At 57.5% G+C, this 57,671-nt stretch carries 53 protein-coding genes and 2 tRNA genes (1 of these 55 running past the window's edge); 25 read left to right on the forward strand and 30 right to left on the reverse strand.

The genetic code is table 11. From position 1 onward, the window contains the following. Nucleotides 1-98 precede the first annotated feature (98 nt). From msrQ to mrcB, 9 genes are all read right to left on the reverse strand, one after another. Nucleotides 99-719 (reverse strand): protein-methionine-sulfoxide reductase heme-binding subunit MsrQ, encoded by a 621-nt coding sequence (gene msrQ, locus BFP90_RS17460; RefSeq protein WP_065897568.1) that lies wholly within the window; start codon nt 717-719, stop codon nt 99-101. Next, the gene (gene msrP, locus BFP90_RS17465; protein ID WP_065897569.1) at nt 719-1,732 is read right to left on the reverse strand and encodes a protein-methionine-sulfoxide reductase catalytic subunit MsrP; all 1,014 of its coding nucleotides are present in this window, start codon (nt 1,730-1,732) and stop codon (nt 719-721) included. Before msrP ends, msrQ begins: the two co-directional genes overlap by 1 nt. Nucleotides 1,733-1,795: 63 nt before the next feature. Then, the gene (gene pssA, locus BFP90_RS17470) at nt 1,796-2,653 is read right to left on the reverse strand and encodes a CDP-diacylglycerol--serine O-phosphatidyltransferase (RefSeq protein WP_065883999.1); all 858 of its coding nucleotides are present in this window, start codon (nt 2,651-2,653) and stop codon (nt 1,796-1,798) included. A 146-nt stretch (nt 2,654-2,799) separates the two neighbouring features. Continuing rightward, on the reverse strand, nt 2,800-3,816 hold the full coding sequence (gene ilvC / locus BFP90_RS17475) for a ketol-acid reductoisomerase (protein ID WP_003176099.1): 1,017 nt from the start codon (nt 3,814-3,816) through the stop codon (nt 2,800-2,802). Between the two features lie 46 nt (nt 3,817-3,862). Continuing rightward, nucleotides 3,863-4,354, reverse strand: coding sequence for an acetolactate synthase small subunit (ilvN, locus tag BFP90_RS17480; RefSeq protein WP_003176102.1), 492 nt, complete (start codon nt 4,352-4,354; stop codon nt 3,863-3,865). Between the two features lie 2 nt (nt 4,355-4,356). Then, complete coding sequence (locus tag BFP90_RS17485) at nt 4,357-6,081, reverse strand: acetolactate synthase 3 large subunit (protein WP_065884006.1); 1,725 nt, start codon at nt 6,079-6,081, stop codon at nt 4,357-4,359. Between the two features lie 431 nt (nt 6,082-6,512). Then, complete coding sequence (locus tag BFP90_RS17490) at nt 6,513-6,842, reverse strand: YqcC family protein (RefSeq protein ID WP_065897570.1); 330 nt, start codon at nt 6,840-6,842, stop codon at nt 6,513-6,515. Further along, on the reverse strand, nt 6,842-7,576 hold the full coding sequence (locus BFP90_RS17495) for a tetratricopeptide repeat protein (RefSeq protein ID WP_065883995.1): 735 nt from the start codon (nt 7,574-7,576) through the stop codon (nt 6,842-6,844). Before BFP90_RS17495 ends, BFP90_RS17490 begins: the two co-directional genes overlap by 1 nt. 16 nt (nt 7,577-7,592) lie before the next feature. Continuing rightward, nucleotides 7,593-9,917 (reverse strand): penicillin-binding protein 1B, encoded by a 2,325-nt coding sequence (gene mrcB / locus BFP90_RS17500; protein WP_065897571.1) that lies wholly within the window; start codon nt 9,915-9,917, stop codon nt 7,593-7,595. A 118-nt stretch (nt 9,918-10,035) separates the two neighbouring features. On the opposite strand from mrcB, the gene BFP90_RS17505 reads away from it, so the two are divergent. The 3 genes from BFP90_RS17505 to BFP90_RS17515 all read left to right on the forward strand — a co-directional run bounded on the left by BFP90_RS17505 (nt 10,036) and on the right by BFP90_RS17515 (nt 12,498). After that, on the forward strand, nt 10,036-11,592 hold the full coding sequence (locus BFP90_RS17505) for a bifunctional aminoglycoside phosphotransferase/ATP-binding protein (protein WP_065897572.1): 1,557 nt from the start codon (nt 10,036-10,038) through the stop codon (nt 11,590-11,592). Nucleotides 11,593-11,683: 91 nt separating this feature from the next. After that, the gene (locus BFP90_RS17510; protein WP_065883988.1) at nt 11,684-12,028 is read left to right on the forward strand and encodes a pentapeptide repeat-containing protein; all 345 of its coding nucleotides are present in this window, start codon (nt 11,684-11,686) and stop codon (nt 12,026-12,028) included. A gap of 197 nt (nt 12,029-12,225) precedes the next feature. After that, nucleotides 12,226-12,498: a TfoX/Sxy family protein gene (locus BFP90_RS17515; RefSeq protein ID WP_065883985.1), complete on the forward strand. Its 273-nt coding sequence runs from the start codon at nt 12,226-12,228 to the stop codon at nt 12,496-12,498. 215 nt (nt 12,499-12,713) lie between these two features. On the opposite strand, the gene BFP90_RS17520 is transcribed toward BFP90_RS17515, so the two are convergent. From BFP90_RS17520 to BFP90_RS17530, 3 genes are read right to left on the reverse strand one after another with little or no spacing between them, the layout of a single operon-like run. Further along, a complete protein-coding gene (locus BFP90_RS17520; RefSeq protein ID WP_065897573.1) occupies nt 12,714-13,481 on the reverse strand; it encodes a heme ABC transporter ATP-binding protein in 768 nt (255 codons plus the stop codon). Then, entirely contained in the window at nt 13,481-14,464 is a 984-nt protein-coding gene (locus BFP90_RS17525) for a FecCD family ABC transporter permease (protein ID WP_176718052.1), read from the reverse strand. The genes BFP90_RS17520 and BFP90_RS17525 overlap by 1 nt, the downstream gene beginning before the upstream one ends. 50 nt (nt 14,465-14,514) lie before the next feature. Further along, complete coding sequence (locus BFP90_RS17530; protein ID WP_065892282.1) at nt 14,515-15,393, reverse strand: heme/hemin ABC transporter substrate-binding protein; 879 nt, start codon at nt 15,391-15,393, stop codon at nt 14,515-14,517. A 195-nt stretch (nt 15,394-15,588) separates the two neighbouring features. On the opposite strand from BFP90_RS17530, the gene BFP90_RS17535 reads away from it, so the two are divergent. Next, entirely contained in the window at nt 15,589-15,906 is a 318-nt protein-coding gene (locus BFP90_RS17535) for a Rieske (2Fe-2S) protein (protein ID WP_065897575.1), read from the forward strand. A 45-nt stretch (nt 15,907-15,951) separates the two neighbouring features. Here the strand turns inward: BFP90_RS17535 and BFP90_RS17540 are convergent, their stop codons facing one another. Further along, entirely contained in the window at nt 15,952-16,230 is a 279-nt protein-coding gene (locus BFP90_RS17540; protein ID WP_141688979.1) for a c-type cytochrome, read from the reverse strand. 495 nt (nt 16,231-16,725) lie between these two features. On the opposite strand from BFP90_RS17540, the gene BFP90_RS17545 reads away from it, so the two are divergent. From BFP90_RS17545 to BFP90_RS17575, 9 genes are all read left to right on the forward strand, one after another. Beyond that, on the forward strand, nt 16,726-17,163 hold the full coding sequence (locus BFP90_RS17545) for a hypothetical protein (RefSeq protein WP_065897577.1): 438 nt from the start codon (nt 16,726-16,728) through the stop codon (nt 17,161-17,163). A 136-nt stretch (nt 17,164-17,299) separates the two neighbouring features. Continuing rightward, nucleotides 17,300-18,598: an FAD-dependent oxidoreductase gene (locus BFP90_RS17550; RefSeq protein WP_065897578.1), complete on the forward strand. Its 1,299-nt coding sequence runs from the start codon at nt 17,300-17,302 to the stop codon at nt 18,596-18,598. 56 nt (nt 18,599-18,654) lie between these two features. Beyond that, nucleotides 18,655-19,437, forward strand: a complete 783-nt coding sequence (locus tag BFP90_RS17555; protein ID WP_141688980.1) for a hypothetical protein — start codon at nt 18,655-18,657, stop codon at nt 19,435-19,437. Beyond that, a complete protein-coding gene (locus BFP90_RS28400; protein WP_141688981.1) occupies nt 19,434-19,982 on the forward strand; it encodes a hypothetical protein in 549 nt (182 codons plus the stop codon). Before BFP90_RS17555 ends, BFP90_RS28400 begins: the two co-directional genes overlap by 4 nt. A 64-nt stretch (nt 19,983-20,046) precedes the next feature. Continuing rightward, entirely contained in the window at nt 20,047-21,201 is a 1,155-nt protein-coding gene (locus tag BFP90_RS17560) for a hypothetical protein (RefSeq protein ID WP_065897580.1), read from the forward strand. Nucleotides 21,202-21,249: 48 nt separating this feature from the next. After that, nucleotides 21,250-21,900, forward strand: coding sequence for a hypothetical protein (locus tag BFP90_RS28405; RefSeq protein WP_141688982.1), 651 nt, complete (start codon nt 21,250-21,252; stop codon nt 21,898-21,900). After that, complete coding sequence (locus BFP90_RS17565; RefSeq protein WP_176718050.1) at nt 21,893-22,714, forward strand: NAD(P)-binding domain-containing protein; 822 nt, start codon at nt 21,893-21,895, stop codon at nt 22,712-22,714. The genes BFP90_RS28405 and BFP90_RS17565 overlap by 8 nt, the downstream gene beginning before the upstream one ends. After that, complete coding sequence (locus BFP90_RS17570; RefSeq protein ID WP_083203269.1) at nt 22,711-23,823, forward strand: aminotransferase class I/II-fold pyridoxal phosphate-dependent enzyme; 1,113 nt, start codon at nt 22,711-22,713, stop codon at nt 23,821-23,823. The genes BFP90_RS17565 and BFP90_RS17570 overlap by 4 nt, the downstream gene beginning before the upstream one ends. Beyond that, nucleotides 23,820-24,815, forward strand: a complete 996-nt coding sequence (locus BFP90_RS17575) for an NAD-dependent epimerase/dehydratase family protein (RefSeq protein ID WP_065897583.1) — start codon at nt 23,820-23,822, stop codon at nt 24,813-24,815. Before BFP90_RS17570 ends, BFP90_RS17575 begins: the two co-directional genes overlap by 4 nt. A 77-nt stretch (nt 24,816-24,892) precedes the next feature. On the opposite strand, the gene sfsA is transcribed toward BFP90_RS17575, so the two are convergent. Together sfsA and BFP90_RS17585 are read right to left on the reverse strand one after the other, a co-directional pair. Then, a complete protein-coding gene (gene sfsA, locus BFP90_RS17580) occupies nt 24,893-25,606 on the reverse strand; it encodes a DNA/RNA nuclease SfsA (RefSeq protein ID WP_065897584.1) in 714 nt (237 codons plus the stop codon). Next, complete coding sequence (locus BFP90_RS17585; RefSeq protein ID WP_065892280.1) at nt 25,606-26,778, reverse strand: pyridoxal phosphate-dependent aminotransferase; 1,173 nt, start codon at nt 26,776-26,778, stop codon at nt 25,606-25,608. Before BFP90_RS17585 ends, sfsA begins: the two co-directional genes overlap by 1 nt. A gap of 319 nt (nt 26,779-27,097) precedes the next feature. Here BFP90_RS17585 and dksA point away from each other — a divergent pair, with 319 nt between their 5' ends. The 12 genes from dksA (at nt 27,098) to BFP90_RS17640 (ending at nt 43,734) form a co-directional block, all read left to right on the forward strand. Next, on the forward strand, nt 27,098-27,529 hold the full coding sequence (gene dksA / locus BFP90_RS17590) for an RNA polymerase-binding protein DksA (RefSeq protein WP_065883968.1): 432 nt from the start codon (nt 27,098-27,100) through the stop codon (nt 27,527-27,529). Between the two features lie 84 nt (nt 27,530-27,613). Next, nucleotides 27,614-28,501 (forward strand): tRNA glutamyl-Q(34) synthetase GluQRS, encoded by an 888-nt coding sequence (gluQRS, locus tag BFP90_RS17595; RefSeq protein ID WP_065892278.1) that lies wholly within the window; start codon nt 27,614-27,616, stop codon nt 28,499-28,501. Between the two features lie 62 nt (nt 28,502-28,563). After that, nucleotides 28,564-28,740, forward strand: coding sequence for a hypothetical protein (locus BFP90_RS28410; RefSeq protein WP_003176118.1), 177 nt, complete (start codon nt 28,564-28,566; stop codon nt 28,738-28,740). Then, a complete protein-coding gene (locus BFP90_RS17600) occupies nt 28,724-31,678 on the forward strand; it encodes a sensor histidine kinase (protein WP_176718051.1) in 2,955 nt (984 codons plus the stop codon). The genes BFP90_RS28410 and BFP90_RS17600 overlap by 17 nt, the downstream gene beginning before the upstream one ends. 22 nt (nt 31,679-31,700) lie before the next feature. Beyond that, nucleotides 31,701-33,131, forward strand: a complete 1,431-nt coding sequence (locus BFP90_RS17605; RefSeq protein WP_065897586.1) for a sigma-54-dependent transcriptional regulator — start codon at nt 31,701-31,703, stop codon at nt 33,129-33,131. 707 nt (nt 33,132-33,838) lie between these two features. Further along, entirely contained in the window at nt 33,839-35,242 is a 1,404-nt protein-coding gene (locus BFP90_RS17610; protein ID WP_065897587.1) for a polynucleotide adenylyltransferase PcnB, read from the forward strand. A gap of 2 nt (nt 35,243-35,244) precedes the next feature. Next, nucleotides 35,245-35,727: a 2-amino-4-hydroxy-6-hydroxymethyldihydropteridine diphosphokinase gene (gene folK / locus BFP90_RS17615; protein WP_065892272.1), complete on the forward strand. Its 483-nt coding sequence runs from the start codon at nt 35,245-35,247 to the stop codon at nt 35,725-35,727. 322 nt (nt 35,728-36,049) lie between these two features. Then, the gene (gene panB / locus BFP90_RS17620; RefSeq protein ID WP_065883957.1) at nt 36,050-36,850 is read left to right on the forward strand and encodes a 3-methyl-2-oxobutanoate hydroxymethyltransferase; all 801 of its coding nucleotides are present in this window, start codon (nt 36,050-36,052) and stop codon (nt 36,848-36,850) included. Then, nucleotides 36,847-37,698, forward strand: coding sequence for a pantoate--beta-alanine ligase (gene panC / locus BFP90_RS17625; protein WP_065897588.1), 852 nt, complete (start codon nt 36,847-36,849; stop codon nt 37,696-37,698). The genes panB and panC overlap by 4 nt, the downstream gene beginning before the upstream one ends. A 224-nt stretch (nt 37,699-37,922) precedes the next feature. Next, entirely contained in the window at nt 37,923-39,587 is a 1,665-nt protein-coding gene (gene pgi, locus BFP90_RS17630; RefSeq protein ID WP_065883953.1) for a glucose-6-phosphate isomerase, read from the forward strand. Nucleotides 39,588-39,695: 108 nt separating this feature from the next. Next, nucleotides 39,696-40,712, forward strand: a complete 1,017-nt coding sequence (locus tag BFP90_RS17635) for a class I SAM-dependent rRNA methyltransferase (RefSeq protein ID WP_065897589.1) — start codon at nt 39,696-39,698, stop codon at nt 40,710-40,712. A gap of 88 nt (nt 40,713-40,800) precedes the next feature. Next, nucleotides 40,801-43,734: a DUF748 domain-containing protein gene (locus tag BFP90_RS17640; protein WP_065897590.1), complete on the forward strand. Its 2,934-nt coding sequence runs from the start codon at nt 40,801-40,803 to the stop codon at nt 43,732-43,734. A 417-nt stretch (nt 43,735-44,151) separates the two neighbouring features. On the opposite strand, the gene BFP90_RS17645 is transcribed toward BFP90_RS17640, so the two are convergent. From BFP90_RS17645 to ftsH, 15 genes are all read right to left on the reverse strand, one after another. Beyond that, complete coding sequence (locus BFP90_RS17645; protein ID WP_065883947.1) at nt 44,152-44,772, reverse strand: BON domain-containing protein; 621 nt, start codon at nt 44,770-44,772, stop codon at nt 44,152-44,154. A 296-nt stretch (nt 44,773-45,068) separates the two neighbouring features. Next, entirely contained in the window at nt 45,069-47,174 is a 2,106-nt protein-coding gene (pnp, locus tag BFP90_RS17650; protein WP_065897591.1) for a polyribonucleotide nucleotidyltransferase, read from the reverse strand. Between the two features lie 194 nt (nt 47,175-47,368). After that, nucleotides 47,369-47,638 carry a 30S ribosomal protein S15 gene (gene rpsO / locus BFP90_RS17655; RefSeq protein ID WP_003176135.1) on the reverse strand — a complete coding sequence of 90 codons (270 nt, stop codon included), beginning with the start codon at nt 47,636-47,638 and terminating at the stop codon, nt 47,369-47,371. Nucleotides 47,639-47,753: 115 nt separating this feature from the next. Continuing rightward, nucleotides 47,754-48,671 (reverse strand): tRNA pseudouridine(55) synthase TruB, encoded by a 918-nt coding sequence (gene truB / locus BFP90_RS17660; protein ID WP_003176136.1) that lies wholly within the window; start codon nt 48,669-48,671, stop codon nt 47,754-47,756. 3 nt (nt 48,672-48,674) lie between these two features. Continuing rightward, nucleotides 48,675-49,070 (reverse strand): 30S ribosome-binding factor RbfA, encoded by a 396-nt coding sequence (gene rbfA / locus BFP90_RS17665; RefSeq protein WP_065883945.1) that lies wholly within the window; start codon nt 49,068-49,070, stop codon nt 48,675-48,677. A gap of 159 nt (nt 49,071-49,229) precedes the next feature. Then, nucleotides 49,230-51,743 carry a translation initiation factor IF-2 gene (infB, locus tag BFP90_RS17670; protein ID WP_065883943.1) on the reverse strand — a complete coding sequence of 838 codons (2,514 nt, stop codon included), beginning with the start codon at nt 51,741-51,743 and terminating at the stop codon, nt 49,230-49,232. A gap of 27 nt (nt 51,744-51,770) precedes the next feature. Beyond that, nucleotides 51,771-53,252, reverse strand: a complete 1,482-nt coding sequence (gene nusA / locus BFP90_RS17675; protein ID WP_057725019.1) for a transcription termination factor NusA — start codon at nt 53,250-53,252, stop codon at nt 51,771-51,773. Between the two features lie 47 nt (nt 53,253-53,299). Continuing rightward, nucleotides 53,300-53,758, reverse strand: a complete 459-nt coding sequence (gene rimP, locus BFP90_RS17680; protein WP_003235029.1) for a ribosome maturation factor RimP — start codon at nt 53,756-53,758, stop codon at nt 53,300-53,302. A gap of 140 nt (nt 53,759-53,898) precedes the next feature. Further along, nucleotides 53,899-53,975 (reverse strand) — tRNA-Met (locus tag BFP90_RS17685). 96 nt (nt 53,976-54,071) lie between these two features. Then, nucleotides 54,072-54,157, reverse strand: a tRNA-Leu gene (locus BFP90_RS17690). A 21-nt stretch (nt 54,158-54,178) separates the two neighbouring features. Further along, complete coding sequence (secG, locus tag BFP90_RS27550) at nt 54,179-54,562, reverse strand: preprotein translocase subunit SecG (protein ID WP_010206600.1); 384 nt, start codon at nt 54,560-54,562, stop codon at nt 54,179-54,181. A gap of 4 nt (nt 54,563-54,566) precedes the next feature. Further along, the gene (tpiA, locus tag BFP90_RS17695) at nt 54,567-55,322 is read right to left on the reverse strand and encodes a triose-phosphate isomerase (protein ID WP_057725018.1); all 756 of its coding nucleotides are present in this window, start codon (nt 55,320-55,322) and stop codon (nt 54,567-54,569) included. Between the two features lie 66 nt (nt 55,323-55,388). Beyond that, nucleotides 55,389-56,726 carry a phosphoglucosamine mutase gene (gene glmM / locus BFP90_RS17700; RefSeq protein WP_065883941.1) on the reverse strand — a complete coding sequence of 446 codons (1,338 nt, stop codon included), beginning with the start codon at nt 56,724-56,726 and terminating at the stop codon, nt 55,389-55,391. A 16-nt stretch (nt 56,727-56,742) separates the two neighbouring features. Continuing rightward, nucleotides 56,743-57,594: a dihydropteroate synthase gene (folP, locus tag BFP90_RS17705; protein WP_065892265.1), complete on the reverse strand. Its 852-nt coding sequence runs from the start codon at nt 57,592-57,594 to the stop codon at nt 56,743-56,745. A gap of 8 nt (nt 57,595-57,602) precedes the next feature. After that, on the reverse strand, nt 57,603-57,671 hold the 3' portion of the coding sequence (gene ftsH, locus BFP90_RS17710) for an ATP-dependent zinc metalloprotease FtsH (RefSeq protein WP_057725015.1). Its footprint extends 1,842 nt past the window's final position; 69 of the gene's 1,911 nt are visible here — the last part of the coding sequence; its start codon lies beyond the right edge, outside the window; its stop codon occupies nt 57,603-57,605.

Consider the following 57,671-nt stretch of genomic DNA (forward strand, 5'->3'; position numbering starts at 1 on the left):
AACTTACTTAACTCTTTGTTTACCAAGGAGTTTTCCGTTTCGACTGCGCCGGAAGTGGGGCGAATTATAGGCGTACAGAATCTGCCGTCAAGGGCTAATTACAGTTTTGTTGCAGAAGACGGTTTTTTAGCAATAAGGCGAGGGATTCGGCGCATCACCGGCGGCACCCGCAATAGAAGAAGCAGCGCACCAATGGAAGCGTAGACAGCCCACTCCTTCAAATCAGCCCGAACTATCCAGAGCATATGCAGCAAACCAAGTCCGAGAATCACATAGACCAAACGGTGCAGTTTCTTCCAGCGGCTCCCCAACCGTCGCTGACTGTAACGATTGGAGGTCGCAGCCAAAACCAGCAAGCCCACAAACCCCAACGTGCCGACAATGATGTACGGGCGCTTACGCAATTCCACGCCCAACTGAGACCAGTCAAGCCCGAGGACAAACACGCAATAGGCTGCCAAATGCAGCGTCACATAGGCAAAGCACCACAACCCCAGTTGCCGGCGTACCGCAATCCACCCCGCCCAACCGCTCAGTTTCTGAAGCGGAGTCATGCCAAGCGTGATCAGCAACAGAATCAAGGTGCCCAGGCCGAGGCGATCCACCAGCACTTTCCCAGGGTCGGGCCCGAGGGCAAAACTCCAGGCCTCATATAGCCAGAAGAACGGCCATACCGCGACCGCTATAAAAACGCCAATGCGCCAGAGCGGATAGCGCATCAATAGTTCTTCCGCAGGTCGAGGCCCGTATATAAAGAGGCGACCTCATCGGAGTAGCCATTGAACATCTGGGTCTCGCGCACGTTCGGGCTGAAAAGACCGCTCGGCAAACGACGTTCCCGCGCCTGGGTCCAGCGCGGATGGTCAACCGTCGGGTTCACGTTCGCATAGAAGCCATACTCATCGGCGGCAATACTCTGCCAGGTCGTTTTCGGCTGTTCGCTGACAAGGCTGATGCGCACAATCGACTTCACACTCTTGAAGCCGTATTTCCATGGCACGACCAACCGCAACGGTGCACCGTTCTGGTTAGGCAACTCTCGCCCATACATACCAACGGCAAGGATCGCCAATGGATTCATTGCCTCGTCCAGGCGCAGCCCTTCTATATAAGGCCAGTCGATCAAGCCGAAACTGGAGCGCTGACCCGGCATGCTCTTCGGATCCTGCAGCGTTTCAAAGCGGATGAACTTCGCTTTGGAGGTGGGCTCAACCTGCTTGAGCAAGGCGGAAATGGGGAAGCCGATCCAGGGAATAACCATCGACCACGCCTCAACGCACCGCAGACGATAGATGCGCTCTTCCAACTGGTAAGGCTTCATGAAGTCTTCAAGTGCGTAGCGCCCAGGCTTGGCCACCTCACCATCAATCACAACGCTCCACGGTTCGGTCTTGAGTGAACCGGCATTTGCCGCCGGGTCGCCCTTGTCCGTGCCAAATTCATAGAAGTTGTTGTAGTGGGTTGCGTCCTTGAACGGCGTGATGGCCTCGTCCTTGACGGTCACTGCCTGCCACTTGGTGCCGGGGAGCTTTTGCGCAAACCAGTCAGGCGCCCTGCCCGGCTCGACGTCGGCATAGCGTGCGGCCTCCTCTGCACTGGCCCAACGAGGCAAGCTGCTGGCGGCAATACCGGCGAGCGCGCCACCGAGCAAGCTGCGGCGAGAGAGATAGAAGGATTCAGGGGTGACATCCGATTCGTGGCAATCGGACGCTTTGGGCAATTTGATTAACATGGCAACTCCGCAGCATTGGAGGACAGGTGCACCAATAGACTGCGGAGTATGGGGGAAATTACATTAAGGCAATGTTTTGTCCCGACGAAGATGCAGCAGGTACTGGACCGGCCCAGAAGCGGCGTAGACCAGGAAGGCCAACAATAGAATGCGCGGCGGATCGCTGAACACCACCGCAAACACCAGCACCACAACAAGAATCGCTACGAAAGGTACACGCCCCTTGAGGTCCAGCTCCTTGAAGCTGTTGTACTTGATGTTGCTGACCATCAACATGCCGGCCGCAGCAACCATCAGCGCTACCAGGAACGACATCTTCGAACCCTGAATGCCGTAATCACTGAACGCCCAGACGATACCCGCCACCACGCCCGCGGCAGCAGGACTGGCCAGGCCAATGAAGTAACGCTTGTCGGCAGTACCTACCTGAGTGTTGAAGCGCGCAAGACGCAACGCCGCACCTGCAACATAGATGAAGGCAACCATCCAGCCGACCTTGCCCATATCACCCAGCGCCCAGGCAAACGCCAGCAACGCAGGGGCAACACCGAAGGCGACCATGTCCGACAAAGAGTCGTACTCGGCACCGAAGGCGCTTTGGGTATTGGTCATGCGCGCCACACGACCATCCAGGCCATCAAGCACCATGGCGACGAAAATGGCGATGGCAGCAAAACCGAAGTACTTGCTGGCACTCACGGCATCACCTGCCGCCAACGCGCTCTGGGCGCTCATCGAGTTGATGATGGAATAAAAGCCGGCAAACAGGTTCGCCGTCGTAAACAGGTTGGGCAGCAGATAGATGCCACGATGCCGGACCTTGCGGCCTTCCGCGTCATGCCCTTCTTCGACATGTTCATCGATCGGCAGCATGCTTTCGGCGTCGGAAGCCTGGTTTGGCTCTTCGGGACGTTCGCTCATGGACTTTACCTTGCAACGGTGTGAAAAAAATTCGACAGATACTTGCGGCGAGTGTTCGCCCGCAAACGATGCAGCTTTATACCAGAACCCGCTTACCCAAACGAAAAAACGCGGCCTAAGCCGCGTTTTCCCTTGATACGTACGACTTAGTTCTTGGCTTTGTCGACGATCTTGTTGGCACCGATCCACGGCATCATGGAGCGCAGTTGCTCGCCGATGACTTCGATACCGTGGGCGGCGTTGTTACGACGCTTGGCGGTCATCGAAGGGTAGCCGGTGGCGCCTTCGCTGATGAACATTTTGGCGTATTCGCCGTCCTGAATACGTTTCAGGGCGTTGCGCATGGCCTGACGGGACTCGGCGTTGATCACTTCCGGGCCGGTCACGTACTCGCCGTATTCGGCGTTGTTGGAGATCGAGTAGTTCATGTTGGCGATACCGCCTTCGTACATGAGGTCAACGATCAGCTTAAGTTCGTGCAGGCATTCGAAGTAGGCCATTTCCGGCGCGTAGCCCGCTTCAACCAGGGTTTCGAAACCGGCTTTCACCAGCTCAACGGTACCACCGCACAGTACGGCTTGTTCGCCGAACAGGTCGGTTTCAGTCTCGTCCTTGAAGGTGGTTTCGATGATGCCGGTACGACCGCCGCCAACACCGGCCGCGTAGGACAGCGCAACGTTCTTCGCGTTGCCCGAAGCATCCTGGTAGATCGCGATCAGGTCAGGAATACCGCCGCCCTTGACGAACTCGGAACGTACGGTGTGGCCTGGAGCCTTTGGCGCGATCATGATCACGTCGAGGTCAGCGCGCGGCACAACCTGGTTGTAGTGGATCGCGAAGCCGTGGGAGAAGGCCAGGGTGGCGCCCTTCTTGATGTTCGGCTCGATTTCATTCTTGTACAGCGCGGACTGGAATTCGTCCGGGGTCAGGATCATGACCAGGTCGGCGGCCGCAACAGCGGAAGCCACGTCAGTCACTTTCAGGCCGTGGGCTTCAGCCTTGGCAACGGTAGCCGAGCCTTTGCGCAGGCCAACGGTCACGTCAACGCCGGAATCTTTCAGGTTGCACGCTTGAGCATGGCCCTGGGAGCCGTAACCGATGATGGCGACTTTCTTGCCCTGGATGATCGACAGGTCACAATCTTTATCGTAATAAACTTTCATGAGGTTCCTCTATATATCCAGGCCGTAAGGCCATTCGCTAATTGGGTTAGATGCTGAGTACTTTGTCGCCACGGGCAATCCCGGTGACACCACTGCGTACGGTTTCCAGAATCGAGGCCGTCCCGATCGACTGGATGAAGCTGTCCAGCTTGTCGCTTGTACCGGTCAGTTGAACGGTATAAACGCTGGCGCTCACATCGACGATCTGCCCGCGATAAATATCGGTAGTGCGCTTGATCTCGGCACGCTGGGCGCCCGTGGCCTTGACCTTGACCAACATCAGCTCGCGCTCGATGTGGGCACTTTCCGACAGGTCGACCAGCTTGACCACTTCGATCAGCTTGTTGAGGTTCTTGGTGATCTGCTCGATCACCTCATCGTGGCCCACGGTGGTCAACGTCAGGCGCGACAGGGTCGGGTCTTCGGTTGGGGCCACGGTCAGGCTTTCGATGTTGTAGTTGCGTTGCGAAAACAGGCCGACAACACGGGACAGAGCGCCGGGTTCGTTCTCCAGAAGCAGGGAGATAATGTGCCGCATGATTAAGTACGCTCCGTCTTGTTCAGCCACATGTCGCGCATAGAGCCGTCTTTGATCTGCATCGGGTAGACGTGCTCGCTGGTATCCACCTGAATATCGATGAACACCAGGCGATCCTTCATGGCGAACGCCTCTTCCATCTTCGGCTTCAGATCTTTCAAATCGGTGATGCGCATGCCGACGTGGCCATAGGCTTCAACCAATTTGACGAAATCGGGCAACGATTCCATGTAGGAATGGGAGTGACGGCTGCCGTAGCTCATGTCCTGCCACTGACGAACCATGCCCAGCACGCCGTTGTTCAGGCAGACTATCTTCACGGGAAGACCGTACTGCAGGCACGTCGACAGTTCCTGGATGTTCATCTGGATACTGCCTTCACCGGTGACACAGGCAACGTCAGCCTCCGGAAAGCTCAGTTTCACACCCATGGCCGCAGGGAAACCGAAGCCCATCGTGCCCAGGCCACCGGAGTTGATCCAACGGTTAGGCTTGTCGAATGTGTAGTACTGCGCGGCGAACATCTGGTGCTGGCCCACGTCGGAGGTCACAAAGGCATCGCCCTTGGTCACTTCGCACAGGGTCTCGATCACGGTTTGAGGCTTGATGATGCTGCCGTCGCCCTTGTCGTAAGGGAACAGGCCGCGGTCGCCGCGCCATTCGTCGATCTGCTTCCACCAGCTGGCAACGGACTCCTTGTTCGGCGTTTCGCCGATGTCCTTGAGCGCAGCGACCATTTCAGTCAAGACGCTTTCAACAGGACCCACGATCGGCACGTCCGCCTTGATGGTCTTGGAAATGGACGCCGGGTCGATGTCGATATGGATGATCTTGGCATTCGGGCAAAACTTGCTCGCGCCGTTGATCACGCGGTCATCGAAACGTGCGCCCACGGCCAGGATCACATCGGCGTGGTGCATGGTCAGGTTGGCGGTGTAGCTGCCGTGCATGCCGAGCATGCCGACGAACTGACGGTCCGAACCCGGGAATGCGCCGAGGCCCATCAAGGTATTGGTCACCGGCAGGTTAAGCAGCTTGGCCAATTCGGTCAGCGGTGCGGAACCGCCCCCCAGAATCACGCCACCACCGGAGTACAGCACCGGGCGCTTGGCCGCCAGGAGCATTTCGGCAGCCTTGCGGATTTGCCCCGAGTGCCCGCGCACAGCCGGGCTGTAGGAGCGCAGCTTGGCTTTCTTCGGGAAGATGTATTCGAATTTCTCGGCCGGGTTGGTCATGTCCTTGGGAATATCCACCACGACAGGACCCGGGCGACCGGATTGTGCGAGGTAGAACGCCTTTTTCATGACTTCCGGAATTTCCGACGCGTGCTTGATCATGAAACTGTGTTTCACGATCGGCCGGGAGATACCGATCATGTCGGTTTCCTGGAACGCGTCGGTGCCGACCATGGTGCTGGCGACCTGGCCGGAAATGATCACCATCGGAATGGAGTCCATATAGGCAGTCGCGATGCCGGTTATGGCATTGGTTGCACCCGGGCCGGACGTGACCAGTACCACGCCGGCTTTACCGGTGGCACGGGCGTAGCCGTCAGCCATATGGGTCGCGGCCTGTTCGTGGCGAACCAGGATGTGGGTAACAGCCGGTTCCTTGAACAGTGCGTCGTAGACATGCAGCAGAGCACCACCCGGGTACCCGTAGATATAGTCGACGCCTTCGTCACGCAAAAAGCGGACGAGCATCTCACCGCCAGATAAAAGCTCCACGTTGTTCACCTCTAAAACGCCAGAATACCGTCCGTTGAAAACCGACGGGTCTTAATAGGTTTACTTCTCAACAGAGCATGAGCGACGGTGGTCGCCGACTACGTCAGCACTGACTGAGCAAGTATTGGGATCGTCCCAAGTGTTGCGGGCTTTTCCCACCCAGCGCGAGGTAACGCGTTGCGGGTGTTACAGGTCGGCGCGGATGTGCGCCTCATGATCTGCTGAGCGGGCCTGCTTCTGGCAGTCCCGATACAGCGGACTTTGGATTCTTCTGTTTCAGGCCCTTCAAGTCAAGCAATAATTGCGCTTTTTTCCAACTAAGCGCATGAGAACGTAGGAGAAAGGGCTTTGAGGAGGGATAAAACTCGCCTGAATGTCGTCAAGCGGTAGAAATATGCGCAAGACTGCCGGAAAAACCGGCAGTCAGGCAATTAACGAGCGTCAGCGATCAATTGGTCGAACTTTTTCAGCGCATTGCGCAAGCCAAGGCTCTCCCGAGGACGGTCGGCGTAGACCATCTCGGCCATCTCCAGAATCCCGGAAGCATTGGGCAAAGGCAGGTCCTGTTCGAGGATCTGCTTCATACGGACCAGGAAAATCCATTGCAGCCACTGGTGGAAATCCAATGTATCGACCGAAAACGGCTCGGCGCTGCCGAGCGCTTCGGCGCTGGGGGACACCTCGTCCCACCAGCCCTGCACGCGCAGCTCTCGCTCGATCAGCAACAACTGTTCGGCAATCGCCGGAAAACGTTCATCCATCAGAGATTGACCTTGGCTTTCGCCCGAGCCTGGGCAGCGCCGGCGGCGTCACCCTGGGCGGCACGCGCGTCGCCGATCAACGCCCACAGGCTGGCTTGCAGGTCCGGACGACCGTTGGCCATGCTCAAACCACGGCGAGCGAACTGCTCGGCTTGCGGTGCATCACCCTGGGCCATGCGCACCTGGGCCAGGCGGTAGAGCACTTGCGGTTCGCGAGGCGCAACGCGCTGGGCACGCTCCAGGCTCGACGAAGCGCCATTGAGGTCGCCACCGGCCTGCTGTTGCTGGGCGGTGGTGAGCAGCGCCAATACCGGGCCATCCAGTTGCTCGTCAGCGGACAGGCCGCCCGCACTGGATGACGAAGGAATGCCGCTCGGCGTCGACGGCATGTTGTACGTGCCCTGGTTGACCGGCGCGGTCTGGATCGGCGTGGCGTCGACCGGACCCGAAGTGCTTGGCCCCGGGGTCCAGGGTTCGGCGCTGATCGGGGCTGCGGTAGCAGCACCACTGCCAGGCACCATTACCACCACGCCCGAGTCCTGCGGCATTGCCTGCGGCTTGGCCTGTGCCGGACGGTTGGTCACGGTTTGACGAAACCCGCCCTTGGCCGAAATCCGCTCGCTATTGGAGACGCCCGTACTCGCGTCCACCACCGGAATAGAGCCGCGTTGCACGCTGGAGCAACCGCCGAGCAAAGCCAGAACTGTAATCGCTGGAATCCACAACTTGTTCACTTGAAACCCTCTTTGCTTAATTCATCCAGCCCTTGACCCAATCCATCACCGACTCCGCATCAGCCGGGGCACTGCCCCCGCAGGCGGCACCGGGTGGTGGCTCGCTGCCGCGAATATACGGCATCTGCACCGCCCCCGGGCAGTTGGCGTCGGAACCCTGACCTGTGTGCGGATCAATCCAGGCCTGCACGATATTGTCAGGCTGCGGCATGTTGAGCGGCAACGGGTCAGCTTTACGCATGAAGCTGGTCCAGACCTGCAGCGCACCGGTCGCACCGGTGAACGGCGTCTTGCCATTGTCGTCACGGCCCAGCCACACCACGGCCAGTACGTCCTGGCCGAAACCTGCGAACCAACTGTCGCGCGAGTCGTTACTGGTGCCGGTCTTGCCCGCCAGCGTCAGGTTCGACGGCAGCACGCTATAGACCGAGCGCCCGGTACCTTCACGCATCACGCGTTGCATGGCGTTCTGGATCAAGTAGATGGAGCCCGCGTCGAAACGCTGCTGGATCTGGAACGGGTAGCGCTTGAGCGGCTCGCCCTCGGCGGTCAGCACACTGCGAATACCGCGCATCGGGGTATTGAATCCACCGTTGGCCAGGGTCTGGTACATGGTGGCCACTTCCATCGGACTCATGGCTGCCGCCCCCAGCAGCATTGACGGGAACGCCGGGAACTCCCGTTCTATGCCCAATCGCGCCAGCGTCTTCAGCACATTCGGCACACCGACTTCGAGCCCCAGGCGCGACGTCGAGATATTGTAGGAATGCGCCAGCCCCTGGTACAGAAACACGGTGCCGTGCGAGCGGCGGTCGAAGTTCTTCGGCGTCCACACTTGACCATCGGCGCCTTTGATCGACAGCGGATCGTCCGACAGCCAACTGGTGAGCGTGTACTTGCTCGGCTTTTCCAGGGCGGTCAGGTAAACCGCCGGCTTGACCAGCGAACCGATCGGCCGCACGGCATCCAGGGCACGGTTGAAACCGGCGAAACTGGCCTGGCGGCTGCCGATCATGGCCTGGACTTCACCGGTTTCCGGGTTGGTCACGACCATGGCGGCCTCGACTTCATCAGAGCCCTTGCGGCCGGTCAGGCGTTTGAAGGTGTCATTGACCGACGCCTCGGCCTTCATCTGCAGAATAGGGTCAAAGCTGGTGAAGATGCGTAGGCCTTCTTCGGTCAAGTCTTCATCGCGGTAGTCTTCGCGCAACTGACGTTTGACCAGGTCGATAAAGCCGGGGAACGAGCTGTCCGCCAGCTTGCCGCGGGTGGTGACGCCCAGCGGCATTTTCTTCGCGGCGGCGACCTGTTCGGCAGTGGCAACGCCCTGCTGTTCCAGAACATCGAGCACCAGGTTACGGCGCTCAAGCGCACGCTCCGGGTTGCGCCGCGGGTTGTAATAGGACGGCCCCTTCACCATCCCCACCAGCAAGGCAACCTGATGCAACTTCAATTCGGACAGCGGCTGCCCGAAGAAAAACTGGCTGGCCAGGCCGAAGCCATGCACCGCGCGCTGACCATCCTGGCCGACGAAGACCTCGTTGAGGTACGCCTCGAGGATTTCCTGCTTGCTGTAATGCAACTCCAGGAGCATGGCCATCATGGCTTCGGTGAGTTTGCGCGTCAGGCTGCGCTCGTTGGTCAGGTAGAAGTTCTTCACCAACTGCTGGGTGAGCGTACTGCCGCCCTGGGTCATCCTGCCGCCGGAGGTATTGACCCAAACCGCGCGGGCAATCGACTTCGGCGAAACGCCCCAGTGACTATAGAAGTCGCGGTCTTCGACAGCGACCAGGGTTTCCAGCAGATACGGAGGCGCCTGATCGAGCTTGATCAGGATGCGGTCTTCAAGGTTCTTCGGGTAGATGCCGCCAATCATCAGCGGTTCAAGACGCACCACCGGCAGCTTGGCGCCGTTGAGCGACGACAGCTCGGCCACGTAATCGCCGGAAAAGCGCACGCGTACCGGCTGGGCTTTTTCCAGGCCTTCGTAGAACCGGAAGCCACGGGTGTTCAGGTCGACGGTATTGCCGCTGACCGCCGCCGCGCCCGGGCCGTTGCTCACGGGCTCGCGTCGATAGCCCAGCGCATCGAGTTCGGTGAGAAAGTCGTCCTTGCTCAGTTTCTGGCCGGCGAACAATTCCAGCGGGCGTGCATACACCTTGGCCGGGATGGTCCAGCGCTTGCCGGAGAACTTCTCCTGGACCACGGCGTCGAGATACACCGCAACGCCGGCGAGCGCCACAAGGCCAACCAGGCCGAGCTTGAGCGCCCAGCCCAGCCACGGGCGCAGGCTGCGCGAAGGAGGTTTTTTACGGGAACGGGGAGATCGGGTTCGAGTCATGGCGGCGGATTATACGCACTTTATTGATGATCAACATGAGCCGGACAGCGGTTTGCACGACCGCCCGTAGCGGCCATAATGCCTGCCATGATTTCTCCCAGACTTTGAAGGATCGCCCGTGAGCCAGTCCCTGATCGCAGCCCTGCAAAACCCGGCGTTGTACCCGCATCCGGTGGAAGCATTTCACGTTATTGAAACCCATATTTCCTGGGTAATCCTGACCGGTCCTTACGCTTATAAACTGAAGAAACCGATGAACTTCGGGTTCCTGGACTTCACCGATCTGGAAAAACGCGGCCACTTCTGCAACGAAGAACTGCGCCTCAACCAGCGCCTGACCGAAGATTTGTATCTTGAAGTGTTGCCAATTACCGGCACTGCCGACGCACCGCAACTGGCTGGCGACGGCCCGGTCATCGAATACGCGCTGAAAATGCGCCAGTTCCCGCAGAGCCAGATGCTGAGCACCTTGCAAGCCAACGGCGAACTGACCAGCGCGCACATTGACGAAATGGCCAGGCAGATTGCGCACTTCCACATCAACGCCCCCAAAGTCCCACAGGAACACCCCGCCGGCACCCCGGATGAAGTGATGGCACCGGTACGCCAGAACTTCGAACAGATCCGCCCATTCCTCAGTGACAAGGCCGACCTGACTCAACTGGAAGCCCTGCAAGCCTGGGCCGAAAGCAGCTTCGAACGCCTCAAGCCGCTGCTGCAACAGCGCAAGCTCAATGGATTCACCCGCGAATGCCATGGTGACATTCACCTGGGCAACGCCACGCTGATCGACGGCCATGTGGTGATCTTCGACTGCATCGAGTTCAACGAGCCGTTCCGCTTTACCGACGTGTACGCCGACACCGCGTTCCTGGCGATGGACCTGGAAGACCGTGGCCTCAAATGCCTGGCGCGACGATTCATCAGCCAGTACCTGGAGCTGACCGGGGATTATCAGGGCCTGGAGCTGCTCAATTTCTACAAGGCGTATCGTGCTCTGGTCCGGGCCAAAGTTGCGCTGTTCAGCATGCCGAGCGAAGCCGACCCGGTACAACGCGCCACTACCCTGCGCCAGTACCGCAACTACGCCAATCTGGCTGAAAGCTACAGCACGATTCCCTCGCGCTTCCTGGCAATCACCCATGGTGTTTCGGCCGTGGGCAAAAGCCATGTCGCCCTGCGCCTGGTCGAGGCATTAGGCGCTGTTCGCCTGCGCTCGGACGTGGAGCGCAAGCGCCTGTTTGGCGAGCAGCCTGTGGAAAATACACCGCAGGCCGGCATCTATAACCATGACGCCAGTGCTGCGACGTATACGCAGCTGAACGAAATTGCCGACACCGTACTTCGCGCCGGTTTCCCGGTGGTGCTGGATGCCACCTTCCTCAAACGCGAACAACGCGACGCGGCGGCCCGGGTTGCCGAAGCCACCGGGGCTCCGTTCCTGATTCTGGATTGCAATGCGCCCCAGGCCGTCATCGCCAGTTGGCTGGCACAACGTCAGGCAGATAAAAACGATCCGTCCGACGCAACGTTGGTGGTTATCGAACAGCAGCAAGCCAATCGTGACCCGCTGACAGCGCAGGAGCTGCTGTTGAGCAAGCGCGTCGAGACCAACGAAAGCGGGACCCTCGATGCGTTGGTTGCGCATATTCGTCAGCGCTTGCCCGGCCTGTAAGAAATATTTCTTGGTCGTGTCGCCACGTTGGCGCACGACTCTGCGATAGTGGCACTATAATGGCGCCATAATACCAACAGGAGTCGCCGTCATGAGTCATCCCAAGCTTCTTGATACCCCGCTCTACGCGCTCCTGCACAAGGACGACATCCGCGGCTTCAATCAGGAACGCCCCGGTGACGGGGTTATCGACATGCGTGGCGGCGACTTCCGAGGGTTGGACCTGCGCGAACTGAACACCGCAGGTATCGACTTCACCGACGCCTACTTCCGCTCCGCCGACCTGCGCGGGCTGGATTTACGTGAATGTTCACTGGAAGGCGCCAGCCTGGCCCACGCGCAGATTTCCGGCACTTACTTCTCCTCCGACCTGACGGCTGACGAGATCCTGATGTCGGTCAATTTCGGCACACGCCTGCGTTACCGCACCAAATAACCTCAAGACTTCGGCTCCCGGCCGCGCGACAGGCGTGCCGGGCGCTTTACCCTGCCTGAGATATGGCGGCGTTCTTATAAGCTTTTGAGCCGTTCCCAAGCAAAAAATCACACTTTTCCTACTGAGCGCTACACTCATTTTCAGGCTTGCCTGGTCACGATACCCACCGCACCCTTCGGCCGTCGCAAGGAGGCTTGATGAACGATGAGCTGCAGCACCTGAAAAATCTTGGCAAGACGTCGGCGCAATGGCTGCATGCGGTGGGCATCCACAGCGCATCCGACTTACGCCGCCTGGGGGCGGTCGACGCCTACCGCGCCGTGCGCACTCGCGGGTTCCGAGCATCGAAAGTCCTGCTGTATGCCATTGAAGGCGCATTGATGGATGTGCATTGGAACGACATTCCCGCAGAACGCAAAGAAGCGTTGAACCGTCAGTTCGATGCGCTCTCGACGCGCAAGAAGATTTAGGTCTGCGCAGGGGCAGTTGGAGAAAAATACGGGAATGGATAAAACAACTGTTGACTCTCAAATGAGAATCGTTATGATTATCACAACTGGTCGCGAGATCAGCCGATAACTGAAAGACCATTGGTTCGGACTCTCAGATTATCTCCTCATCAGGCTAATCACGGTTATTTGACCCGGCTCTTGCCGGGTCTTTTTTTGCCTGGAAAACCCTGTGCTCAGCGCGCGATGATCAACGGATGACCACGTTCCGGATGCAACTGCACCAACACATCCAGACCAAACACCGCCTTGAGCGGCTCGGGCCGCAGCACCTGTGCCGGCGTGTCCAGGGCATGCGGGCGCCCACCTTCCAGCAGCAGGATACGATCACAGTAACGCGCCGCCAGGTTCAGGTCATGCAGGATCACCAGCACCGCTGCGCCACGGTCGGCAAAGCTGCGGATGGCCTGCAAGGTCGTATGCTGATGCAACGGATCGAGCATCGATGTCGGCTCATCCAGCAACAACGTCTGCCCCGCCTCGCCCGGCCATAATTGCGCCAATACTCGGGCCAGGTGCACCCGCTGACGCTCCCCGCCCGACAAGGCCAGGTAACTGCGACCGCTCAGGTGCCCTGCATCTGCCGCATGCAGCGCCGCGCGGATAATCTCCTCATCACGTACGCGACCGGTCTGATGGGGCAAACGTCCCATGCCTACCACTTCCTCGACACGGAAAGCGAAATCCAGGGTGGAGGTCTGGGGCAGCACTGCCAGGCGTTGAGCGCGTTGCGCGCCGCTCAAACGCTTCAATTCCTGCGCACCCAGCCAGACTTTGCCCTGATCAGGCAACAATTCACCGCACAGCGCACTCAACAAGGTGCTTTTACCCGCACCGTTGGGGCCCAATACGCCCAGCACTTGGCCCGGCAGCAGGTCAAGGGTCACATCCGCCAACACGGTCTTGCCTGCGCGACGGATGTGCAACGCTTCCACCCGCAGCATCAGGCGCGCCCCCGCAACAATAAATAGAGAAAAAAAGGCGCGCCGATAAACGCGGTGACGATACCGATCGGCAATTCCGCCGGCGCCAACGCCAGGCGCGCCACCAGATCGGCAAACAGCAGCAAACTCGCGCCCGCCAGCACCGAAGCCGGCAGCAACACCCGGTGATCCGGGCCTGCCAGCAACCGCACCAGATGCGGCACCACCAATCCGACAAAGCCGATCATGCCCGCCGCAGCCACCGCTGCGCCGACGCCCAACGCCGTACAGAACACCAGTTCACGCTTGAGCTTTTCAACATCGATACCCAGATGACTGGCCTCGGACTCACCCAGCAACAGCGCATTCAAGGCCTTCGCCCGGCGCGGCAGCCACAGCGCCACGCCCGCACTGACCAGCAGCAACGGCCATAATCGCGAATAGCTGGCACCGTTGAGGCTGCCCAGGTTCCAGAACGTCAGGGTACGCAAGGTGGCGTCGTCTGCCAGGTAGGTAAACAGCCCCACCGTGGAACCGGCAAGCGCCGTCAGCGCAATGCCGGCAAGCAGCATCGTCGCGACGTTGGTCTGGCCGTTGCGCCGTCCCAATCGATACACCAGCGCGGTGACGCCCAGGCCGCCCAGAAACGCGCAGATCGATAATAGATACGGCCCGACCGCGTCCGGCAGCCCGCCAAAAAACGAGCCTGCGACAATGGCCACCGCCGCCCCCAATGCCGCACCACTGGACACGCCCACCAAGCCAGGATCGGCCAGCGGGTTGCGAAACAACCCCTGCATCGCCACGCCCGACAATGCGAGCACACCCCCGACGGCCAGGCCCAGTAACGTGCGCGGCAAACGAATCTGCCCCAGGATCAACTCGGCCTGTTCGAGCCCCTGGGCATTGATCGGCATCCCCATCAATCGCAATGCGGCCCTGAGTGTGTCGAACAACGGCAGGCTGACCGGGCCCAGGGCCAATGAGAGCCAGATCGCCAACAGAGACAACAGCGCCAGCCCGATAAACAGCGTTTTCGGTTTAACCAATGTTGTCATGGGGCGGGTTGCGCGCTGGACGGGTAAAACCCGGCCGACAACTGCGCCAGGCTCTGCGGCAAGCGTGGCCCGAGCCCGCCCACCAGCAGCGTCGGGTCCAATTCAATCACCCGACCGCTCTTGGCCGCCGGCGTGGACGCGAGGATAGGATTTTCCTTGAACAACGCCACACGGGCCGCTTCACCGCTGAGTGCCCGATCAGCAAATACCAGCACATCGGGACTCAACCCGGCCAGCGACTCCACCGAGAACAGTTTGTAACCACTGTGAGTCGCCAGGTTATGGCCGCCGGCCTGCTGCACTATCCAGTCAGCAGCGGTGTCCTGACCGGCGATCAACGGCTTGCCGCCGGCGTGCCCGAGCAACATCAACACGCCCGGTGCTTTTTGCGTCACCTGGGCCTTGGCCACCCAGGCTTTCTGTCGGTCCAGGGCCTGCTCATAGCCGCTGAACAATTGGTTGGCCCTGGCCTCGCTGTCCAGCAGCTTACCCAAATGCGCCAGGTTGGTTTTCAGGCTGGCCAAATCCGGCTGTGCCGAGAACATTTCTACCTGCACCCCGGCGCTGCGGATTTGCGCCAGCACCGGTGGTGGCCCCATTTCCTCGGTACCCACCAGCAGTTGCGGGCGCAGACTGAGAATGCCTTCGGCCGACAATTGGCGCTGATAACCGATACTTGGCAATGCCTTGAGTGACGCCGGATGCTGGCTTGTCGTGTCCACGCCGACCAGTTTCGACTCGCCCCCCAATGCCGTCACCCACTCCGATAACGCGCCACCGGCGCTGACCCAGCGTTGCGGCAGCTCCGAGGCTTGGACCGCTTGGCTGACCAGCAATCCGGCAACAAGCGCAATAACGCTGGCACTCAGGCGCATAACAGGGTTTCCTTTCAAGGCAGAGCCGCTCATGCACTCATCAATGTGACAGATACAGCCTGCCCGGCATCGTAATGAGCACCCGACCAGCTGACGGGCGAAACGGCATTTGATAATTGTTTGCATTTTCACGTCAAGCGACATCCTTCGCAACGAGCAGCTGTAAGGCCTGACCGGTAGTAAAAGAGGCTAAATATGAAGTTTGTTTGCCCATCCGATGCGCTCGCGCAAAATGCCAGCCGCGGTTTCGAAATTGATGGCCAAAAGCTGTTTGGCGTACGCCGGGAGGGTACTGCCTACTTTTACGTCAATCGCTGCCCACATCGTCGCGTATCACTGGAATGGGAACCCGATCAATTTCTCGACAAAAGCGCCAGCTTGATCCAGTGTGCAACCCACGGTGCGCTATTTTTGATAGAAACTGGCGAATGCGTTTCCGGTCCCTGTGCTGGCCAACGTTTAATCACATTGCCCAGCACGGAAGATGAGAATGGCTTATGGGTACAGGTGTAGCGTGAGCAGATATTATTAAACAAGCTACCGACCACGGGCGATCATTTACTTTATGCCACTGAAGTACTCTGCCAACACTTCAATCTTCCTGTCATCCACATCTTTCATGATTCGGTTCATTACCGTACCGCGCGAGACATTGTGCTTGTAATCTAGCATCGCTGTACGGAGAAATTCCTTTGAGCGCCCTTGTAACGAAGGAATGGTACCAATAGTCCCGCCTCGCCCCTCATACCCATGACAATTAACGCAGCCATTGCTCGCCATGATTCCGATGACGTTCTCTTGCGCTGCGGCCATAGTCGCCCAGAGAAAAAACAGCATAAACATCAATCCTCGATTCAATACCACTCCATCACACCCTTGTATATTGATTAAACCATTAATACTACAAACAGCGAAATCTACAGCTCCTGGCGCCACAACCACGCAGTAGTCGCATAGACAAGAGCCGAGGTAATTACACCCCACCTGGAACAAGACATAGTTTTAAATATTAGCACAGCACTACAACAACAGGGCGCACCAACCAAGCCGCTTATTAATTTATAGCGCGAAGTCTCGAAAGGTCAAGAGCGACATCCACCGACAAACAAATCATCTACAACTGCACTAATAGCGAACCATACGCATTGACAGTCACACACCCTCTGTACAATAAAAACAAATTTGTACAAATACATATTTTGAAACATCTTACGACTTGCCGATTATGAATCCCGTGGCTTTAACTAATGACTCGTGTAATCCCGTATAGCTAACACTTTAATAGGGTTACGCACCCACCATCGAATCACAGAAAAGTGAAAAAGGAATTTCATGAAACGCTGCATAGCGCTGTCTCTGATATCAATCGCACTGAGCATCAATGCTACCCAAGCCATGGCAGAGGATGCCAAGGCTGCCTTAGCGCCGCAGAAAGCTGTAGTGATAGTGTTCAATCCCCCCAAAGGCATGGAGCAGGAATTTCTTGAATCTTTCACTAAAGAGCAAGCGGCGAACTTCAAAGCGCATGGCAGCAATGACAAGAAAACGACTGAGTCCATCAACCTGATTCCTACGAAATTAGGTGAGCCGTTAATTCATATCACAATACTCAAAGATAGAGCGGCCTACGAAAAAACTTTTCAAGCATTTGGTCCAAAAGAAAACCGGGGCGCTTATGTAGGCAAGCACTCAGAAAAGTACGGCGACCTGAACATTCCTAAAATATATCTTCAAAACTCGCAATCTTACTTTGCCGACGTAGTTAAATAACTCCTTTCTTGCTCCATCTTCATAGAGAGTTTGCTGCCAAGGCCTGTTAAAGACACTAAATCCGACTGGATCTTTAGTGTATTGCTTGGCACACGCAAGAAGGCGTCAGGCAGGACGTGTGAATTCGGAAGATACAATGATAGATGATCGTAGAACCCTCCTTAAATGGTTGATTACGGGCGCCGGAATAGCTGCGTTAGACGCAGCGGCAGGCCCTCCAATCAAGATGTCGCAGGCAAAGCTTTATAAAGTTGTAGTGGTGGGTGGGGGGTTTGCAGGTGCCACATTCGCTCGCACGCTAAAACGCCTCATACCCAACGCTTTAATAACATTAATTGAAGAGCATACGGAATACTTCTCGGGCCCACTCAGTGCGGAGTGCCTGATAGGGAAACGTAATGAAGAGACCTTGACGTTCGACTATAAAAAGCTCGTATCTGAAGGGATAAATGTCGTACATGAGCGTGCGCTGACAATTGATGCTACTCAAAAAGTAGTAAAAACACCAAACACCACCCACCGCTACGATCGATGCATCGTGGCTGCTGGTATTGACTTTGATTTTGACCATATTAAGGGTCATAGCAAAGAGCTCGTCGATGTCTTTCCACACGCCTGGAAAGGGAAAGAACAGTTGAGTGCCCTGAAAAAACAACTCGAAGAAATGCCGGACGGCGGTACGGTTCTGATGTCGGCTCCCAACACAGAATACAGGTGTCCGCCGGGCCCGTATGAGCGAGTGAGTCAGATCGCCGAATACCTTATTGCGCACAAGCCGAATTCAAAGATTATCTTCCTCGACTCCAAAGAGCGGTTCCCCAAGCAAGCCCAGTTTGAATTGGCTTGGAAACAGTTGTATGGATACGGGACCGCAGAAAGCATCATTACCTGGATCGGCGCCCAACAGGGCGGAACGGTTACAGAGTTGAGGCCGGACACGCGGGAACTTGTGTGCCAGGCAGGCGCTTTCAAGGGCGATGTCATCAATATTATTCCGAGACAAAAAGCCGACGTTTTCACCGCTGCAAATGGCCTGACTGGCGAGAACGGTTGGTGCCCGGTAAATACGCAGACATTCGAGTCTTTGAAGGTTGCGAACGTTCATGTTATTGGCGACGCAGCAGACGCTCACAGCTTGCCGAAATCGGCATTCGCGGCCGCGTGTCAAGCACGGGTTTGTGCGCTGGCCGTGTATTCGCTGTTCAATCAATTGCCTCTCATGACACCAGAGTATATGAATGTCTGCTTCAGCCTCTGTGGCACGCACTACGCGATTTCGGTGACCGTGAGTTATCAACAAAATCCGCAAACAAATAAAATTGACGTTATTTCAACGAATATTACACCACTCGACGCTCCGAAAACACAGTATCTAAGTGAAGTGCAATCCGCCTACGCCATGTTTAACAGCATGGCCAGCGGCGCTTTTGGCTAACGATCGACCCCTGAAGTGACAACACGAAGAACGCTCATAGAAACGGATTTCAAATCATGAATTTTCTCGAAGAAGATTTTTTAGTTTGTCTAACAGACAAGGATATCGTTTATACACTCGCACTAACGGGATCATCAGCCAGAGGTGAGTCACGAAAGAATACCTCCCGACATGATTACACATCGGACATTGATGTACTCTGCTTCATAGATCCTAAAGACATAGCGCAAACCATGCGTTGCAAAAACGCATACGCGGAGTACAGCCCGCTGATATTGATGAGCAGCGAAGCTTTAAAGCATCCTTCAAACGCAATCCTTTCCATGGACCTTGAGTGGTTCGGAGGCAATGGTCTTCTCCTGCAAAAACCTGACTTCAGTGGACACCGCGCAGATGAATTTCTGGCATACCAGACACAGCCTCTGGCCTATTACAATGCTCAATTGACGAGTTCAACATCCCACATCGCCCGCAGGCTTTATAGCAAAATCTGTATCACATGTTTGAAACTACTTTACCTATCTGAACACCCGGAAAGACGAAGTTTCGTATTCGAACACGAATTGATACCTCACCACTTTGCCGAAGTAAGCACTGTACTGGCCGAACACATTGTCAACCGAGACCTGACAGACGAGCAGTTGCAGTCTGTCGCACAGCATCTAAAAACCTTAATTACACAGCGCAGGCTCGTAACTGAAAGCGCGAGTTTCCTTGAGTCGACAGCCCTCTTTTTCTCAAGTGAAAACCAGCATGCCGACAAGATAATCGAAGCAGTATTTCTGGAAAACAACAAATTAAGCAAAGCAGAAAGCTTATTTCAAGGGTCAAATGAATGATCGATATAATAACAACCCTTGGCCCTATCGGAACCGATTCACACACACAAGCTGCGAGTATTGGGCCTACTGTCTCTTTACACCCGACCTTTCACGCAGCGATTGAACATGCAAAAAAATTCAAGACGAGATTATTAGTGCCGGCGGGGTTTAGAGAATACCGCGACGGCAAACAATTTTCGTGGGTGGATTTTCACTTCGAATACTTGGATTCATTCGAACTACAAAGCGTATGGTTTGACAAAACACTTCCCATGACTTTATTGCACAAATCTTATGACTCGATTGCACTCCACCCGTCGACCTGTTCACTAATAGACGATCTGGACTCATACAAAGAAGTTAAATACACTCAATCAAAAATCCACGCCTATCAACTCTACAAAAAAGGAGAGGTAGCCTCGGCGTTGACAAGCACCTCGACATTTGATCAAGCACTTGATGAACTTTATATTAAATCCCAGTTTACTCCAACAATGGTGTGGTGTCTTTACCGCGCGCATTCTTTAGACATTGGCATTTCCCGACCAGCTGGATCGCTGTAATGGTCGATAACTGTTGCGCATTATTAGAAAAGCCCAGCGGCGGACACAAGCAAAAGGAAAGGCAGTGAAGCGTACCAAAAACCAAATCATCATACTGCTTTGCTTCATAATTTCGCTCACTGAGCGATTCACCCAAGCCTCAATACCGCTCATTGTTAACCATTTGGGTCTTTCTGGGTTAGAAATGTCGTTATTTCTAAGTGCCATGTCCGCGTCTACCGTTTTTATAGGCGTGGCGATTGCCCCCTCTATCGACACCTTTAGTCAAAAACGCTTTCTTTGCTTGATTGGCTTATTTACGCTCATAGCCTCTGTATCGTTCTTCTTGTTCAACCGCAACGAAGCACTCATTTGGGGATGCCTGTTGACATTCAACATCGGCGCTATTCTTCGCATAATAAACTTTAAACGACTTTCAACCATAAACCTCGAAGTAGATAAATTAAAATTATCCCAAGCGCATTCTCGTATGCAGTTATCCATAACGCTGGCCATGGCACTGGCACCATTACTCCTGGCCGTGACGACGGCTGACAACTATCTGTACCTTGCCTTTTGCCTGCTCATAAGCTCCGTTATTTTAAGCAGTTGTACATCGTCAGTCGCGCGTCACTCAAAACACTCTACCTCAATTAAATCCGCACCCATCACAGTTCGCACGATGACGTCGGCTCACCATTTTATCTTCATAGGCATGCTATTGTCAGGGTTATTTCTAAGCATACTACTCAGATACTGCCAAAGCATATCAATCAACCCCACTCAACTTTACTCAACCATTTTGCTCTCGCAAGTCATCGGCTTAATTATTGCCAACAGTATGTTCGAGCGTCTTTTCAGTCATCGCTTCAACCGATATGAACTGCTCATCATTATCATAGCTGTTGCTGAATCGGCTTTTATTTATACATCGTCGTTCGTGGTTGTAAACACGCTTTCCTTTATCATCGGATTCTCATTTCAAATTATGTTCCTGAGGTCTCATAACCAGTTTCAGCGCATGATTCCTCATGGCTTGACCGCTAAAGCAAATGGCACGCGTGGACTGTATACGTTCGCAGGAGCCACCATCGGTTACTTTGCAGGGCCTCTACTGTATGAGTTTGGCGGAGCGCCTTTATCTTTCGCGACATGCAGCGTCGTAGCTCTGCTTTTCTTTAGAGTTCTCTATCACCTACGCTTGACCAATTCACTCGACTATGCCAGGCCTCGCATCTAGAAAGACATTGATGTCATTTCAACTAAAGTCCACTCAGAGGCAAACATAATGATCGCCCCTTGGAAGTTTCAATGTGAAAATCTCCACATTCAATTTGAAGCAAACTTTTCTTTTAAGTCGCCAAAGCCTGCCCTCTCGCAGGTGCTGCGTGTTTTGCCTACTGATGCTGCGATCAGCAATACCTTCCTTCTGACTATTTCAAAAATGCGTTCAACTTGCTTTACCGATGAAGACTTCATCACAAGTCATGAAGCCATATTAAAAGTCGCCATTACATGGCGCTCTGCTCGCTACTATTTCCCGGTACTTGCCGTCGTCGACGCCCCTCACTCCATCGCGCGCGGAGCATTATTGGGCTACATGAAAGACATTGGCACTGTAGAAATGGAAAACGACCATAGTCAATTTGATTGGGACCGCACGAAAAACTCTATAACCTTAAGTTCCACTGACAACGAGACTGAAAATATTTTATTACTTCCACACCTCACATTCCGGAACTACCGCACCCCTGATGTAGAGGTAAAAGGATTATCGACACTGGATATCCAAGATCACACATGTTCGCCGACATTGAGATGCACCTCGGCAGTGGTCAACCTTCCCTTTCTGGAAAATTTCGGAATATCACCCATCACGCCGTATAAACTCGGCAAGCTGTCAGAATCTTTTACGCTGAATGGTTGCAACTATGCGTAACATTCTTTTTGTTGGAAAAGGATTGATTACTACTTCACTGGCCGAACGCCTCAGCAGTGCAGGCTGGAAAGTTGACTATTACTCTCGAAGAGAGACAAAATTGAACTCCATCAATCTGTCGAAATATGACTACGTTGTTTCTTGCCTTCCCAACGCAGAAATCTCTACACACGTCTGGAGCAATATTTTAGCAGTCGCGCTCGCCAGCCATGCATTACAAACAGTGTTCATTGAACTTTCGACACTTACCTGTGAGGCAATTAAGCAAATAGGAAACTCGTTTAACGACGAACGTCTGAATTTTATTGAGGCTCCTTTTACTGGCAGCAAAACAGGATCACTGAAAGGGAGCCTGATATATTTCGCCTGTTCGCAAAGCGTAGATACTCAGCATGACCCATTCCTCAATACGACCTCTTCGAAAGTCTATACGTTCGAACATATCAGCGCAGCCACTCAATTTAAATTATTCTATAACCTGTGGGGACTGACTGCGCTCGGGCTTTTAGGTCAAATGCTAAGGCTACTGGAGGCGCTGCCTCAGAACGAACTGGCTGCCACTATAATCACTTCACACGATGACTTCTGGATGAGCTCAATTGCTCGACAAAAGCTTAATCAAAGCCTGGCACGAAACCATCAGGATATACATTGCAAGTTAAAATATGCAAAAAAGGACATAAAGTACGCCTTAGATGAATTTAGCGATTACAAATTAGACTTGTCTCACTGTCTACTTTCTATTTTAGAGTCGGATCAAAGCATCGGCTATGACGAATTGGATTTCACCGCAATGAGTGAATTATTCAAATGACCGGATTACGCCCGATCTCCCGTCAAGCGAAAAATACACTGGCGCTAGCTAAATATCCTGGCGCACAACCTCACTGGGTAGCGGATATGGGTTTTGCAACGCCAGACCCCATACTTTCTGCCGTAAGAGAAAGAATTGAAGAGGGGCATTTTTCCTATCCAAACATTCCACGCTCTGTCTACAAATCCATCCAACAATGGTGCATAGATCAGTATAACTGGAGCATACGAGAAGAATGGATTGTTATAGTTCCTAATACAATATCGGGTGTTCGAACCTCTATCAAGAGCACCTGCCCCCATGGGACCATTGCTGTGCAATCGCCTAACTACGGCAAGCTGCTTAATTTAAGCAAGGGATTTAATTTTACACAGTGGGCAATAGAGCTGACCGAGAATAGCAGGCCGTTCACGACTAGCGATCTAGGTCAAATTAGAGAGATCAGGCCATCTGCAATTATTCTCTGCAACCCTACTAACCCGACCGGAATTGTTTCAACCCGAGAAGAGCTTGAAAGGCTAGCATTCAATATCAAAGGTCTTGACACAGTCGTTATTTCGGATGAGGCTCACGCGGATATAATTCTCGGTGACTGTCGTCATTTTCCAGCGGGATCAATAAACGGACTGGAAAACAAATCTATTACGCTTCTATCGCCTAGTAAGACTTTTAATTTAGCTGGCATATCCATAGGCTATGCCGTTATCCCATGCCCAACGATTCGCGAGAAGTTTAAAGAAACCCAGTCATTTTTCGCCACCGGCATAAACGCATTGGGGCTCGTGGCGCTTGAAAGTGCTTACTTCAATTGCTCCAACTGGCTCCAGTTATTGCTGCAGCAGTTGAAGCTCAATCAGAACATCATCCAAACTACGCTTCGTCATACGTCGCTTAAGTACAGCCCCTCAGAAGCAACCTACCTTGCATGGATTGATACCAGGGCGGCCGACGGGGATGTCTTTGCCAAACTTCTGCAAGCAGGCGTCGCAGTATCCGACGGTCACGAGTTTGGTTCGCCCGGTTGGATCAGATTTAATTTTGCTTGCCCGCAAGATCAGCTGGCAACGGCGACATCTACGTTCTTAGATTTATTCGGGAGTATTAAATGAAAATCCTCATAACTGGAGGCGCCGGCTACATAGGCAGCACAATTTGCTTGGCCCTGGCCGACGCCGGGCATCATCCGGTTATCCTTGATGAGCAACCTTGCCGCGCAGAAGAAGCCGCTGGAAAGTTTTCATACTATCAAGGTGATATTTCTGACCGGCAACTTCTCACGCAGATTATAAAGGCTCATCCTGACCTTTCCTTGGTCGTTCATTGTGCAGCAAAAATTGACGTCGCCGAATCTATAACAAGACCAGACACTTATTATGAAAATAATTTTTCAAAGTCAATAAACATGGTTAACCATCTGCTTGATTTGGGCGTCAACAAGTTAATTTTAAGCGGAACCGCAGCTCTTTACAGCGCAGACAATGCACATCGTTTTGACGAACATTCAAATCCTGTCCCAATGAGCCCCTATGCCAGATCCAAATACTTTCTTGAGCTGGCACTCAAAGACATTTCTAACGTAAGGAACTTTCAATTTCTTACTTTCCGATATTTCAACCCCATTGGCAGTGATCACTCATTCAGAACGGGCTTCAGAGGGGACAATAAAAGCAGTCTTTTAAATTCGCTGATCCAATGCGCAGCTTCAAGGCAGCCATTTCAAATCAACGGCACTGACTGGAATACTCGGGATGGTTCTACGGTCCGGGACTTTGTGGACGTGGCAGACCTTGCGGCCGCACACGTGCTGGCTGCGCTTGCCTTTAACAACAATAGTTTATCGGTACCGCTGAACCGGTTTGGAATGCCTGTCATCAACCTGGGTTCCGAGCGAGGCGTTACTGTAGAGGAGTTTGTGCTGGCATTCATGAGTGCCACTAAATCTGAATTGGTCGTAAACAGGGCTGGGCGTCGCCCGGGCGACATTATTGGCGGTTATGCATCGAGTAAGCTGGCCCGTGAGTTGTTGGGGTGGGCGCCTTCAACCCCACTTCAGACCTCCATTCTTAATTCGATCCGTTGGGCCGCCACCTTAAACAAGTAGATTGGGCGTGGCCTGGTCGATGCGTGACCAGGCTTTGCCGTCTGTGATGATGATAAGCAGGAAGTCCGCAACGACGTTCAATTACCCAGAACGATCTGGATCGGCCGCTCAATGCGGATTTCTTCGTGCGTGACCCGCACACCGTAAGCTAAAACTTCAACGCCGGCAGCCTTGGCCTCACGCAATGCGGCGGCATAGCCAGCGTCGATTTCCTCGGCGGGCCGCACCGCATCAACACCCGATAGACACACGCAATACAACTGCACCGCCCGCACACCTTCACGCGCCAGGTAAGCCAGCTCCCGCAAGTGCTTGGCGCCGCGCTGGGTCACCGCATCAGGGAATGCCGCCACTGAGCTGCCATCAAAGCCCAAGGTGACACTTTTAACCTCGACAAACGCGGCCCCCTGGGGGTATTCCAGGCGAAAATCGATCCGGCTCTTTTCCTGACCGTAGGGCACTTCTCGCTTCAACGCAGTGAACCCGTTGAGCTCAGTGATGACGCCGGCGCGCAGTGCTTCCTCGACCAACTGATTGGCGCGTGCCGTATTCACGCATGCCAGCCGCCCCTGAGGCGTTTCGGCGATTTCCCAGGTGCCTGGCAACTTGCGCTTGGGGTCGGCGGAACGGCTGAACCAGACCTGGCCACCTTCGACCATGCAGTTAAGCATCGAACCGGTGTTCGGGCAGTGAATGGTGAGCAACTCGCCGGTAAGCGTCTCGATATCGGTGAGAAAGCGCTTGTAGCGGCGGATCAGCCGCCCTTCTTCGAGGGGAGGATGAAAACGCATCAGCCTTGCCAGCTCCGCAGGCCACGGGCAATCCGCTCCACCGCTTCTTGTAGTCGATCAAGGTTTTGCGTGTAGGCAAAGCGCACATGATGACCCGCCTGATAACGCCCGAAATCCAGCCCGGGGGTAAAGGCCACATATTCTGTTTCCAGGAAATGCCGGCAGAACGCGAAGGCATCACCGCCGAACGCGCTGATATCGGCATAAAGATAGAACGCTCCTTCCGGTTCCACCGCGATCCTGAAGCCCAACTCGCGCAGGGCCGGCAGCAGGAAGTCACGACGTCGGCCGAATTCGGCGCGACGCTCTTCCAGAATGCTCAGGGTTTGCGCGGTGAAGCAGGCCAGGGCTGCATGCTGGGCCATGCTCGGCGCACTGATGTAGAGGTTCTGCGCCAGCTTCTCCAATTCACCCACTGCTTCAGGGGGCGCCACCAGCCAGCCCAGGCGCCAGCCGGTCATGCCGAAATACTTCGAAAAACTATTCAGGACGAATGCATCGTCATCGACTTCCAGCACGCTCGCGGCGTCTGCGCCGTAGGTGAGGCCGTGATAGATCTCGTCCACCACCAAGTGGCCGTCACGCGCCTTGACGGCACTCGACAGCCCGGCCAGTTCGTCCCGAGTCAGCATGGTCCCGGTAGGATTGGCCGGGGAGGCAACCAGCGCGCCCACGCTGTCCTGGTTCCAGTGTTCGGCCACCAGGTCGGCGGTCAATTGGTAACGCACCTGTGGCCCCACCGGCACCAACTGCGCCGCGCCCTCCACCAGGCGCAAAAAATGCCGGTTGCAGGGGTAGCCTGGATCCGCCAACAGCCAGTGCTTGCCCGGATCCACCAGCAGGCTGGTGGCGAGTAACAACGCGCCGGAGCCACCGGGCGTGATCAGAATGCGCTGCGGATCAATGTTCAACCCATAGCGCTGCTGGTAGAAACCGCTGATCGCGTCACGCAACTCGGGCAGCCCACGGGCGGCGGTGTAGCGCGTCTTGCCGTTGGCCAGGGCCGCCTGGCCAGCCTGGATAATCGGTTCGGCGGTGGTGAAGTCCGGCTCGCCGATTTCCAGATGGATCACGTCGCGGCCGGCTGATTGCAGCTCATTGGCCCGCGCCAGTAACGCCATGACATGAAAAGGTTCGATGGCGCGACTGCGCGCACTGTAGGGCTGAGCCATTAGCCTTCCTTAGACGGTGAGGACAAAATCCGGATTCTACCGAACCCTGGCGTTAAAACATGCTCTATTGCCTGCCCTACCGACTTGACGGTACGGGCAAGCGCCGGCAAAACGACTAAAATCAACATTCGAGACAAGACATACCCAGCCACGACGGGGCCCTGCAGTTTGCAACCCCGGCGCGACAGGCTCGACAACCGGGAGTGGCGCACCCCGAATCTATCTGGTAAGTTCGCCCGCTTGCAGCCGCAGGGCCGGCAGGTGTCGGTGACGTTGCAATCCTGCGCAATGGATTAGAAGAGTGAGAGGCGGTCTATTCATGTCCACCCAAGAAAAGCAAAGCATCAGCGGCTTCGAACCTTACGTAGAGAAGAAAGGTGAGGAGTACATGGGCGAGCCCATGCGCTTGCACTTCACCAAGATCCTGAACAAGTGGAAACAGGACTTGATGCAGGAGGTTGACCGTACCGTTGACCACATGAAGGACGAAGCAGCCAACTTCCCTGACCCGGCCGACCGTGCGAGCCAGGAAGAAGAGTTCGCCCTCGAACTGCGCGCCCGTGATCGCGAGCGCAAGTTGATCAAGAAGATCGACAAGACCCTGCAACTGATCAAAGACGAAGAATACGGCTGGTGCGAATCCTGCGGCGTCGAGATTGGTATTCGTCGCCTGGAAGCCCGCCCGACCGCGGACCTCTGTGTAGACTGCAAGACCTTGGCCGAAATCAAGGAAAAACAGGTCGGCAAGTAATACCTGCCGAGCTGAAGGAATGGGGCGTGCGAACGCCCCATTTTTGTGTCTGGCGTTTACCGATTTTCCAGTAGTATCCGGCCCATGACTGCCTCTACCTACATCGGGCGTTTCGCCCCCACGCCCAGCGGCCATTTGCACTTCGGCTCCCTGGTCGCCGCCCTCGCCTCCTACCTCGACGCCCGCGCCAACCAGGGGCGCTGGCTGATGCGCATGGAAGACCTCGATCCGCCCCGGGAAGAACCCGGCGCCCAGGCGGCAATTCTGCATGCCCTTGAGCGCTACGGCTTTGAGTGGGACGGCGAACTGCTCCGGCAAAGCGAGCGGCACGAGGCCTACGCCAAGGTACTGAACGATTTGTTCAACCACGGCCTGGCCTACGCCTGCACCTGCTCGCGCAAACAGCTGGAGCCCTACAACGGGATTTACCCCGGACTTTGCCGCAACGCCGGCCACGACCAGCAAGATGCCGCTATCCGTCTGCGCGTACCCGAGCTTGAATATCATTTTACCGACCGGGTACAGGGCCCATTCCGACAGCACCTGGGGCGCGATGCGGGCGACTTCATCATCCGCCGCCGCGACGGCCTGTACGCCTACCAATTGGCCGTGGTCCTGGATGACGCCTGGCAAGGCGTTACCGACATCGTGCGCGGCGCCGACCTGCTCGACTCCACGCCGCGCCAGCTTTACCTGCAGGAACTGCTCGGCCTGCGCCAGCCGCGCTACCTGCATGTGCCGCTGATCGTCCAGCCGGACGGTAACAAACTGGGCAAGTCGTACCGTTCGCCACCGCTGACCGCAGACCAGGCCGCGCCGTTGCTGCTCAGAGCACTGCGCGCCCTCGGTCAGCCGGCCGGCGATGAACTGCTTTACGCGAGCCCCAGGGAATTGCTGGATTGGGGCATCCAGCAGTGGGATGCCACACTGATCCCGCGCACACTCACGCTGGCCGAAGCGCAATTGCGCTGAAGGCGCTTGCAGCTTGCCGGGCATCCGTTACCATCGCGGCAGTTTTTTAATCAGAGGCCAACATGTACATCTATCGATTGGTCCTGCTGCTGGTCGTCGGGATCTACCTGTTTTCCCCCGCCATCATGGACTGGTGGATCGACGCCACGGGCGCCTGGTACCGGCCTTATCTGCTGTGGCTGATCCTGATCGTCGTGACTTTCATCCTGCAGAGCCAAAAAGATGCCGATGAGCTTTAGCCTCACCCAGATGCTGCTGATCAGCGCCGCCTACCTGGCGGCGTTGTTCGGCGTCGCCTGGATCAGTGAGCGCGGAATGATTCCGCGGGCGATCATTCGCCATCCGTTGACCTACACCTTGTCCCTGGGCGTGTACGCCAGCGCCTGGGCGTTCTACGGTACGGTAGGCCTGGCCTATCAATACGGCTACGGGTTCCTTTCCAGCTACCTCGGGGTGTCCGGTGCGTTCCTGCTGGCACCAGTGCTGCTGTACCCGATCCTGAAAATCACCCGTACCTATCAGTTGTCCTCCCTGGCGGACCTGTTTGCCTTTCGCTTTCGCAGCACCTGGGCCGGTGCGCTTACCACGATCTTCATGTTGATCGGCGTGCTGCCGTTGCTGGCCCTGCAGATCCAGGCGGTGGCCGACTCCATCAGCATCCTGACCCGCGAGCCCGTGCAACATCGTGTTGCCCTGGCCTTCTGCGCCTTGATCAGCCTGTTCACGATTTTCTTCGGCTCACGCCATATCGCCACCCGCGAAAAACACCAGGGCCTGGTGTTCGCGATTGCCTTCGAGTCGGTCATCAAGTTGATTGCCATCGGCGGTGTCGGCCTTTACGCGCTTTACGGCGTGTTCGACGGCCCGCAACAGTTGGAATTGTGGTTGCTGCAAAACCAGACGGCCCTTGCCGCGTTGCACACGCCGCTGCAGGAGGGCCCGTGGCGAACGCTGTTGCTGGTGTTCTTCGCGTCGGCGATCGTGATGCCGCACATGTACCACATGACCTTCACCGAAAACCTCAATCCACGCTCGCTGGTCAGCGCCAGCTGGGGTTTGCCCCTGTTCCTGCTGTTGATGAGCCTGGCGGTGCCGCTGATCCTCTGGGCCGGCCTGAAACTGGGGGCCACCACCAACCCCGAGTATTTCACCCTCGGCATCGGTATCGCGGCCAAAAGCCCGGCCCTGGCGCTGCTGGCGTACGTCGGCGGTTTGTCCGCGGCCAGCGGCCTGATCATTGTCACCACGCTGGCCCTCTCCGGCATGGCGCTTAACCACCTGGTGCTGCCGCTGTACCAGCCACCGGCCGAAGGCAATATCTACCGCTGGCTGAAATGGACGCGTCGCGCGCTGATCGTCGCGATCATCATGGCCGGCTACGCCTTTTACCTGCTGCTGGGCGCCGGACAGGACCTGGCCAACCTCGGCATCGTGGCCTTTGTCGCCACCTTGCAGTTCCTGCCGGGCGTGCTGTCGGTGCTGTACTGGCCCACCGCCAACCGCCGAGGCTTCATCGCCGGGTTGCTGGCGGGCATCCTGGTGTGGCTGGTCACCATGCTGCTACCGCTGGTCGGCAACCTGCAGGGGTTCTATATCCCCTTGCTGAACATGATTTACGTGCTGGACGACACCAGCTGGCACATGGCCGCAATCGCCTCGCTGGCCGCCAACGTGCTGATGTTCACGCTGATCTCGTTGTTCACCAATGCCAGCCCCGAAGAAATCAGCGCCGCCGAAGCCTGCGCGGTGGACAACGTGCGCCGCCCGCAACGCCGCGAGCTGCATGCGGCCTCGCCCCAGGAATTCGCTACGCAACTGGCCAAGCCACTCGGCGCCAAGGCCGCGCAAAAGGAAGTCGAGCAGGCCTTGCGCGATTTGTACCTGCCGTTCGACGAGCGCCGCCCCTATGCCCTGCGGCGTTTGCGTGACCGTATCGAAGCCAACCTGTCGGGGTTGATGGGCCCCAGCGTGTCCCAGGACATGGTGGAAACCTTCCTGCCCTATAAGGCGGGCGGCGAGAACTACGTGACCGAAGACATCCACTTCATCGAAAGCCGGCTCGAGGACTACCACTCGCGCCTCACCGGCCTGGCCGCCGAGCTCGATGCCCTGCGCCGTTATCACCGCCAGACCCTGCAGGAACTGCCGATGGGCGTGTGTTCCCTGGCCAAGGACCAGGAAATCCTGATGTGGAACAAGGCCATGGAAGAGCTCACCGGTATCGCCGCGCAACGCGTGGTCGGCTCTCGCCTCAATACCCTGGGCGACCCCTGGAAAGAATTGTTGCAGGGTTTTATCAACCTGCCCGACGAGCATTTGCACAAACAGCACCTGGCGCTCGACGGCCAGACCCGCTGGCTGAACTTGCACAAGGCCGCCATTGACGAGCCCCTGGCCCCCGGTAACAGCGGCCTGGTGTTACTGGTCGAAGACCTCACCGACACGCAGATGCTCGAAGACAAGCTGGTGCACTCCGAGCGCCTGGCCAGCATCGGTCGCCTGGCCGCCGGCGTGGCTCACGAGATCGGCAACCCGATCACCGGCATCGCCTGCCTGGCGCAGAACCTGCGCGAAGAGCGCGAGGAAGACGGTGAAATCACCGAGATCAGCGGGCAAATCCTCGAGCAGACCAAGCGCGTGTCGCGCATCGTGCAGTCACTGATGAGCTTTGCCCACTCCGGCGCCCACCAGAATCAGGACGAAGCGGTGTGCCTGGCCGAAGTGGCGCAGGACGCCATTGGGCTGCTGGCCTTGAACCGGCGCAATTTCGAAGTACAGTTCTTTAACTTGTGCGATCCGGACCATTGGGTCGATGGCGACTCGCAACGCCTGGCCCAGGTCCTGATCAACCTGCTGTCCAACGCTCGCGACGCCTCCCCGCCGCACAGTGCGGTACGCGTCAAGAGCGAGGCTTTCGAGCACACGGTCGACCTGATCGTGGAAGACGAAGGCAGCGGCATTCCACAGAACATCATGGACCGATTGTTCGAACCTTTCTTCACCACCAAGGACCCGGGTGAAGGTACCGGTCTGGGCCTTGCACTGGTCTATTCCATCGTTGAAGAGCATTATGGACAAATCACCATCGACAGCCCGGCTGACACCGAAAGCCAACGCGGCACCCGTATTCGGGTGACCTTGCCGCGTCATGTCGAAGCGACGTCCGCTGTGAACTGAGACCGTCGAGAGAATTGAATCAATGCCGCACATTTTGATCGTCGAAGACGAAACCATTATCCGCTCTGCCTTGCGTCGCCTGCTTGAACGTAATCAGTACCAGGTCAGCGAAGCCGGCTCGGTGCAGGAAGCCCAGGAGCGGTTCAGCATTCCCACGTTCGACCTGATCGTCAGCGACCTGCGCCTGCCGGGCGCACCGGGTACCGAATTGATCAAGCTGGGCCAGGGCACGCCGGTGCTGATCATGACCAGCTACGCCAGCCTGCGCTCGGCGGTGGACTCGATGAAGATGGGCGCGGTGGACTACATCGCCAAGCCTTTTGACCACGACGAGATGCTTCAGGCAGTGGCCCGCATCCTGCGTGACCGTCAGTCGGCCGGCAGTGCGCCGGTCGAACAACGTCCGGCAGGCAAGGCTGCCGACAAACCGGGCGTCGACAACAGCAACGGCGAGATCGGCATCATTGGTTCCTGCCCGCCCATGCAGGACCTTTACAGTAAGATCCGCAAGGTCGCGCCGACCGACTCCAATGTATTGATCCAGGGTGAGTCGGGCACCGGCAAGGAACTGGTGGCCCGCGCCCTGCATAACCTGTCCAAGCGAGCCAAGGCTCCGATGATTTCGGTGAACTGCGCGGCAATCCCCGAATCCTTGATCGAGTCCGAATTGTTCGGCCACGAAAAAGGCGCGTTCACCGGTGCCAGCGCCGGGCGCGCGGGCCTGGTCGAAGCGGCCGACGGCGGCACGCTGTTCCTCGACGAGATCGGCGAACTGCCCCTGGAAGCACAGGCACGCTTGCTGCGTGTGTTGCAGGAAGGCGAGATTCGCCGGGTCGGGTCGGTGCAATCGCAAAAGGTCGATGTACGCCTGATCGCCGCGACGCACCGTGACCTCAAGAGCCTGGCCAAGATCGGCCAATTTCGCGAAGACTTGTATTACCGCTTGCACGTGATTGCGCTCAAGCTACCGGCACTGCGTGAGCGGGGCGCAGATGTCAACGAAATCGCCCAGGCGTTTCTGCTGCGCCAGAGCGCGCGCATCAACCGCACCGACCTGAAATTTGCGCCCGACGCGGAGCAGGTGATCCGGCATTACTCATGGCCGGGCAACGTGCGCGAACTGGAAAACGCCGTCGAGCGTGCGGTCATCCTGTCGGAAAGCCCGGAAATATCCGCCGAGCTGCTGGGCATCGATATCGAACTCAGCGATCTGGACGACGACGACTTCATCGGCCTGGCGCCGCAACAGGGCGCGGGCAGCAATACCAGCCACGAGCCGACGGAAGATTTGTCCCTGGAAGACTATTTCCAGCACTTCGTCCTCGAGCACCAGGACCACATGACCGAGACCGAACTGGCACGCAAGCTGGGCGTGAGCCGCAAGTGCCTGTGGGAACGTCGCCAGCGCCTGGGCATTCCACGGCGCAAGACCGGCGTCGCCAGCGAAAGTTGAGGGGCCGCGCCACAGGTAACACGTGCAGATGTGAAAAAACTGTTACCGCGGATATTTCGCGTAACAAAAGCCGGGGCTTACGGTAACGAAGCCCCGGCTTTTTTTGCTCCCTCAAAAACCCGAATCAGCCTCAAACCCCCGGTTTTGCTGGGCAACGCTAAAGTTGGCACGCACCCTGCTATATGCTTAGTACAAAAACAATAAAAAGCTTTGTACAAGACAATAAAAATAAGACGAATCGACTCACGCATAACAAAAACAACACGGCGGAGGCGCAGCTAACTGATTCTTTTGGAGAGGCGTTGCATTTGGGGCTTGCCCCGCAACCAGGCCGAGAACAACAAAAACTGCCCTAAGGCAGAGCCTGAACTGGTTGGATCGTAGATCAGCAACACAGCGACCAAAGCAATCCGTTTGCTCTTGCTCCCGATTGGGAGTGTCATGAAGGTGAAGCTTCATGACGAGGGCGATCAACAAAAACAAGAAGCCCGAAACCAATAATAAAAATAGAGCACGCAACTACTTCTGGGGGAGCTTCGGCTCCCCTTGTAGTTTCCGACAGATTGCCCCTGGATTGCCCCTCAAACGCTTTTGGCGCAACGCCCGCAGCTTGTTCCTACACCATCCCCTGACTAAATGCTAGAATCCCGGCCCATCATGCGGTCATTCTTCGTTATGGCCGAACATTCCTTCAAACAGTGCATCCCATGCTGAAGAAGTTGTTCCAGTCATTCCGTTCCCCCTTGCGTCGTACGCAACACATTCGCAGCACGCCTGAAGTGCTTAACAGCAATCAGCATTCATTGCAGCGCGCTCAATTCAGCCGTTACGCAGTGAACATCGTCGAACGTTTGCAGAACGCCGGCTACCAGGCCTACCTGGTGGGCGGTTGCGTACGCGACATGCTGCTCAATATCACGCCGAAGGATTTCGACGTCGCCACCAGCGCCACGCCTGAACAGGTACGTGCCGAGTTTCGCAATGCGCGGATCATCGGGCGCCGCTTCAAGCTGGTGCATATCCACTTCGGTCGCGAAATCATCGAAGTCGCGACGTTCCGCGCCGGCCATCCGCAAAACGATGAAGAGGAAGACACCAATCAGTCTTCCCGCAACGAGAGCGGACGCATCCTGCGTGACAATGTCTACGGCACCCTGGAAGAAGACGCGCAACGCCGCGACTTCACCATCAATGCCCTGTATTACGATCCGGTCAGCGAGCGCATCCTCGATTACGCCAACGGCGTACACGACATCCGCAACAACCTGATCCGCCTGATCGGCGAGCCGACGCAGCGCTACCAGGAAGACCCGGTGCGCATGCTGCGTGCGGTGCGGTTCGCCGCCAAGCTGAACTTCGGCATCGAGAAACACACGGCCGCACCGATTCGCGAACTGGCACCGATGCTGCGGGAGATTCCGTCGGCACGCCTGTTCGAAGAAGTGCTCAAGCTGTTCCTCTCGGGCTATGCGGCCGACACCTTCGAGATGCTCGTCGACTTGCAGTTGTTCGATCCACTGTTCCCGGCCAGCGCCGAGGCCCTGGAGCACAACCCGACGTACACCCACACCCTGATCAGCGAAGCCTTGATCAGCACCGATTTGCGCATCAAACAGAACAAGCCGGTCACTCCGGCCTTCCTGTTTGCCGCGCTGTTGTGGCCGGCCCTGCCCAAGCGTGTACTGCGCTTGCAGGACCGCGGCATGCCGCCGATCCCTGCCATGCAGGAAGCCGCCCACGAGTTGATCAGCGAACAGTGCCAGCGCATCGCCATTCCGAAGCGCTTCACCCTGCCGATCCGCGAGATCTGGGACATGCAGGAGCGCCTGCCGCGCCGCAGCGGCAAACGCGCCGACCTGTTGCTGGACAACCCACGCTTTCGCGCCGGCTACGACTTCCTGTTGCTGCGCGAAAGCGCCGGCGAGCAGACCGACGGCCTGGGTGAATGGTGGACCGACTACCAGGACGCCAATGACAGCCAGCGCCGCGAGATGATTCGTGAACTCGGCAGCAAAGGCGACAGCACCGGCGAAGGGCCGAAAAAGCGCCGCCGCAGCTCCAGCAAGCGCAAACGCAGCGCCGCCGATGCCTCAGGCGCAACAGGCGAATAAACGTGGAACGTATCTACATTGGCATGGGCAGCAACCTGGCTGCCCCGCAACAGCAATTGCGCAGCGCGATCGACGCCTTGGCGCAATTGCCCGGCACCACCCTCGCCGGTGTATCCGCCTTCTATCAAAGTGACTCCCTGCTCCCGGGCCAACCGCGCTATACCAATGCGGTGGCAGCCCTGGACAGCGACCTTGCGCCACTCGACCTGCTCGACGCGCTGCAAAGCATCGAAAACGACCAGGGTCGCGAACGCCTTGAGCGTTGGGGCCCACGCACGCTGGACCTGGATATCCTGCTGTTCGGTGACCGCCTGATCGACGAGCCGCGCCTCAAGGTGCCGCATTACCAGATGCACCTGCGGGCGTTTGTGCTTTATCCGCTGGTCGAACTGGCACCTGCGAACCTGTCATTACCTGATGGCCCAACCCTGCGCGACTTACTGGCGGACTGCCCGTTTGTCGGCCTGGAACGCTTACCTCTGTAGGAGCGAGCTTGCTCGCGAAAATCGTCAACGATAACGCGCACAGCCTGATTAAACGCGGTGCCTAAGCGTTCTTCGCGAGCAAGCTCGCTCCTACAATCGCGTCAGTAACAGCGGTAACACCGTCATCGTAACAATGCGGTAACACATCCAATTGACTTCCCGTGTCCTCCTCACGACTATAGGCGTCCCGCTGCCGCCAGCCCGGCGCTGAAGGGCGCAATCCAGGCCTTATAAGCACTGCTCTCAAGACAGTGCGCCTGTATAAACGAAGACTCACGCGCGTTACTCGCTGTTTCCAAGCGCCTGAACGAGGACCCTTTTCATGCCAGACATTACCCTGACCACCTTGCAGAGCCTCAAGCTCAAAGGTGAAAAAATCACCATGCTGACCTGCTACGACGCTACCTTCGCCCACGCCAGCTGTCAGGCCGGGGTCGAGGTGTTGCTGGTAGGCGACTCCCTGGGCATGGTACTTCAAGGGAATGACAGCACACTCCCCGTCACCACCGACGAACTCGCGTACCACACCGCCAGCGTCAAGCGTGGCAATGACGGTGCGTTTATCATCGCCGACCTGCCGTTCATGGGGTATGCCACCCTCGAACAGACCTTCCAGAACGCCGGCAAACTGATGCAGGCGGGTGCGCACATGATCAAGGTCGAAGGCGCCGTATGGCTCGCCGAGTCGATCCGACTGCTGGCTGAGCGCGGCGTCCCGGTATGCGCGCACATGGGCCTGACGCCGCAGTCGGTCAACCTGCTCGGCGGCTACAAGGTACAGGGCCGCAATGAAGCCCAGGCACGCCAGATGCGTGCCGATGCCATCGCCCTGGAACAAGCCGGCGCCGCGATGATTCTGCTGGAGTGCGTGCCCAGTGAACTGGCCGCCGAAATCACCCAGGCCGTCAAGGTACCGGTGATCGGCATCGGTGCCGGCGCCGCCACCGACGGCCAGGTGCTGGTGCTGCACGATATGCTCGGCTTGTCGATCAGCGGCCACGTGCCCAAGTTCGTGAAGAACTTCATGGCCGGCCAGCCCAGCATTCACGCCGCACTGAGCGCTTACGTCAGCGAAGTCAAAGCCGTGACCTTTCCCGGCACCGAACACGGATTTTCTGCATGAACACCGTTAAAACCCTACGTGAACTGCGCGCCGCCGTGACCCACGCGCGCAGTGCCGGCAAGCGCATCGGCTTCGTGCCGACCATGGGCAACCTGCACAGTGGCCACGCCACCCTGGTGAGCAAGGCCGCGCAGCAATCGGACTTCGTCGTGGCGAGCATTTTCGTCAACCCGTTGCAATTCGGCGCCGGCGAAGACCTGGACAAATACCCGCGCACCCTGGCCGCCGACCAGGAAATGCTGCTGCAAGCCGGCTGCAACCTGCTCTTCGCGCCCACGGTCGAGGAGATTTACCCCGACGGCATGGCCGGCCAGACCCGCGTCAGCGTCCCCCAGTTGTCCGAAGGCCTGTGCGGGGCCAGCCGCCCAGGGCATTTCGAAGGCGTCGCCACGGTGGTCAGCAAGCTGTTCAACATGGTCCAGCCGGATATGGCCGTATTTGGCCAGAAGGACTACCAGCAACTGGCGGTGATCCGCGCCATGGTGCATGACCTGAACATGCCGATCCAGATCATCGGCGAGCCGACCGTACGTGCCGCCGATGGCCTGGCGCTGTCATCGCGCAACGGTTATCTCACCCAGGAGCAACGCGCAATTGCCCCCGTGCTGTACCGCAGCCTCAGCCAGATGGCCAACGCCATCAAGAGCGGTGAGCGGGATTTCGCCACACTGCGCGCCGAGCACATCCGGCAGATCGAAGCCGCCGGCTTGCGCATGGACTACCTGGAAGTGCGTCAAGGCGTGCACTTGCGTCCGGCCACGCCCGAAGACCGGGACATCGTGATCCTGGTAGCGGCCTATCTGGGCACGACACGCCTGATCGACAACCTGCACCTGAACCTCAACTGACCCTGCTCGACACCCCGCCGATTGCCTTCATCGCTATGCCGGTATAAAAAAGTACCGGCATCAGCGCAGACAAAGCCAAGACATATCGACACGCTAGGTTTAATGTAATCGCCCTGCGCTCCTGGTTAGCGCTGTCCGAAACCCCTCGCGTTTTAAAAGACTGGAGGTTTCGGGCTTTGAAGTGTCCTAAAGGCAGTCCCCGTAATAAAAGGAAACCCGCAGCGATGGCGTACTACCGCACCCCTCATGACGTTACCGCGCTGCCCGCCTGGCACGCGCTCGATCAACATCGCCAAGCCATGCAGGATTTCAGCATGCGCGAGGCCTTTAATGCCGACCCCCAGCGTTTCTCCGAATTCACCCTGAGCAGCTGCGGGCTTTTCCTCGATTACTCGAAAAACCTGATCACCCGCGAAACCCGCGACCTGCTGGTGGGCCTGGCCAACGAAGTCGGCCTTAAAGACGCGATCAACGCGCTGTATGCCGGCGAGCCGGTCAACTCCTCCGAAGGCCGTCCGGCGCTGCACACCGCCCTGCGCCGCCCGGTGGGCGACAAGTTGTCGGTCAACGGCGTGAACATCATGCCCGACGTGCACAAGGTGCTGAACCAGATCACTGACCTGGTCGGCCGTATCCACGACGGCCTGTGGCGTGGCTACACCGAGAAGCCGATCACCGACGTGGTGAACATCGGCATCGGTGGTTCGTTCCTCGGCCCGGAGCTGGTCTCCGAAGCGCTGCTGTCCTACGCCCATAAGGGCGTACGCTGCCATTACCTGGCGAACATCGACGGCAGCGAGTTCCACGAACTGACCATGAAGCTGCGCGCCGAGACCACGCTGTTTATCGTCTCGTCGAAATCCTTCAACACCCTCGAAACCCTGAAAAACGCCCAGGCCGCCCGCGCCTGGTACCTGGCCCAGGGTGGCTCGGAAGCCGAGCTGTACCGCCACTTTATCGCGGTGTCGAGCAACAACGCAGCGGCCGTCGCGTTCGGCATTCGCGAAGAAAACATCTTCCCGATGTGGGACTGGGTCGGTGGTCGTTACTCGCTGTGGTCCGCAATCGGCTTGCCGATCGCCCTGGCGATCGGCATGTCCAACTTCAAGGAGCTGCTGTCCGGTGCCTACACCATGGACCAGCATTTCCAGAACGCGCCATTCGAAGACAACATGCCGGTGCTGCTGGGCCTGCTGGGCGTGTGGTACGGCAATTTCTGGGGTTCGCAGAGCCATGCGATCCTGCCGTACGACCATTACCTGCGTAACATCACCAAGCATTTGCAGCAGCTGGACATGGAGTCCAACGGCAAGAGCGTGCGCCAGGACGGCACGCCGGTCGCCACCGATACCGGCCCAGTCATCTGGGGTGGCGTGGGTTGCAACGGCCAGCATGCTTATCACCAGTTGCTGCACCAGGGCACCCAACTGATCCCGGCCGACTTCATCGTGCCGATCGTCAGTTTCAACCCGGTCTCCGACCACCACCAGTGGCTGTATGCCAACTGCCTGTCCCAGAGCCAGGCGCTGATGCTCGGCAAGACACGCGCCGAAGCCGAAGCGGAGCTGCGCGATAAGGGCATCCCTGAGGCCGACGTGCAGAAACTGGCGCCTCACAAGGTGATCCCGGGCAACCGTCCGAGCAACACGATCGTGGTCGAACGCATCAGCCCGCGCCGCTTGGGCGCGCTGGTCGCCATGTACGAACACAAGGTATTCGTCCAGAGCGTCATCTGGGGCATCAACGCCTTCGACCAATGGGGTGTCGAGCTGGGCAAGGAACTGGGCAAAGGCGTCTACAACCGCTTGACCGGCGCCGAAGAAACTTCGGCCGAAGATGCTTCGACCCAGGGCCTGATCAACTACTTCCGCGGTCGTCACCGCGGCTGATCAACGCCTGAACCGCTAGCCTCGAAATAACCCCCGGCCTGTTCAGGCCGGGGCTGTTAAACTGCGCGCCCCCATTGTCTTCATTCCCCCGCAAGCAAGGCGCGCTCCATGACTTCCTTGAACCAGGCGCTGCGCGCCGCCCTCGACCATCGCCAAGACCTGATCAGTGAACTGCATGCCCAAGGCACCGATTGCTACCGGCTGTTCCACGGCAGCCAGGAAGGCGCCGGTGGCCTGACGATCGATCGCTACGGCCCGCAATTGCTGGTGCAAAGCTTCCACCAATCCCTGCAAAACGCCGATCTGCTGGACCTGCACCAACTGATCAGCCAATACATGGGCCTGGAACTGCTGCTGGTGTACAACGACCGCTCCCGTGGCAACTCACGGATCGACCGTGAAGACAGCGTGTATCGCGCCGAACCTGCCGCGCTGGAGGATCTGGTCGGTCACGAATGGGGCCTCAACTACCGAGTGCGCGGGCGGCATGCCGGGCAGGACCCGCTGCTGTTCCTTGACCTGCGCAACACCCGTGGCTGGGTCAAGGACCACAGCGCCGGTAAAAGCGTGCTCAACCTGTTCGCCTACACCTGTGGCGTAGGCTTGAGCGCGGCAGCCTGTGGCGCACGCGAAGTCTGCAACCTGGACTTTGCCGAGGGCAACCTCGCCGTGGGGCGCGAGAACGGTCTGCTTAACCCGCAGTTGCCGACCATGGCCTTCGTACAGTCCGATTACTTCCCGGCGATTCGCCAATTGGCCGGCCTCCCTGTCACTCAGCGTCGTGGCCAGAAACTGCCGAGCTATCCGCGCCTGGAACAGCGCCAGTATGACCTGGTCCTGCTCGATCCCCCCGCCTGGGCCAAAAGCGCCTTCGGTACCGTCGACCTGTTGCGCGACTACCAAAGCCTGCTCAAGCCCGCACTGTTGGCAACCGCCGATAATGGTGTGCTCATTTGCTGCAACAACCTGGCGAAAGTGAGCATGGACGACTGGCGCGAACAGGTGCTGCGTTGCGCGGAAAAAGCCGGTCGCCCCGTACGCGACTGGCAGATCATGGCGCCAGGCGCGGACTTTCCGTCGAAAGACCAGCAACCTCCGCTGAAGACCCTGATCCTGCAATTGTAGGAAGTTTCCCAGGCCTGGCGGTTCTTCGGAACCGAAATCACGTGCCATACTCCAAGGCACTCTCGTTCGACATAGATGGCTGTCACCCATGCCCAAAGGATTGTTCCGCGCCATAGGCGCCTTGTTGACCGCCCTTGCTGTGTATAGCGTGCTGGGCTTTCTGATTCTGCCCGGCATCGCCCTTCGTATTGCCAACCAGCAGTTGGCCCATTACGCAACGGTGCCGGCGCGTATCGAGCGTATCGAACTCAACCCGTTCAGCCTGGAGCTGACGCTATGGGGCCTGAAGATCGGTGAGCCGGGCAAGGAACAGGTGGGTTTCGAGCGCCTCTATGCCAACCTGCAGATCGACAGCCTCTGGACCCGCGCCCTGCACCTGGCCGATGTTCAACTCGAGCAGCCCAGGACCGAATTGCTCTTCGACAAGTCCGGCCAGTTGAACCTGGCGCAATTGTTCAAATTGCCCCCAAGCGAGCCAACCCCTGCCGATCCCGACGCCAAGCCTTTCCCGCTGCGTATCGACAGCATCAGGCTGGCGGGCGGCTATGTGCACTTTCGGGACCTGCGACCCAGCGAACCCATCGAATTTCTCTACGACAAACTCGACTTCGAGCTGAAAAACCTCAGCACCTTGCCGGAAGATAACGCCGACATGACCTTGGTGGCCGCCGGCCCCCAGGGTGGGCAAATCGATTGGAAGGGCAACTTCAGCCTGGTGCCGATCACCTCCGAAGGCTCGCTGAAAGTCACCGACGGCAAAATGAAAGCCTGGTGGCCGTATGTGCGCGATGCCGTGCCGCTGGTGCTTGAGGACGGTGTGCTCAATTTCAGCACCCACTATAAGTTTAGCCTGGCCAAAGAGACCGAACTGAACCTGACCAACACCACCGCCAGCATTGCGCCCTTTGCGATCAAGGCGCCGGATGGCCGGCCATTGGCCCGCCTGGAGCGCCTGGACGTCAGCGAGACCACGGTGGACCTGGCCAAGCAACAGGTAGTGATCGGCAAGATCCGCAGCAACAAACTCGAAACCTGGGCCGCCCGCGAGGCTGATGGGCAACTGGACTGGCAGAAGCTGTTCGCCAGCCAACCCGGCAAACCGGCCAAGACGCCGGAACCGGCCTCCGCGCCCGCGACTGCCGACTCACCTGAAGCGCCACCGGCAGCGCCTAGCAAACCCTGGCAAGTGCTGCTCAAGGATGTGCAACTGCGCAACTACCAGGTGCACCTGGCTGACCGCCAGGCCAAGCCTGCGGTAGCCCTGGATCTGGGCCCGTTGAACGTCGATGTGCAGAACTTCGACAGCCTCAACCAACGCCCTTTTTCCTTGAAGGTCGACAGCGGCCTGGGCAAGCAAGGCAAGATCCAGGCAACCGGCGAGGTCAACCTCAATCCGGTCAGCGCCAGGCTGAAAGTGAATACCCAGGACATCGACCTGCGCGTCGCTCAATCCTATATCAGCCCGTTCATCCGGCTGGAACTGCGCAGCGGCATGCTGGGCAGCAACCTGGATGTCAACCTCAAGAGTACCGAGCCGCTGACCCTGCAAGTCACCGGCCGCGCGCAAGTGGATCAGCTGCACACGCTCGACACCCTCAAGTCCCGTGACTTTCTCAAATGGCAGCGTCTGGTGCTGGAAGGCGTCAATTACCAGCATGGCGACAGCCTGTCGATCGACAAGGTCAACCTGCTGCAACCCTATGCGCGCTTCATGATCAACGAGGACCGCACCACCAATATCGACGACCTGCTGATCCCGCAGCCTGCCGACAGCGGGAACAAATCGGCAGCCAAACCGGCTGCGAGCAAAGACAAGCCGTTGGGTATCCACGTCGGACAGGTCGCGATCAACGACGGCTCGGCCAATTTCGCCGACTTCAGCCTTACGCCCAACTTCGCTACCGCGATTCAACAACTTAACGGCCAGATCGGCACCATCGACAGTCGCCAGGCCAAACCGGCCAGCGTCGACATCAAGGGCAAGGTGGACCGCTACGCGCCAGTGACCATCAAGGGCAGCGTGAACCCGTTTGACCCTATGGCGGCGCTGGACATCGCGACCAGCTTCAAACGGGTCGAGCTGACCACCCTGACGCCGTACTCGGGCAAATTCGCAGGTTTCCGAATCCGCAAAGGTCGTTTGAACCTGGACCTGCATTACATGATCACCAAAGGCCAGTTGAAAGCTGAAAACAAGGTGGTGGTCGAGCAACTGCAACTGGGCGAGAAAGTCGACAGCGCCGATGCGGTGGACTTGCCGATTCGCCTGGCGGTGGCCTTGCTCAAGGACAGCGACGGCAAGATTTCCATCGAGCTGCCGGTAAGCGGTGACCTGAACAACCCGCAATTCAGCGTCATGCCGATTGTGTGGCAGACCTTGCGCAACCTCGTGGTGCGTGCCGCGACGGCGCCCTTCAAGTTCATTGGTGGGCTGGTCACCGGCGGCGGTTCGCAAGACCTGGGGAGTGTGTCGTTTGCGGCGGGCTCCAGTGAACTGGATAAAAACGCCGAAGGAGCCCTTAACACGCTGGCCAAGGCACTCAAGGAACGCCCTGCCCTGCGCCTGGAAATCGAAGGCACCGCAGCGGCCGGCAGTGACGGCCCGTTCCTGGCCGCGCAACGACTGGAGCGTGAGTACCAATACAACTACTACAAAATCCTGCAGCGTCGCGGCGATAAAGTCCCGGCCCAGGCATCGTTGCTTGTGGTGCCCGAGAAGGAAAAGGCGCCTTTGCTGGAAGGCATTTACCGCACACGCCTGAAACAACAACCACCGGCCGAATGGAAAGGCCTGGGCGACGATGAGCGCGCGGCCAGGCTCAAGGACGGCGTGATCAAGTTCTGGAGTGGCAGTGACGTGCTGCTGCGCCAGCTCGGCCAGGACCGGGCCAGCACCATCAAGGATTACCTGGTGGACAAGGCTAAGCTGGAAGACGACCGCGTGTACTTCATTGATGCGCAGCTGGGACAGGCGGAAAAAGATGGTCGGGTGGTGACGCCGATGCATCTGGATGCCGAGTAACCCAATGTGGGAGGGGGCTTGCTCCCGATGGCAGTAGGTCAGTCAGTGATAGGTTGACTGATACATCGCCATCGGGGGCAAGCCCCCTCCCACATTTTTTGCTCCTCGTCCGTGTTGTGCAGCAGGGGCAGGCGGAGAAAGATGCTCGGGCGCTGGCGCCAATGCATCTGGATGCCGAGTAACCCAATGTGGGAGGGGGCTTGCCCCCGATTGCGGTAGGTCAGTCAGTGATGGGTTGACTGATACACCGCCATCGGGGGCAAGCCCCGTCCCACAATAAAACAGGCCCCGACACAAGTGCCGGGGCCTGTAATGACCACATCCGTGTGGTCGGTCGCATGAACTCCAGAGGTGCCTTGGGTGGAAATCTAACTCACCCTAAGCCGCCGCCATTCAGTTCAGACGCAATCGGTAGTGTTACTGGGCTTTCAGGCCATCAGCCGATACAGCTTTGACGCCTTTGATTTTCTTGGCGATCGCTACAGCAGTTTCTTTCTGCGCAGCAGTCACAGCCGCTGTGGACGACAGGGACACAACACCTTTGTTGGTTTCAACTTTGATGTCGGTGCCAGGGATACCTTTCTCGGTAACCAGGTCAGCTTTTACTTTGGTGGTGATCCAGGTATCGCTAGTCGCTTCGCCAGCGTCATGAGCAGCACCTTTGGTTTTGTCGATGCCGTCAGCCTTGGTAGCGCCGCCAGCCAGCAGGCCGTCAGCAGAAACTGCGGTTACACCTTTGATTTTCTTGGTAATCGCTACGGCAGTCGCTTTCTGCGAGTCCGAAACGGCTACTTTGGAGGACAGGGAAACCACACCTTTGTTGGTTTCAACCATGATGTCCGAACCTGGAATGCCTTTTTCAGTCAGCAGGTCAGCTTTGACTTTGGTGGTGATCCAAGTATCCGAAACGCTTTCCTTAGCCTGGGTGGCTTCGCCGGCCGCCAGAGTCATAGGGGCTTGGGAAGTCTGAGCAAAGGCTACGTTAGCACCCATGGCCAGAGTCAGAGCGGTAGCAGTAGCGAGAGCGAACTTCTTCATACGAGTAACTCCTGTTTTATTAAAAGACTGCAGTACATAAATCTTGGTACTGAAGCGCTAACAGGGATATTGCAGGCAGTGTGCCAAGTCGCCGGAAATATAAAAACTCTTATAAAACAATCAGTTATAAAAAACGTTAATTTTCGGAATCGTGCAACTTGCATGAAGTCCATCGTGCCTGCATGCAAGTTGCGGCTTTTGCGCAGGGCTAAACAGCTGATTCTCTTCCATTTTCCCACGCTCATAAAAAAAGGACTCCGAAGAGTCCTTTTCTGCAGCGTGACGCTTGCGGCTAGTTAAACGCCCGAAGCCTTGGCTGCTGCTACGTCCTTGATGGACAGTTTGATACGGCCGCGATTGTCCACGTCCAGTACCAGCACTTCCACTTCCTGGCCTTCTTTCAGAATGTCGGTCACTTTCTCAACGCGAGCGTCGCTCAGCATGGAGATGTGAACCAGACCATCCTTGCCCGGCAGGATGTTGACGAATGCGCCGAAGTCGACGATGCGCTCAACCTTACCGACGTAGATCTTGCCGATCTCGGCTTCAGCGGTGATACCCAGGACGCGCTGGCGTGCTGCCTCAGCCGCTTCCTTGGTTTCGCCGAAGATCTTGATCGAACCGTCGTCTTCGATATCGATCGAAGCCTTGGTTTCTTCACAGATCGCACGGATAGTCGCGCCGCCTTTACCGATGACATCACGGATTTTGTCGGTGTCGATTTTCATCGCGATCATGGTCGGAGCATTTTCCGACAGCTCGGTACGCGACTGACCAATGATCTGATTCATCTGGCCGAGGATGTTCAGGCGCGCTTCCAGGGCTTGGCCCAGGGCGATTTCCATGATCTCTTCGGTGATGCCCTTGATCTTGATGTCCATCTGCAGCGCGGTTACGCCTTTGGCGGTACCGGCTACCTTGAAGTCCATGTCGCCCAGGTGGTCTTCGTCACCCAGGATGTCGGTCAGGATGGCGAACTTCTCGCCCTCTTTAACCAGGCCCATGGCGATACCGGCAACCGGTGCCTTCATCGGTACACCGGCGTCCATCAGTGCCAGGGAAGCGCCGCAAACCGAAGCCATGGAGCTGGAACCGTTGGATTCGGTGATTTCCGACACAACACGGATGGTGTACGGGAACACGTCGGCAGCCGGCAGCATCGCGGCGATCGAACGACGGGCCAGACGGCCGTGACCGATTTCACGACGACCAGCACCGCCCATGCGACCACACTCGCCCACCGAGAACGGAGGGAAGTTGTAGTGCAGCATGAACGGGTCTTTTTTCTCGCCTTCCAGGGTGTCCAGCAGTTGCGCGTCACGGGCGGTGCCCAGGGTCGCGACTACCAGGGCCTGGGTTTCACCACGGGTGAACAGCGCCGAACCGTGAGTCTTCGGCAGAACACCGACTTCGATGTTCAGCGGGCGCACGGTGCGTGTGTCGCGACCGTCGATGCGTGGCTTGCCGTTAACGATGTTTTCGCGAACGGTGCGGTATTCGATTTCACCGAAAGCCGCTTTGACTTCGCTGGAAGAAGGCTGGCCTTCTTCACCGGACAGCTTGGCGACAACCTGATCCTTCAGCTCGCCCAGGCGAGCGTAACGTTCGGCCTTGACAGTGATGGCGTAAGCCTGGGAGATCGCGTCGCCGAATTCGGCACGGATAGCGCCCAGCAGAGCAGTGGCTTCTGGTTGTGGAGCCCAGGTCCAGGTTGGCTTGGCAGCTTCGGCAGCCAGTTCCTTGACGGCGTTGATCACCACCTGGAACTCGTCGTGGGCAAACAGTACGGCGCCCAGCATCTGGTCTTCGGTCAGCTCTTTGGCTTCCGATTCAACCATCAATACGGCTTCCGAGGTACCAGCAACGACCATGTCCAGGCTCGATGCTTTTTGTTGCTCGTAAGTCGGGTTCAGCAGGTAGCCGGTGCTTTCGTGGAACGCAACACGGGCGGCGCCGATCGGTCCATCAAACGGGATGCCCGAGATAGCCAGGGCAGCCGAAGTACCGATCATCGCAGCGATGTCCGGATCGGTTTTCTTGCTGGTGGAAACGACGGTGCAGACAACCTGCACTTCGTTCATGAAGCCTTCCGGGAACAGCGGACGGATCGGACGGTCGATCAGTCGGGAAGTCAGGGTTTCTTTCTCGGAAGGACGGCCTTCGCGCTTGAAGAAACCGCCAGGGATCTTACCGGCAGCGTAAGTTTTTTCCTGGTAGTGAACGGACAGAGGGAAAAAGCCTTTGCTCGGGTCAGCGGTCTTGGCGCCAACCACGGTCACCAGTACGGTAACGTCGTCGTCAACGGTAACCAGCACTGCGCCGGAGGCTTGACGGGCGATACGGCCTGTCTCGAGGGTAACGGTCGACTGACCGAACTGGAATTTTTTGATAACCGGGTTCACGGTGTCCTACCTTCTTTGTGGCTCTTGGGGAACTTGTCTTCTTGCGAAATTCTTGGGCAACGTCGGGAATCGGCCCAACCCTTGTCCAGGGTAAAACGTGTATCCAGATAAAACTTGAGGCTGGGAGCCTGCCATGGGCCAGCGGGAATCCCACTGACACACGGCAGACAACCAACCTCTAGCGCAATCGCTGATTAGCGACGCAGACCCAGGCGACCGATCAGAGCCTGATAACGACCCAGATCCTTGCCTTTCAGGTAGTCCAGCAGCTTACGGCGCTGGTTTACCATGCGGATCAGACCACGACGGGAGTGGTGATCTTTACCGTTGGCCTTGAAGTGACCTTGCAGTTTGTTGATGTTGTGGGTCAGCAGTGCAACTTGCACTTCTGGCGAACCAGTGTCACCAACAGCTTGCTGATAGTCAGCTACGATTTGTGCTTTTTCTTGAACGTCGAGAGCCATGAGGCAATCCTTTTTTCAGGAAACCACCCAAAGGGCGGTTTCAACAGGCCAGGGACAAATCCCTGTATCTAAAAATGAGTGTTGACCATGCCTGTTAACAGCCACACTCGTTCGGTCATTCTGACCGAATCAGTCGACGCGGCGCGATGCGCCCGTCTTCGCTCACTTCACCGATACCGATAAAGCGACCGTTATGATCCTGTACTCGCACCATGCCGAATTTCGGGGCATCCGGGGCGCGTACCGGCTGGCCGTTAAGCCAGTAGAACGCGCTGTGCTCCGAAAAGTGCAGCAATGGCCAATCCAGCAAACCGCTGTCCGATGGCATCAGGAAGCGATCAACCGCCTCATTGCCGCCTTCGGCATGTACCGCTTCGAGCTCTTCCAGCGTGACCGTCTGGGCCAGGGTGAAAGGGCCGGCCTGTGTACGTCGCAGTTCGGCAACGTATGCGCCACAGCCCAGTTGCTCACCAATATCTTCCACCAGGGTACGGATATAGGTGCCTTTGCTGCAGTCCACCGCCAATCGGGCAGTGTCACCTTCACAGGCGAGCAATTCCAGCCGGGCAATAGTAACAGAACGCGGTTCGCGCTCCACCACTTCACCGGCACGCGCCAGCTTGTAAAGAGGCTGGCCATCACGCTTGAGCGCCGAGTACATCGGCGGTATCTGGCTGATTTGCCCACGGAAAGCGGGTAAGGCGGCTTCAATATCGGCACGACCAACGGTCACATCGCGAACCTGCAGGACATCACCTTCAGCATCGGCCGTGGTGGTGGTCTTGCCCAGTTGCATCAGGGTTTCATAACCCTTGTCGGAATCGAGCAGGTATTGCGAGAACTTGGTCGCCTCGCCAAAGCACAACGGCAGTACGCCGGTCGCCAGGGGATCGAGGCTGCCGGTGTGCCCGGCCTTCTCGGCATTGAGCAGCCAGCGGACCTTCTGCAACGCGGCATTGGAAGTAAAGCCAATGGGTTTGTCGAGCAGAATGATGCCACTGACATTACGGCGGATACGTTTGACCTGAGCCACCGCTTACTCCTTGGCGTCTTCAGGTGTGGACGGATGCTGGCTGTCTTCAGCCACGGCGCGCTCGATCAATGCCGACAGGTGCGCGCCACGCACGACGCTTTCGTCGTAGTGGAAGTGCAACTGGGGAACGCTGCGCAACTTCATTTCACGGGCCAACTGCATACGCAGGAAACCTGCGGCGGCGTTGAGCACCTTGATGCTTTGCGCGATTTCTTCGCTGTTGTCCTGGCCCATCACGGTGATGAAGATCTTGGCGTGACCCACGTCACGGCTCACTTCAACGGCGGTGATGGTGACCAGGCCAACGCGCGGGTCTTTGACTTCGCGACGGATCAGTTGAGCCAGCTCGCGCTGCATCTGATCGCCGATACGCTGGGTACGGCTGTATTCTTTTGCCATGTCTTGTTACCTGTTACTGCCACACGGTGAAACCCGTGGGGTCTGAAAGCGGCAAACGCCCGGCCTGACAAAAGCCAGACCGGGCGTTGCGTTTAGAGTCCGTACGCTACGCGGGGCATCTGCATGCCCACACGCGGCGTGGCTCCGGAAGTGCGCGAGTTAGAGGCTGCGAGCAACCTGAACCTTCTCGTAGACTTCGATCTTGTCGCCAGGCTTGACGTCGTTGTAGCTCTTGACGCCGATACCGCATTCCATGCCGGCACGTACTTCGGAAGCGTCATCCTTGAAGCGGCGCAGGGATTCCAGCTCGCCTTCGAAGATAACGATGTCTTCACGCAGTACACGGATTGGACGGTTACGGTGAACCGTACCTTCGATAACCATGCAACCGGCGATCGCGCCGAATTTCGGCGATCGGAACACGTCACGCACCTCGGCGATACCCAGGATGTTCTCCCGGACGTCACTGCCAAGCATGCCGGTAAGGGCTTTCTTGACGTCTTCGATGATGTCGTAGATGACGTTGTAGTAACGCATGTCCAGGCCTTCCTGCTCGACGATCTTGCGAGCGCCGGCATCGGCACGCACGTTGAAGCCGAACAGTACAGCGTTGGAAGCCAGTGCCAGGTTGGCGTCGGATTCGGTGATACCACCGACACCGCCACCGACAACGCGCACTTGCACTTCGTCGTTACCCAGGCCGTTCAAGGCGCCGTTCAACGCTTCGAGGGAACCACGTACGTCAGATTTGAGGACGATGTTGAGCGTCTTCTTCTCTGCCTGGCCCATGTTCTCGAAGATGTTTTCCAGCTTGCCGGCGTGAGCACGAGCCAGTTTGACTTCGCGGAACTTGCCTTGACGGAACAGAGCCACTTCACGGGCTTTCTTCTCGTCGGCAACCACACTCATCTCGTCGCCAGCGTCCGGGGTACCGTCCAGGCCGAGGATCTCGACAGGGATGGAAGGACCGGCTTCCTTGATTGGCTTGCCGTTCTCGTCGAGCATGGCACGCACGCGGCCATAGTTCGAACCGACCAGCACCATGTCGCCCTGGCGCAGGGTACCGTCTTGAACCAGTACGGTAGCAACCGGGCCACGACCCTTGTCGAGACGCGATTCAACCACAACACCGCGGCCTGGGGCCGATGGGGTTGCTTTCAGTTCGAGTACTTCGGCTTGCAGCAGCACCGCTTCGAGCAGTTCGTCCACACCGGTACCGACTTTGGCCGAGACCGAAACGAACGGCGTATCACCGCCCCACTCTTCGGACGTCACGCCGTGAACCGACAGTTCGCTACGGATGCGATCGAGATCGGCGCCCGGCTTGTCGATCTTGTTCACTGCAACCACCAGTGGAACACCGGCGGCCTTGGCGTGCTGGACAGCTTCAATGGTCTGCGGCATTACGCCGTCGTCCGCTGCAACCACCAGGATCACGATGTCGGTCGCCTTGGCACCACGGGCACGCATTGCGGTAAACGCGGCGTGACCCGGGGTGTCGAGGAAGGTGACCATGCCGCGCTCGGTTTCAACGTGGTACGCACCGATGTGCTGGGTGATACCACCGGCTTCGCCAGCCGCTACCTTGGCACGACGGATGTAGTCGAGCAGCGACGTCTTACCATGGTCAACGTGGCCCATTACGGTCACGACCGGCGCACGGGAGAACGTCTCACCTTCAAACTTCAGGGACTCGGCCAGGGAATCTTCCAGGGCGGTGTCGCTGACCAGGGTCACTTTGTGGCCCAGTTCTTCGGCTACCAGTTGAGCAGTTTCCTGATCAAGCACCTGGTTGATGGTCGCTGGGGTACCCAGTTTGAACATGAACTTGATGATTTCAGCCGCCTTGACCGACATCTGATTGGCAAGATCGCCAACGGTGATGGTCTCGCCGATCTGCACATCACGCACGACAGGGCCGGTTGGGCTCTGGAAACCGTGGGCGTTGCGCTTTTTCAGCTTGGCCTTGCCGCGACCACCACGACGGAAGCTGTCGCTTTCTTCGTCGGTGGTACGTGGGGCAACGCGTGGCGCAGGCGCTTTCTCTTTGACCGAGGCGCGATGCGGAGCGTTTTTACGCTCGCCATCACCGCCACCACCGCGACGATTGTTATCGTCGGCACGTGGTTTGTCCGGACGACGAGGTTCGTCGCGCTTGCGATCTGCTGCAGGAGCAGGTGCGGCAGCCACCGGGGCAGCCTCACGCACCGCTTCAACAGGAGCGGCGACCGCTTCAGTGCTGGCAGGTTGCGCAGCAGCAGGCTGGCGACGCGCTTCTTCTTCGGCGCGACGCTTGGCTTCTTCTTCAGCCTTCTGACGAGCAGCATTTTCTACTGCGCGACGTTCATCCAGCTCGCGTTTGCGCTCGGCTTCGATTTCTTCCGGGCTGCGCTGTACGAAGACTTTCTTCTTGCGTACTTCAACGCTGATGCTCTTGCTACCTGCAACACGCAGGGTGCTGGTAGTTTTGCGCTGCAATGTAATCTTGCGCGGTTCTTCCACTTTCGCCTTGTGGCTGCTTTTCAAGTGAGTCAGCAAAGACTGCTTCTCACTGTCGCTCACATGTTCCTCGGCGGCGGTGTGCGGCAGACCTGCCTCACGCATCTGCTGCAACAGGCGCTCTACCGGTGTTTTGACCTCATCGGCCAGTTGTTTCACCGTGACTTGCGTCATGCACTTCTCTCCTCAGGCCGCGCCTAATTACTCGAACCAATGGGCTCGGGCGGCCATGATCAACTTGCCGGCACGATCTTCGTCAATGCCGTCGATGTCGAGCAGATCGTCAATAGACTGCTCGGCCAGGTCTTCGCGGGTAATTACGCCGCGCACCGCCAGTTCCATCGCCAAATCCTTGTCCATACCCTCAAGCGAGAGCAGGTCTTCGGCCGGATGGGCGTCTGCCAGCTTTTCCTCAGTAGCGATGGCTTTAGTCAACAAACGATCCTTGGCCCGAGCGCGAAGCTCGTTGACGGTGTCTTCGTCAAAGCCGTCGATGTTGAGCATTTCTTCCAACGGTACGTAGGCAATCTCTTCCAGGCTGGTGAAGCCTTCATCTACCAGCACCTGCGCCAGATCTTCATCGACTTCCAGCTCTTCGATAAAGTTGCGCAGGATGTCACCGGTTTCAGCTTGCTGCTTAGCCTGGATGTCCGATTCGGTCATCACGTTCAGGGTCCAACCGGTCAGTTGGCTGGCCAGACGCACGTTCTGACCACCACGACCAATGGCCTGAGCCAGATTGTCTGCGCCAACGGCGATGTCCATTGCATGGGCATCTTCGTCAACGATAATTGCCGCCACTTCAGCCGGCGACATGGCGTTGATCACGAACTGCGCCGGGTTATCGTCCCACAGGACGATGTCCACACGCTCACCGCCCAATTCGCCCGACACTGCCTGGACGCGCGAACCGCGCATACCAATGCAAGCGCCCTGCGGGTCGATGCGTTTGTCCTTGGAACGGACCGCGATCTTGGCGCGCGAACCCGGGTCGCGGGACGCAGCCATGACTTCGATCAGGCCTTCGGCGATTTCCGGCACTTCGATACGGAACAGCTCTATCAGCATTTCCGGCGCGGTACGCGACAGGATCAACTGAGGGCCGCGGTTCTCGGTGCGGATTTCCTTGAGCAGCGCACGCAAGCGCACGCCGACACGGAAGGTTTCGCGAGAGATGATGTCTTCACGGGCCAGCAACGCTTCGGCGTTGTTGCCCAGGTCGACGATCACGTTGTCGCGGGTCACTTTTTTCACGGTACCGGAGATGATTTCACCCAGGCGTTCGCGATAGGCGTCAACGACTTGAGCACGCTCGGCTTCGCGAACCTTCTGCACGATGACCTGCTTGGCGGTCTGTGCAGCGATACGGCCGAACTCGATCGATTCGATCTTTTCTTCGACGACATCACCGACGTTGGCGCCAGGGTGCGTTTGCGCAACCTTGCTCGGCCAGGTTTCAATCGCCGGATCATCAAGATCGGCTTCTTCGACGACCGTCCAGCGACGGAAAGTCTCATAGGCACCGGTGTGGCGGTTGATTTCCACACGCAGATCAACTTCATCTTCAAAACGCTTTTTGGTAGCAGTAGCCAGGGCCAGCTCCAACGCTTCAAAAATCACGTTTGCCGGTACGCCCTTTTCATTGGATACCGACTCAACAACCAGCAGTACTTCTTTGCTCATCGTACGCCTCGCCTTTCGCAAGCCATTGGATCCGCGGGATCCGCGTCTCAGTCAAAACTGGGAATAATGTTGGCCTTGTCGATCATATCGATCGGCAACAGGAACTCATGGTCTTCTACCTGCACCACGACATCCTGCTCTTCTACACCGCGCAGAAGGCCCTGAAAGTTGCGTCGCCCTTCGAACGGGGAGCGCAGCTTGATCTTCACTTGTTCACCGGCAAATTTTGCAAACTGATCAATAGTGAACAGTGGGCGTTCCATGCCTGGCGAGGAAACTTCAAGGGTGTATTCAACGGAAATCGGATCTTCAACATCCAGGACACCGCTGATCTGACGGCTGACAATTGCACAATCGTCCACCAGCACGCCGCCCTCTTTATCGATATAAACGCGCAACATTGAGTGGCGACCTTGAGCCGAAAACTCAATACCCCAGCATTCATAGCCTAGGGCCACGACCACCGGGGCCAGCAAGGCCTGCAACTCTTCTAGCTTGCTCGACACCTGAACCCCCTCGTGCATGTATGTGCATGCTGTGCAAAATAAAAAAATGGGCGAAACGCCCATCCTTGAAACGCCGTCGAACAGCGGCGTTGAAAGTGTCCAGCTAACAAAAAGCCCCTTAAAAGGGGCTCCGCTAAAACTGGTTGCGGGGGCCGGATTTGAACCGACGACCTTCGGGTTATGAGCCCGACGAGCTACCAGACTGCTCCACCCCGCGACAAAGCTGGGGCGGAAGTATACGACCGATCCCTTACAGGGTCAATGTAACCTTCCACCTACAAGAAAGCCCGCAACAGCGGGCTCTCCTGATAATTGGTACCGAGAAGGGGACTCGAACCCCTACACCCTATGGGCACAACCACCTCAAGGTTGCGTGTCTACCAATTCCACCACCTCGGCAATACAGCGTTTACAACCTTCTTACTTCTGCTCTTGAGCTGGAGGCACGTCAGTCGCTGGAGTAGCCGACTTTTGCTCTTGAAGCACCGGGACATCATCAGAAGCCGGTTTTGCTTTTGGTACTTCCAACACTGCTGGGTTTGGCAAACCTACTTGAGTCAGCACATGAGCCTTCTCTTTAGCAAAGTAACCTAACCCCAAGCTGGTTATGAAGAAACCGGCGGCAAGTATAGCAGTAAACTTACTAAGAAAGGTAGAGGAACCTTGGCTTCCGAATACAGTATTTGAAGCACCTGCACCGAAAGACGCACCAGCATCCGCACCTTTACCCTGTTGCAACAAAACCAGGGCAACTACGCCCAGGGCAGCCAACAGATGAAAAACGACTACGACTGTTTCCAGCATTTTTTCAGTTTCCCGCGGCGCGACAGATCGCACCGAACTCATCTGCATTCAGGGAAGCTCCACCAATGAGCCCCCCATCGATATCCGGCATGCCGAACAGTTCGACCGCATTGGCCGCCTTCACGCTGCCGCCGTATAGAAGCCGCACACCTTGCGCGACTTCAGAATTTTCTGCCGCCAACTGCGCGCGGATGGCGGCGTGCACATCCTGCGCCTGTTGCGGTGTAGCAGTCAGCCCGGTACCAATGGCCCAGACCGGCTCGTAAGCGATTACTGCCTTTGCAAACGCACCAACACCCAGCTCCTCGATGATGCTGCCCAGCTGACGCGAGACAACTTCAAGCGTCTTGCCCGATTCGCGCTGCTCAAGGGTTTCCCCTATGCACAACACCGGAATCAAGCCACAAGCCTGTGCCGCTGCGAACTTGCGGTTGAGCATCTGATCGCTTTCACCCATCAACTGGCGGCGCTCGGAGTGCCCAACAAGCACATAGGCACAACCGGCATCAACCAACTGACTCGGCGCAATCTCACCGGTCAACGCACCTTGGGCGGGTTCCACCGCGCAATTCTGCGCACCGACCTGAATCGACTGACCTTTCAAGCCATCAACCACTTGGCCGACATGCAGGAAAGGCGGGAAAACCGCAACATCCACATCGCCAGGCAAGGCCAGGTGACGAAGGCCATTGATCAGCTCAGCGACACTGGCGCGGGTACCGTGCATCTTCCAGTTACCAGCTACCATCGTGCGACGCATGCTGTACCCCGTCGGTCAAAGTGGGCGCAGATGTTACCCAACCACACCATCACTGGCAAGCCGAATTCAGGCGCAAACTTCAGTTACCAGTTTTGCCAGGTCTTCGGCATGGCCGCGAACCTGTGTTTCGTCCTCGCCTTCGACCATGACACGCACCAGAGGCTCTGTGCCGGACTTGCGCAACAACACCCGCCCACGCCCCGCCATTGCCTGGGTAACACGCTCGCACGCTTCCTTGACAGAGGGGTGCTCGATTGGATTTTCGCCACCGCCGAAACGCACATTGAGCAGCACTTGCGGACACTTGCGCAGCGCCTGTCGCGCCTGCGCCAGACTCTCTTCGCGACGACGCAAGGCCAGCAACACCTGCAGCGCGGCAATGATTGCGTCGCCCGTGGTGGTGTGCTGGAAGCAAACGACATGCCCCGAGTTTTCACCACCAATCAGCCAATTGCGTTCCAGCAACTCGGCGATCACGTAACGGTCACCGACATTGGCGCGAATGAAGGGAATCCCCAGTTCAGCCAACGCCAATTCAAGCCCCAGGTTACTCATCAGCGTACCGACGACACCCCCTTGCAGCTTGTTACGCTCATGCAAGTCGCGGGCAATGATGAACAGCAGATCATCACCGTCCACGACCATGCCGGTGTGATCCACCATCAACACGCGGTCGCCATCACCGTCAAAGGCGATGCCCAGGTCCGCATGCTCGGCCAGAACCGCCGCCTGCAACTGCTCCATGTGCGTGGAACCGCAGTTGTCGTTGATGTTCAACCCGTTGGGCTGAGCCGACAGCACAGTGACTTGCGCACCCAGCTCCTTGAATACACTCGGCGCCACCTTGTACGTCGCACCGTGGGCACAATCGACGACGATCTTCAGCCCGGCGAAATTGGTGCTGCTCGGCACGCTGCTTTTACAGAATTCGATGTAGCGACCGGAGGCATCGTTGATACGCGACACCTTGCCCAGCTTGCTGGACTCGACCACCGTCATCGGCGCGTCCAGCAGCTCTTCGATCATCAGCTCGATCTCGTCCGGCAACTTGGTGCCCTGCCCCGAGAAAAACTTGATGCCATTGTCATCGTGCGGATTGTGCGAGGCACTGATCACGATACCGGCTTGAGCATGAAAGGTACGCGTCAGGTAGGCGATCGCCGGTGTAGGCATGGGGCCCAGCAGCATCACGTCGGCACCCGCGGCGGACAACCCCGCCTCCAGCGCGGATTCAAACATGTAGCCGGAAATACGCGTGTCCTTGCCCACCAGGATGCGGCACGCGCCCATGCTGCGGAACGCCATGCCTGCCGCCCAACCCAGCTTGAGCATGAAATCTGGGGTAATCGGGTATTCACCGACCCGACCACGAATACCGTCGGTGCCAAAATATTTCTTAGTCATGAGTGCTCCATCATTCTTATTCGGCTGATTCTACAGCGGCAATCATGCGCACCACGTCCACCGTCTCGGCGACATCATGCACACGCAAAATACGAGCGCCCTTGGTCATGGCAAGCGCAGCCAGCGCGAGGCCGCCATACAGCCGCTCACCCACCGGGCGATTCAGGGCCTGCCCTATCATGCTCTTGCGCGAAACACCGACCAGAAGAGGCCGACCAAGGGCGTGCAGGGCTTGCATATGCTTGAACAGGCTTAAATTATGCTGCAGGGTCTTGGCGAAGCCAAACCCGGGATCGAGAATGATCTTTTCAGCGCCAATGCCCACTGACGCGCACTGGGCGACTCTGTCAGCGAGGAAGCGACTTACCTCGCCAACCAGGTCGTCGTAGTGCGGATTATCCTGCATATTGCCGGGTTCTCCCAGCATATGCATCAGACACACGGGCAGGCCGGTCGCCGCAGCGGCGTCGAGGGCACCGTCGCGCTGCAACGAACGCACATCATTAATCAGGCCCGCTCCCAGGCGTGCAGTTTCCCGCATCACCGCCGGCGTTGACGTGTCCACCGAGATGATCACATCCAGCTCGCGCGCAATGCGCTCGACAATCGGCGCCACCCGCTCCAGCTCCTCCACAGGAGAAACAACGCGGGCACCCGGCCGAGTCGACTCGCCGCCGACATCAATCAACGTCGCGCCGGCAGCCACCATCGCCTCGGCATGACGCAACGCGGCATCCTGCTGACTGAAGCGGCCGCCATCGGAGAACGAGTCGGGAGTTACATTAAGAATGCCCATGACATGCGTATGGGCCAAATCAAGAACCCGGTTGCCGCAAGGCAACCGGGTGGAGGACGACGCAGAAATCATTTCAAACCTTAATGGTCAGCCGCCGGGCCGCCGATCGGAGCTTCAGGACGTTCATTCTGCACAACTGGCGGAGTGCC

Source organism: Pseudomonas sp. 24 E 13 (assembly GCF_900004715.1).
GTDB classification, from domain to species: Bacteria; Pseudomonadota; Gammaproteobacteria; order Pseudomonadales; family Pseudomonadaceae; genus Aquipseudomonas; species Aquipseudomonas orientalis_A.

Bases quoted from the DNA above. Each gene is read 5' to 3' on its own strand.
- BFP90_RS17515 (WP_065883985.1), top strand. From the start codon at position 12,226: ATGAACGATGAGCTGCAGCACCTGAAAAATCTTGGCAAGACGTCGGCG.
- BFP90_RS17555 (WP_141688980.1), top strand. From the start codon at position 18,655: ATGAATTTTCTCGAAGAAGATTTTTTAGTTTGTCTAACAGACAAGGAT.
- gluQRS (WP_065892278.1), top strand. From the start codon at position 27,614: ATGACTGCCTCTACCTACATCGGGCGTTTCGCCCCCACGCCCAGCGGC.
- BFP90_RS17565 (WP_176718050.1), top strand. From the start codon at position 21,893: ATGCGTAACATTCTTTTTGTTGGAAAAGGATTGATTACTACTTCACTG.
- msrP (WP_065897569.1), bottom strand. From the start codon at position 1,732: ATGTTAATCAAATTGCCCAAAGCGTCCGATTGCCACGAATCGGATGTC.
- BFP90_RS28410 (WP_003176118.1), top strand. From the start codon at position 28,564: ATGTACATCTATCGATTGGTCCTGCTGCTGGTCGTCGGGATCTACCTG.
- BFP90_RS17585 (WP_065892280.1), bottom strand. From the start codon at position 26,778: ATGGCTCAGCCCTACAGTGCGCGCAGTCGCGCCATCGAACCTTTTCAT.
- panC (WP_065897588.1), top strand. From the start codon at position 36,847: ATGAACACCGTTAAAACCCTACGTGAACTGCGCGCCGCCGTGACCCAC.
- sfsA (WP_065897584.1), bottom strand. From the start codon at position 25,606: ATGCGTTTTCATCCTCCCCTCGAAGAAGGGCGGCTGATCCGCCGCTAC.
- infB (WP_065883943.1), bottom strand. From the start codon at position 51,743: ATGACGCAAGTCACGGTGAAACAACTGGCCGATGAGGTCAAAACACCG.
- BFP90_RS17490 (WP_065897570.1), bottom strand. From the start codon at position 6,842: ATGGATGAACGTTTTCCGGCGATTGCCGAACAGTTGTTGCTGATCGAG.
- BFP90_RS17645 (WP_065883947.1), bottom strand. From the start codon at position 44,772: ATGAAGAAGTTCGCTCTCGCTACTGCTACCGCTCTGACTCTGGCCATG.
- BFP90_RS28405 (WP_141688982.1), top strand. From the start codon at position 21,250: ATGATCGCCCCTTGGAAGTTTCAATGTGAAAATCTCCACATTCAATTT.
- rpsO (WP_003176135.1), bottom strand. From the start codon at position 47,638: ATGGCTCTCGACGTTCAAGAAAAAGCACAAATCGTAGCTGACTATCAG.
- pgi (WP_065883953.1), top strand. From the start codon at position 37,923: ATGGCGTACTACCGCACCCCTCATGACGTTACCGCGCTGCCCGCCTGG.
- BFP90_RS17520 (WP_065897573.1), bottom strand. From the start codon at position 13,481: ATGCTGCGGGTGGAAGCGTTGCACATCCGTCGCGCAGGCAAGACCGTG.
- BFP90_RS17600 (WP_176718051.1), top strand. From the start codon at position 28,724: ATGCCGATGAGCTTTAGCCTCACCCAGATGCTGCTGATCAGCGCCGCC.
- BFP90_RS17510 (WP_065883988.1), top strand. From the start codon at position 11,684: ATGAGTCATCCCAAGCTTCTTGATACCCCGCTCTACGCGCTCCTGCAC.
- ilvN (WP_003176102.1), bottom strand. From the start codon at position 4,354: ATGCGGCACATTATCTCCCTGCTTCTGGAGAACGAACCCGGCGCTCTG.
- rbfA (WP_065883945.1), bottom strand. From the start codon at position 49,070: ATGGCAAAAGAATACAGCCGTACCCAGCGTATCGGCGATCAGATGCAG.
- BFP90_RS17530 (WP_065892282.1), bottom strand. From the start codon at position 15,393: ATGCGCCTGAGTGCCAGCGTTATTGCGCTTGTTGCCGGATTGCTGGTC.
- panB (WP_065883957.1), top strand. From the start codon at position 36,050: ATGCCAGACATTACCCTGACCACCTTGCAGAGCCTCAAGCTCAAAGGT.
- BFP90_RS17550 (WP_065897578.1), top strand. From the start codon at position 17,300: ATGATAGATGATCGTAGAACCCTCCTTAAATGGTTGATTACGGGCGCC.
- msrQ (WP_065897568.1), bottom strand. From the start codon at position 719: ATGCGCTATCCGCTCTGGCGCATTGGCGTTTTTATAGCGGTCGCGGTA.
- BFP90_RS28400 (WP_141688981.1), top strand. From the start codon at position 19,434: ATGATCGATATAATAACAACCCTTGGCCCTATCGGAACCGATTCACAC.
- BFP90_RS17605 (WP_065897586.1), top strand. From the start codon at position 31,701: ATGCCGCACATTTTGATCGTCGAAGACGAAACCATTATCCGCTCTGCC.
- BFP90_RS17545 (WP_065897577.1), top strand. From the start codon at position 16,726: ATGAAACGCTGCATAGCGCTGTCTCTGATATCAATCGCACTGAGCATC.
- BFP90_RS17640 (WP_065897590.1), top strand. From the start codon at position 40,801: ATGCCCAAAGGATTGTTCCGCGCCATAGGCGCCTTGTTGACCGCCCTT.
- mrcB (WP_065897571.1), bottom strand. From the start codon at position 9,917: ATGACTCGAACCCGATCTCCCCGTTCCCGTAAAAAACCTCCTTCGCGC.
- nusA (WP_057725019.1), bottom strand. From the start codon at position 53,252: ATGAGCAAAGAAGTACTGCTGGTTGTTGAGTCGGTATCCAATGAAAAG.
- pssA (WP_065883999.1), bottom strand. From the start codon at position 2,653: ATGAGCGAACGTCCCGAAGAGCCAAACCAGGCTTCCGACGCCGAAAGC.
- BFP90_RS17610 (WP_065897587.1), top strand. From the start codon at position 33,839: ATGCTGAAGAAGTTGTTCCAGTCATTCCGTTCCCCCTTGCGTCGTACG.
- dksA (WP_065883968.1), top strand. From the start codon at position 27,098: ATGTCCACCCAAGAAAAGCAAAGCATCAGCGGCTTCGAACCTTACGTA.
- ilvC (WP_003176099.1), bottom strand. From the start codon at position 3,816: ATGAAAGTTTATTACGATAAAGATTGTGACCTGTCGATCATCCAGGGC.
- glmM (WP_065883941.1), bottom strand. From the start codon at position 56,726: ATGACTAAGAAATATTTTGGCACCGACGGTATTCGTGGTCGGGTCGGT.
- BFP90_RS17635 (WP_065897589.1), top strand. From the start codon at position 39,696: ATGACTTCCTTGAACCAGGCGCTGCGCGCCGCCCTCGACCATCGCCAA.
- tpiA (WP_057725018.1), bottom strand. From the start codon at position 55,322: ATGCGTCGCACGATGGTAGCTGGTAACTGGAAGATGCACGGTACCCGC.
- BFP90_RS17575 (WP_065897583.1), top strand. From the start codon at position 23,820: ATGAAAATCCTCATAACTGGAGGCGCCGGCTACATAGGCAGCACAATT.
- BFP90_RS17570 (WP_083203269.1), top strand. From the start codon at position 22,711: ATGACCGGATTACGCCCGATCTCCCGTCAAGCGAAAAATACACTGGCG.
- BFP90_RS17540 (WP_141688979.1), bottom strand. From the start codon at position 16,230: ATGCTGTTTTTTCTCTGGGCGACTATGGCCGCAGCGCAAGAGAACGTC.
- BFP90_RS17535 (WP_065897575.1), top strand. From the start codon at position 15,589: ATGAAGTTTGTTTGCCCATCCGATGCGCTCGCGCAAAATGCCAGCCGC.
- secG (WP_010206600.1), bottom strand. From the start codon at position 54,562: ATGCTGGAAACAGTCGTAGTCGTTTTTCATCTGTTGGCTGCCCTGGGC.
- folP (WP_065892265.1), bottom strand. From the start codon at position 57,594: ATGATTTCTGCGTCGTCCTCCACCCGGTTGCCTTGCGGCAACCGGGTT.